At 69.9% G+C, this 55,651-nt stretch carries 56 protein-coding genes, 1 tRNA gene and 1 pseudogene (2 of these 58 only partly in view); 38 read left to right on the top strand and 20 right to left on the bottom strand.

All coding sequences use genetic code 11. The features are described 5' to 3' along the window. From Sfulv_RS13635 to Sfulv_RS13625, 3 genes and pseudogenes are all read right to left on the bottom strand, one after another. A protein-coding gene (locus tag Sfulv_RS13635; protein WP_173313946.1) for an SDR family NAD(P)-dependent oxidoreductase crosses the window boundary here: on the bottom strand, positions 1–233 show its 5' portion. The gene continues 526 nt to the left of window position 1, outside the view; only the first 233 of its 759 coding nucleotides appear in the window; it begins with the start codon at positions 231–233; its stop codon lies beyond the left edge, outside the window. 14 nt (positions 234–247) lie between these two features. Next, a pseudogene (locus Sfulv_RS13630) lies at positions 248–1,605 on the bottom strand (MFS transporter). A gap of 76 nt (positions 1,606–1,681) precedes the next feature. Beyond that, positions 1,682–2,266 carry a TetR/AcrR family transcriptional regulator gene (locus tag Sfulv_RS13625; RefSeq protein WP_173313945.1) on the bottom strand — a complete coding sequence of 195 codons (585 nt, stop codon included), beginning with the start codon at positions 2,264–2,266 and terminating at the stop codon, positions 1,682–1,684. Between the two features lie 173 nt (positions 2,267–2,439). On the opposite strand from Sfulv_RS13625, the gene Sfulv_RS13620 reads away from it, so the two are divergent. The 6 genes from Sfulv_RS13620 to Sfulv_RS13595 all read left to right on the top strand — a co-directional run bounded on the left by Sfulv_RS13620 (position 2,440) and on the right by Sfulv_RS13595 (position 7,531). Next, on the top strand, positions 2,440–3,198 hold the full coding sequence (locus Sfulv_RS13620; protein ID WP_173313944.1) for a DeoR/GlpR family DNA-binding transcription regulator: 759 nt from the start codon (positions 2,440–2,442) through the stop codon (positions 3,196–3,198). A gap of 420 nt (positions 3,199–3,618) precedes the next feature. Beyond that, positions 3,619–3,792, top strand: coding sequence for a hypothetical protein (locus tag Sfulv_RS13615; RefSeq protein WP_173313943.1), 174 nt, complete (start codon positions 3,619–3,621; stop codon positions 3,790–3,792). Further along, a complete protein-coding gene (locus Sfulv_RS13610; RefSeq protein ID WP_173313942.1) occupies positions 3,789–4,631 on the top strand; it encodes a hypothetical protein in 843 nt (280 codons plus the stop codon). The genes Sfulv_RS13615 and Sfulv_RS13610 overlap by 4 nt, the downstream gene beginning before the upstream one ends. Next, positions 4,628–5,560 (top strand): DUF6895 family protein, encoded by a 933-nt coding sequence (locus tag Sfulv_RS13605; protein WP_173313941.1) that lies wholly within the window; start codon positions 4,628–4,630, stop codon positions 5,558–5,560. The genes Sfulv_RS13610 and Sfulv_RS13605 overlap by 4 nt, the downstream gene beginning before the upstream one ends. Beyond that, positions 5,557–6,690 carry a serine hydrolase domain-containing protein gene (locus Sfulv_RS13600; protein WP_173313940.1) on the top strand — a complete coding sequence of 378 codons (1,134 nt, stop codon included), beginning with the start codon at positions 5,557–5,559 and terminating at the stop codon, positions 6,688–6,690. Before Sfulv_RS13605 ends, Sfulv_RS13600 begins: the two co-directional genes overlap by 4 nt. A gap of 187 nt (positions 6,691–6,877) precedes the next feature. Next, a complete protein-coding gene (locus Sfulv_RS13595; RefSeq protein ID WP_246353110.1) occupies positions 6,878–7,531 on the top strand; it encodes a hypothetical protein in 654 nt (217 codons plus the stop codon). Between the two features lie 73 nt (positions 7,532–7,604). Here Sfulv_RS13595 and Sfulv_RS13590 read toward each other — a convergent pair whose 3' ends face one another. The 4 genes from Sfulv_RS13590 to Sfulv_RS13575 form a co-directional block, all read right to left on the bottom strand. Beyond that, the gene (locus Sfulv_RS13590; RefSeq protein ID WP_173313939.1) at positions 7,605–8,438 is read right to left on the bottom strand and encodes a PIG-L family deacetylase; all 834 of its coding nucleotides are present in this window, start codon (positions 8,436–8,438) and stop codon (positions 7,605–7,607) included. Positions 8,439–9,111: 673 nt separating this feature from the next. Then, the gene (locus Sfulv_RS13585; RefSeq protein WP_173313938.1) at positions 9,112–9,402 is read right to left on the bottom strand and encodes a hypothetical protein; all 291 of its coding nucleotides are present in this window, start codon (positions 9,400–9,402) and stop codon (positions 9,112–9,114) included. A 29-nt stretch (positions 9,403–9,431) separates the two neighbouring features. Then, complete coding sequence (locus tag Sfulv_RS13580) at positions 9,432–9,797, bottom strand: hypothetical protein (protein WP_173313937.1); 366 nt, start codon at positions 9,795–9,797, stop codon at positions 9,432–9,434. Positions 9,798–9,826: 29 nt separating this feature from the next. Next, entirely contained in the window at positions 9,827–10,021 is a 195-nt protein-coding gene (locus Sfulv_RS13575) for a type II toxin-antitoxin system Phd/YefM family antitoxin (protein ID WP_173313936.1), read from the bottom strand. A 451-nt stretch (positions 10,022–10,472) separates the two neighbouring features. Here Sfulv_RS13575 and Sfulv_RS13570 point away from each other — a divergent pair, with 451 nt between their 5' ends. Further along, positions 10,473–11,786 (top strand): hypothetical protein, encoded by a 1,314-nt coding sequence (locus Sfulv_RS13570; RefSeq protein WP_256668915.1) that lies wholly within the window; start codon positions 10,473–10,475, stop codon positions 11,784–11,786. 509 nt (positions 11,787–12,295) lie between these two features. On the opposite strand, the gene Sfulv_RS13565 is transcribed toward Sfulv_RS13570, so the two are convergent. The 4 genes from Sfulv_RS13565 to Sfulv_RS13550 form a co-directional block, all read right to left on the bottom strand. Continuing rightward, positions 12,296–12,967: a nucleotidyl transferase AbiEii/AbiGii toxin family protein gene (locus Sfulv_RS13565; RefSeq protein WP_173313935.1), complete on the bottom strand. Its 672-nt coding sequence runs from the start codon at positions 12,965–12,967 to the stop codon at positions 12,296–12,298. After that, positions 12,964–13,311: a transcriptional regulator gene (locus tag Sfulv_RS13560; RefSeq protein WP_173313934.1), complete on the bottom strand. Its 348-nt coding sequence runs from the start codon at positions 13,309–13,311 to the stop codon at positions 12,964–12,966. Before Sfulv_RS13560 ends, Sfulv_RS13565 begins: the two co-directional genes overlap by 4 nt. Before the next feature lie 358 nt (positions 13,312–13,669). Continuing rightward, entirely contained in the window at positions 13,670–14,218 is a 549-nt protein-coding gene (locus Sfulv_RS13555) for a UTRA domain-containing protein (RefSeq protein ID WP_173313933.1), read from the bottom strand. Then, a complete protein-coding gene (locus Sfulv_RS13550) occupies positions 14,215–15,015 on the bottom strand; it encodes a GntR family transcriptional regulator (RefSeq protein ID WP_173313932.1) in 801 nt (266 codons plus the stop codon). The genes Sfulv_RS13555 and Sfulv_RS13550 overlap by 4 nt, the downstream gene beginning before the upstream one ends. A 777-nt stretch (positions 15,016–15,792) precedes the next feature. On the opposite strand from Sfulv_RS13550, the gene Sfulv_RS13545 reads away from it, so the two are divergent. The 13 genes from Sfulv_RS13545 to Sfulv_RS13485 all read left to right on the top strand — a co-directional run bounded on the left by Sfulv_RS13545 (position 15,793) and on the right by Sfulv_RS13485 (position 27,414). Further along, positions 15,793–16,071 (top strand): DUF6284 family protein, encoded by a 279-nt coding sequence (locus tag Sfulv_RS13545; RefSeq protein WP_173313931.1) that lies wholly within the window; start codon positions 15,793–15,795, stop codon positions 16,069–16,071. Beyond that, on the top strand, positions 16,068–16,352 hold the full coding sequence (locus Sfulv_RS13540) for a DUF6303 family protein (protein WP_173313930.1): 285 nt from the start codon (positions 16,068–16,070) through the stop codon (positions 16,350–16,352). Before Sfulv_RS13545 ends, Sfulv_RS13540 begins: the two co-directional genes overlap by 4 nt. Next, entirely contained in the window at positions 16,349–17,359 is a 1,011-nt protein-coding gene (locus Sfulv_RS13535) for a DUF2637 domain-containing protein (protein WP_173313929.1), read from the top strand. Before Sfulv_RS13540 ends, Sfulv_RS13535 begins: the two co-directional genes overlap by 4 nt. Continuing rightward, positions 17,356–17,868 carry a hypothetical protein gene (locus Sfulv_RS13530; RefSeq protein ID WP_173313928.1) on the top strand — a complete coding sequence of 171 codons (513 nt, stop codon included), beginning with the start codon at positions 17,356–17,358 and terminating at the stop codon, positions 17,866–17,868. Before Sfulv_RS13535 ends, Sfulv_RS13530 begins: the two co-directional genes overlap by 4 nt. After that, entirely contained in the window at positions 17,865–18,194 is a 330-nt protein-coding gene (locus tag Sfulv_RS13525) for an RRQRL motif-containing zinc-binding protein (RefSeq protein ID WP_173313927.1), read from the top strand. The genes Sfulv_RS13530 and Sfulv_RS13525 overlap by 4 nt, the downstream gene beginning before the upstream one ends. Before the next feature lie 18 nt (positions 18,195–18,212). Further along, entirely contained in the window at positions 18,213–18,605 is a 393-nt protein-coding gene (locus Sfulv_RS13520; RefSeq protein ID WP_173313926.1) for a DUF3307 domain-containing protein, read from the top strand. 854 nt (positions 18,606–19,459) lie between these two features. After that, positions 19,460–20,293: a hypothetical protein gene (locus tag Sfulv_RS13515; protein WP_173313925.1), complete on the top strand. Its 834-nt coding sequence runs from the start codon at positions 19,460–19,462 to the stop codon at positions 20,291–20,293. Positions 20,294–20,295: 2 nt separating this feature from the next. Beyond that, positions 20,296–22,377, top strand: coding sequence for a hypothetical protein (locus Sfulv_RS13510; protein ID WP_173313924.1), 2,082 nt, complete (start codon positions 20,296–20,298; stop codon positions 22,375–22,377). A 211-nt stretch (positions 22,378–22,588) separates the two neighbouring features. Beyond that, complete coding sequence (locus Sfulv_RS13505; protein WP_173313923.1) at positions 22,589–23,059, top strand: hypothetical protein; 471 nt, start codon at positions 22,589–22,591, stop codon at positions 23,057–23,059. A gap of 81 nt (positions 23,060–23,140) precedes the next feature. After that, positions 23,141–24,028 carry a bifunctional DNA primase/polymerase gene (locus tag Sfulv_RS13500; protein ID WP_173313922.1) on the top strand — a complete coding sequence of 296 codons (888 nt, stop codon included), beginning with the start codon at positions 23,141–23,143 and terminating at the stop codon, positions 24,026–24,028. 2 nt (positions 24,029–24,030) lie between these two features. Further along, positions 24,031–25,680 (top strand): AICE element replication initiation protein, encoded by a 1,650-nt coding sequence (locus Sfulv_RS13495; protein WP_256669255.1) that lies wholly within the window; start codon positions 24,031–24,033, stop codon positions 25,678–25,680. A gap of 352 nt (positions 25,681–26,032) precedes the next feature. After that, entirely contained in the window at positions 26,033–26,227 is a 195-nt protein-coding gene (locus Sfulv_RS13490; RefSeq protein WP_371874664.1) for an excisionase family DNA-binding protein, read from the top strand. Next, complete coding sequence (locus Sfulv_RS13485; RefSeq protein WP_173313921.1) at positions 26,227–27,414, top strand: tyrosine-type recombinase/integrase; 1,188 nt, start codon at positions 26,227–26,229, stop codon at positions 27,412–27,414. The genes Sfulv_RS13490 and Sfulv_RS13485 overlap by 1 nt, the downstream gene beginning before the upstream one ends. A gap of 54 nt (positions 27,415–27,468) precedes the next feature. On the opposite strand, the gene Sfulv_RS13480 is transcribed toward Sfulv_RS13485, so the two are convergent. Then, a tRNA-Gly gene (locus Sfulv_RS13480) sits at positions 27,469–27,539 on the bottom strand. 601 nt (positions 27,540–28,140) lie between these two features. On the opposite strand from Sfulv_RS13480, the gene dcd reads away from it, so the two are divergent. Together dcd and Sfulv_RS13470 are read left to right on the top strand one after the other, a co-directional pair. Next, positions 28,141–28,716: a dCTP deaminase gene (dcd, locus tag Sfulv_RS13475; RefSeq protein ID WP_173313920.1), complete on the top strand. Its 576-nt coding sequence runs from the start codon at positions 28,141–28,143 to the stop codon at positions 28,714–28,716. Positions 28,717–28,722: 6 nt separating this feature from the next. Beyond that, positions 28,723–29,223: a phosphoribosyltransferase gene (locus tag Sfulv_RS13470; protein ID WP_173313919.1), complete on the top strand. Its 501-nt coding sequence runs from the start codon at positions 28,723–28,725 to the stop codon at positions 29,221–29,223. Positions 29,224–29,313: 90 nt separating this feature from the next. Here Sfulv_RS13470 and Sfulv_RS13465 read toward each other — a convergent pair whose 3' ends face one another. The 4 genes from Sfulv_RS13465 to Sfulv_RS13450 form a co-directional block, all read right to left on the bottom strand. Beyond that, entirely contained in the window at positions 29,314–30,279 is a 966-nt protein-coding gene (locus tag Sfulv_RS13465) for a Yip1 family protein (RefSeq protein WP_173313918.1), read from the bottom strand. 96 nt (positions 30,280–30,375) lie between these two features. Continuing rightward, positions 30,376–30,561: a hypothetical protein gene (locus Sfulv_RS13460; RefSeq protein WP_173313917.1), complete on the bottom strand. Its 186-nt coding sequence runs from the start codon at positions 30,559–30,561 to the stop codon at positions 30,376–30,378. Positions 30,562–30,748: 187 nt separating this feature from the next. Continuing rightward, positions 30,749–33,031 (bottom strand): (Fe-S)-binding protein, encoded by a 2,283-nt coding sequence (locus Sfulv_RS13455; protein ID WP_173313916.1) that lies wholly within the window; start codon positions 33,029–33,031, stop codon positions 30,749–30,751. A gap of 106 nt (positions 33,032–33,137) precedes the next feature. Continuing rightward, positions 33,138–33,911: a sugar transferase gene (locus Sfulv_RS13450; RefSeq protein ID WP_173313915.1), complete on the bottom strand. Its 774-nt coding sequence runs from the start codon at positions 33,909–33,911 to the stop codon at positions 33,138–33,140. A gap of 294 nt (positions 33,912–34,205) precedes the next feature. Here Sfulv_RS13450 and dnaK point away from each other — a divergent pair, with 294 nt between their 5' ends. The 4 genes from dnaK (at position 34,206) to Sfulv_RS13430 (ending at position 38,444) form a co-directional block, all read left to right on the top strand. Continuing rightward, the gene (gene dnaK / locus Sfulv_RS13445; protein WP_173313914.1) at positions 34,206–36,062 is read left to right on the top strand and encodes a molecular chaperone DnaK; all 1,857 of its coding nucleotides are present in this window, start codon (positions 34,206–34,208) and stop codon (positions 36,060–36,062) included. Then, entirely contained in the window at positions 36,059–36,712 is a 654-nt protein-coding gene (gene grpE, locus Sfulv_RS13440; protein WP_173313913.1) for a nucleotide exchange factor GrpE, read from the top strand. Before dnaK ends, grpE begins: the two co-directional genes overlap by 4 nt. Before the next feature lie 93 nt (positions 36,713–36,805). Continuing rightward, positions 36,806–37,990: a molecular chaperone DnaJ gene (gene dnaJ / locus Sfulv_RS13435; RefSeq protein WP_173313912.1), complete on the top strand. Its 1,185-nt coding sequence runs from the start codon at positions 36,806–36,808 to the stop codon at positions 37,988–37,990. Between the two features lies 1 nt (position 37,991). Beyond that, complete coding sequence (locus tag Sfulv_RS13430) at positions 37,992–38,444, top strand: heat shock protein transcriptional repressor HspR (protein WP_173313911.1); 453 nt, start codon at positions 37,992–37,994, stop codon at positions 38,442–38,444. A 59-nt stretch (positions 38,445–38,503) separates the two neighbouring features. Here Sfulv_RS13430 and Sfulv_RS13425 read toward each other — a convergent pair whose 3' ends face one another. Together Sfulv_RS13425 and Sfulv_RS13420 are read right to left on the bottom strand one after the other, a co-directional pair. Continuing rightward, the gene (locus Sfulv_RS13425; RefSeq protein WP_173313910.1) at positions 38,504–39,496 is read right to left on the bottom strand and encodes a helix-turn-helix transcriptional regulator; all 993 of its coding nucleotides are present in this window, start codon (positions 39,494–39,496) and stop codon (positions 38,504–38,506) included. Positions 39,497–39,679: 183 nt separating this feature from the next. Then, positions 39,680–40,690 carry a helix-turn-helix transcriptional regulator gene (locus Sfulv_RS13420; RefSeq protein WP_173313909.1) on the bottom strand — a complete coding sequence of 337 codons (1,011 nt, stop codon included), beginning with the start codon at positions 40,688–40,690 and terminating at the stop codon, positions 39,680–39,682. Positions 40,691–41,009: 319 nt separating this feature from the next. On the opposite strand from Sfulv_RS13420, the gene Sfulv_RS13415 reads away from it, so the two are divergent. Continuing rightward, the gene (locus Sfulv_RS13415) at positions 41,010–41,330 is read left to right on the top strand and encodes a Rieske (2Fe-2S) protein (RefSeq protein WP_173313908.1); all 321 of its coding nucleotides are present in this window, start codon (positions 41,010–41,012) and stop codon (positions 41,328–41,330) included. A 122-nt stretch (positions 41,331–41,452) separates the two neighbouring features. Here the strand turns inward: Sfulv_RS13415 and Sfulv_RS13410 are convergent, their stop codons facing one another. Continuing rightward, the gene (locus Sfulv_RS13410; protein ID WP_173313907.1) at positions 41,453–41,854 is read right to left on the bottom strand and encodes a pyridoxamine 5'-phosphate oxidase family protein; all 402 of its coding nucleotides are present in this window, start codon (positions 41,852–41,854) and stop codon (positions 41,453–41,455) included. A 207-nt stretch (positions 41,855–42,061) separates the two neighbouring features. Here Sfulv_RS13410 and clpB point away from each other — a divergent pair, with 207 nt between their 5' ends. The 3 genes from clpB to Sfulv_RS13395 all read left to right on the top strand — a co-directional run bounded on the left by clpB (position 42,062) and on the right by Sfulv_RS13395 (position 46,897). After that, positions 42,062–44,662 carry an ATP-dependent chaperone ClpB gene (gene clpB, locus Sfulv_RS13405; RefSeq protein ID WP_173313906.1) on the top strand — a complete coding sequence of 867 codons (2,601 nt, stop codon included), beginning with the start codon at positions 42,062–42,064 and terminating at the stop codon, positions 44,660–44,662. 347 nt (positions 44,663–45,009) lie between these two features. Next, positions 45,010–46,275, top strand: coding sequence for an MFS transporter (locus Sfulv_RS13400; RefSeq protein WP_173313905.1), 1,266 nt, complete (start codon positions 45,010–45,012; stop codon positions 46,273–46,275). Between the two features lie 76 nt (positions 46,276–46,351). Continuing rightward, complete coding sequence (locus tag Sfulv_RS13395) at positions 46,352–46,897, top strand: type III secretion system chaperone family protein (RefSeq protein WP_173313904.1); 546 nt, start codon at positions 46,352–46,354, stop codon at positions 46,895–46,897. An 87-nt stretch (positions 46,898–46,984) separates the two neighbouring features. Here the strand turns inward: Sfulv_RS13395 and Sfulv_RS13390 are convergent, their stop codons facing one another. Beyond that, positions 46,985–48,163 carry a pyridoxal phosphate-dependent aminotransferase gene (locus tag Sfulv_RS13390; RefSeq protein ID WP_173313903.1) on the bottom strand — a complete coding sequence of 393 codons (1,179 nt, stop codon included), beginning with the start codon at positions 48,161–48,163 and terminating at the stop codon, positions 46,985–46,987. Positions 48,164–48,290: 127 nt separating this feature from the next. Between Sfulv_RS13390 and Sfulv_RS13385 the strand changes: the two genes are divergently transcribed. The 8 genes from Sfulv_RS13385 to Sfulv_RS13350 all read left to right on the top strand — a co-directional run. Then, entirely contained in the window at positions 48,291–48,545 is a 255-nt protein-coding gene (locus Sfulv_RS13385; protein WP_175607141.1) for a hypothetical protein, read from the top strand. 316 nt (positions 48,546–48,861) lie between these two features. Beyond that, complete coding sequence (locus Sfulv_RS13380) at positions 48,862–49,383, top strand: DUF2617 family protein (RefSeq protein ID WP_173313902.1); 522 nt, start codon at positions 48,862–48,864, stop codon at positions 49,381–49,383. A gap of 103 nt (positions 49,384–49,486) precedes the next feature. Beyond that, a complete protein-coding gene (locus Sfulv_RS13375) occupies positions 49,487–51,085 on the top strand; it encodes a polyamine aminopropyltransferase (protein ID WP_173313901.1) in 1,599 nt (532 codons plus the stop codon). A 107-nt stretch (positions 51,086–51,192) separates the two neighbouring features. After that, on the top strand, positions 51,193–52,029 hold the full coding sequence (locus Sfulv_RS13370; protein WP_173313900.1) for an SRPBCC family protein: 837 nt from the start codon (positions 51,193–51,195) through the stop codon (positions 52,027–52,029). 21 nt (positions 52,030–52,050) lie between these two features. After that, entirely contained in the window at positions 52,051–52,845 is a 795-nt protein-coding gene (locus Sfulv_RS13365; protein ID WP_173313899.1) for an aldose epimerase family protein, read from the top strand. Between the two features lie 30 nt (positions 52,846–52,875). Further along, a complete protein-coding gene (pyrE, locus tag Sfulv_RS13360) occupies positions 52,876–53,415 on the top strand; it encodes an orotate phosphoribosyltransferase (protein ID WP_173313898.1) in 540 nt (179 codons plus the stop codon). Between the two features lie 178 nt (positions 53,416–53,593). Then, a complete protein-coding gene (fbaA, locus tag Sfulv_RS13355; RefSeq protein WP_173313897.1) occupies positions 53,594–54,616 on the top strand; it encodes a class II fructose-bisphosphate aldolase in 1,023 nt (340 codons plus the stop codon). 104 nt (positions 54,617–54,720) lie between these two features. Beyond that, positions 54,721–55,651 carry the 5' portion of a MalY/PatB family protein gene (locus tag Sfulv_RS13350; protein ID WP_173313896.1) on the top strand. It continues 224 nt past the right edge of the window, so the window shows 931 of its 1,155 coding nt (coding positions 1–931); it begins with the start codon at positions 54,721–54,723; its stop codon lies off the right edge, out of view.

Here is a 55,651-nt window from a genome sequence, read left to right as displayed (position 1 = left end):
ACACTCTCACGTACGAGGTCGTGGAGCCGGCCGGAGTCGGTGACGTCGGTGGTGACGGCGGCAGCCGTACCGCCGGCCGCCTCGATGAGGCCGGCCGTCTCCTCCAGGGAGGCCGCCGTGCGGCCCGCGGCGACCACGGAGGCGCCTTCGGCGGCGAAGGCGAGTGCGATGGCGCGGCCGAGTCCTGAGCCCGCACCTGTGACGAGCACGGTTCTGCCGGGGAAACGGTTCATGGTGGGCAACTCCTCTATGGGGTGGGGTAGGTGGCGCGGTGGTGCAGAAGGGCAGCGAGGGCGAGCGCACACCCGGTCGCGGCCAGGGAGAAGGCGTCACCGCCGAGCGTGAGCAGCAGGGCGAACAGGACGGTGGGGCCGAGCTCCATCGCGCTGTTCAGCACTCCGCCCGCGAGTCCGGTCTGCCGCGGCGGTACGCCTTCGGTGGCGAGCACGGCGGCTCCGCCGAAGGAGGCCGCGGTGCCGGCCGCCAGTAGCACGAGACCCGGCAGCAGCCCGTACGCGTACGGGATGTGCGCATGGAGCGCGGTGGCCGCGAGGAGGGCGAGCCCGGCCCCGCCGGTGCCGAGCCCGGCGGTCGTGACGGCTCGGGCCCCGTACCGGTCGATCAGCGGCCCCGCCGTCCGGCCCGAGGCGATCAGTGCGAGGGCGAACGGTACGAAAGCGGCCGAGGTCCGCAGCGCCGACCAGTCGCGGGTCTGCTGGAGGTGGAGCGAGAGGACCACGAAGGTCATCGCGGTGCCGCAGGCACTCAACGCGATCGCCGTGAGGGCGAGGGCCCTTCGCCGGTCGAACAGGAAGCGGATGGGCAGCAGCGGGTCGGGGGCGCGGTGCTCGGTGTACAGGAACGCGGCGATCAGGACGGCCCCGCCGAGCAGCGGCAGCAGCACGCCGGCCGACGACCAGGGCCGGACGTCGGTGACGACGAGTCCGTAACTGGCGAGGGTGATTCCGGCGGTGGCGAGCAGAGCACCCGTCAGATCGAGGGCGCGGTTCCGGTCCGGAGTGGTGTGCGGCAGCCACCGGGAGGCGAGAGCCAGGGCGGTGGCGGCGACCACGAGCGGTACGGCGAAGGTCCAGCGCCACGAGAACCACGCCACGATGACCCCGGAGAGCAGGTTGCCCGAGGTCGCGCCGAGTACCGAGAGTCCGCCCCAGGTGGCCATCGCCCTGCCGTACGCGGCGGGGGCGGGGTGGACGACGCGCAGCACCGCCATGGCGGCGGGGGCGACGAGCGCCGCGCCGGCGCCCTGGGCGAGGCGGGCCGCGAGCAGCGTCCCGGGACCGGGAGCGAAGGGGCGGCGGCCGAGGCGGCGGCGAGGAGGACGAGTCCTGCGGTGAGGGCGCGCCGCCCGCCGTAGCGGTCGGCGAGGCGGCCACCGAGGAGCAGCAGCCCGGCGAAGGTCAGCCCGTACGAGGCACTGAGCAGGATCAGATCGGGCCGGCGTAACCCGAGTTCCCGCCCGATGAGGGGCAGGGGGACGGCGATCGAGGCGAGGGTGAAGATCAGCGTGGCCTGGACGCTTCCGAGGAGGGCGAAGGCGTATCGGTGTCGTGCGTCGAGGGGTTGGGTGGTTCCTCCGGCGGTCATGCCCCTCCATATACTAGATCGATCGGTCCAATATGAGCCCATACGAAAGAGCTCCGTGAATGCGGTGGGGCAGGCGTCAGTCCAGCAGGGTCAGCGCCTGCTCGGCGGCGTCCCGCACCCGGCCGGGATCGCTGGACGCCTTGCCGACGACGCGTATGCCCTGCAGCAGGACGAGCAGCATGCGGGCCAGCGCGCGCGGATCACGGTCCTCGGGCAGCTCGCCCTGGGTGCGGGCCCGGGTGAGCGCCGACCGCAGCAGGGTCTCGATATGCTCCCAGCTGGTCTCGACCCGCCGGGCCGCCGCGGGGTCGTGCGGGGCCAGTTCGGCCGCCGTGTTGGTGATGAGGCAGCCGTGCGACCGCCTCTCACCCGTGGCGGCCTCCGACGCGAAGCGCCGTACGGTCGCCCGTACGGCGGGCAGCGCGGGCCCCGGCCGGGACAACTCGGCGAAGAGCAGCGGATCGCGCCCCTCCGAGTACCTGTCCAGGGCCTTCAGGTACAGCTCGTGCTTGTTGCCGAAGGTGGCGTAGATGCTGGCGCGGCCGATGCCGAGGTGCTCGACGAGGTCGGCGATCGACGTCGCCTCGTAGCCCCGCCGCCAGAACAGCTCAAGGGCTGACTGGAGCGCGGCGTCCGGATCGAACTCCTTGGTCCTGGCCACACCAGGGACAGTAAGCCAATGCAGAACGATCGGTCAACAACGGGCGGTCGTGGTGGAGTTACGCGGCCGTCGGAGCCAAGGGGGCGTCCAGGGCCGCTCATTGCTGGATCAGGACCGTCTTGCCCTCCCGCTACGCTATATGCATCAACGTGCACGAACAGGAGGAAATGTGCATGCTGGCTGCTGAACGGCGCGACCACCTGCTCGGTCTGCTCGCCCGCAAGGGCAAGATCGTGGCCAAGGACGTCGCCGCCGACCTGGGTATCTCCGAGGACAGTGTGCGGCGCGACCTGCGCGATCTCGCCTCCGAGGGGCTGTGCCAACGCGTCTACGGGGGTGCTCTGCCCGCCTCCCCCGCGGTGGTCGGCTACGACGCCCGGCACGCCGTGGCCCCGGGCGGCAAGCGGAAGGTCGCCTCGGCGGCTGCCGGGCTCGTGCGGCCGGGCGGTGCGCTGATCCTCGACGGTGGCACCACCGCTCTCGCCGTCACCCACGCGCTCCCCAGGGACCTCGCCTGCACCGTGGTCACCCACAGTCCGACGATCGCCGCGGCCCTGCTCGACCACCCGCAGGCGGAGATCTTGCTGCTCGGAGGCCGCGTCATCAAGCGCTCGGCGGTCACCTGCGGTGCCGCAGCGGTCGAGGCGGCGCAGAACGTCTCCGCCGACCTCTGCCTGCTCGGCGTCACCGGGGTGCACCCCGAGGCGGGACCGACCACAGGAGACGCGGAGGAGGCTGCGATGAAGCGCGCCCTGGCCGCGCGGGCGGCGGGCACGTACATCCTCGCCTCCTCCGAGAAGATCGGCACGGCTTCGCGGTTCCGCGTCCTGCCCTGGGACAAGGTCAGCGGCCTGATCACCGACGCCGATCCGCATGACGCGGTCATCGAGCAGATCAAGGCGCTGGGCGTGGAAGTACTGCCGGCCGGCTGACGCGCGTCCGGCCCGTACGCGGGTGGTGATACGCAACTCACCGACCCGCCGGGCCCGGTGAGTTGAACGTCTTCCTCGTGCCCCCGGTCGGCGTCGGCCCGCTCGCCCGTACCACGCAAGGAAATTGACCGAGCGTCAGGCACCGTCCCCAGGGAGCGTGCCACCTCGGACACCCGCGCCCCCGGCGCGCCGCTGCCCGCCCGCGCGAACCGGCGTGGCCGCAGCGGTGGCCTCAAGGTCCTCAAGGTGCGGTGTGTCGTTCAACTTTCACGGTCCAGCCGCTCCCGGCGGGGAGATCGCGCGCGACGGCGGACGGCATTTCGCTGACCGGGAGAATCCTGACAAAGTGTCCTAAGGTGGACGAGGGGTGGGCGTCACTGGACTCGGTGGCGACGTAGTTCTTCTGTAAGAGGAGGCACCATGCTTGCTCAGCACACACCGCTTCTCGTCACACCGACGGATGCCACGGAACTCGGCGCGGTCATGGTCGAGCCCGAGGCCGAACTGAGCGGTGCACCGGTATACGCACCCGAGGCGGCAGGCGTTCTCCTGCTGCTCATCCTGCTGTCGCCGAAGGAGCCGAAGGACAAGTGAGCCCCGACCGGTCGCAGACCGCGTACGCCGAGTCGGCGGCCGGCCTGGCTTCTCGTGCCCTTGATGCCCTCCAGGGCATCGGGGGCACGGCCATGGTCGCGCAGCACGTCGAGCGTGCCGAGGACCCCAAAGCGGCACTCGCGGCCATCCGCGTCGTCGGTGCCGATCTCTTCGCCCCCTGCCTTCTCGGCGGCGCGGCGCTCCACCCGCAGGACGCGGCAGCCGTCGCCCAGTCCTTCGCTGTGTTCCCGCCCGCCCTGAGCCCACCTCCCCCGCCACCGGAAGGAGCGGCCGAGCCCTGGCTCGTCGCCTGGCGGGACTGGGCCACGGCAGCGCTTCTCGCCCGCTGCGCGGACCCCGCAGAACCGGCCGGGCCCGGTGGCGCCGACGAGGGTCTTCTCGCGCCGCGCCCCTCGGGAGCCCCGGTGCTTGCCGACATCGCCCAGGCCACGGCCGCCGGCGCGGGCGCCGACCTCGCCGACGCCGGTTCGGGTACCCGTCCCGACGCCACAGGCCCCGGCACCGACTGGCGGCAGTGGTCCGTACGCATGGGCCAGCTCTCGACGCTCGCCCTGCCCGGTCTCGCAGGGCCGGTGCACGACGCGGCCCGCGCCGCCCCGCTCGCCCTCGCGCGCGGCGCCACCCGGGCCGTCCTGCGCCGCGACTTCCCCACAGCCGCCCGGATCGTACGCTGGCTCGCCCTGCTCAAGGCCGAGAGCGTGCCCGTGCCCTTGGACCCGGCACCCCTGGTCGAACACCTACGACTGCACGGCGGCGGACCCCGGCTCGCACTCGACGTCGCCATCGCCGGGCGGCTGCTCGCAACGGAGACCTCATGAAGGCGTCCACGACACAGACCGCGCATCAGGTGAGCGCCCGGGCCCTGTCCTGGCTCCACACCCACCGTGAGCGCGGCGGGCTGCCCGCCGACACCACAGCCGACCTCGGTGACCCGAACAGCGTCTACAAACCCCTCGGTGAAGCGGCGCTCGCCGCCTCGCTCGTGCTGCGGGAGTCCGTGGCGGGCACCACCGAACTACGCACAGCACGCGAGCTGTTGGACTTCTGCTGGCAGCAGTTCGGGGACGGCGACATGCTGTACGAGCGGCTGCTGCGCCACTCGATGATGACCGACCCGCTGGAGACGTACGCGCCCTTCGCCCGCGTCGGCTTCCGCCACGAACCCCTTGAGCGGCTGCTCACCCACACCGCCTCCCTGCGCTCGGTCCGGAGCGCGGAGGTCCTGCCCAACCGCAGACTCGCCATCGCCAACGCCGCCCGCGTCATCGGCCTCGACCAGGGCGACCGTGCGTACGACTGGCCCGCGCTGGCCCGCGCCACCTGGCTGGGCGGCACCCCCGAGCCCTGGCTCATCGACTGGATGACCGGCTACTGCCTCACTCACACCGTCTTCCACCTCACCGACTGGGGTGGCAGACCCGCGGGGCTGCCCGAAGACCTCACCGCGTACGTACGCGCATGGCTGCCGGTGTGGATCGACATCTGGGCCGAGATCCAGCAGTGGGACCTGGTCGCCGAGCTGATGATCGTCGGCTGTTGCCTCCAGGAGCCCTACTGCGAAGCGGCGGACTGGGAGCGGCTCGCCGCGGTACAGCACGCGGACGGTCTCCTGCCCCGCGACGGCGACCCGGTCGCCGACGACCCCGACCGGCGGTTCTCCGACCACCAGCACACCGCCGTGGTGGCCGCGGTCGCCGGTACCCTCGCGGTCTCCCGCACGCTGGGCAGGGCGGCGGAGGCGCGGTGACGTCCCGCGCACTCCCGGACGTGGTGCCCAGCGCGGGCCCTGCGGCTCCGCAGGGCCCGCGCTGGGCGGTCGAGCTGCTGGGTCGCCTGCGCGAAGCCGCCCCCGGCGCGAGCGCCGTGGCACTCGCGGTCCGGCGCGGCCCGACACGCGCCGTTCTGGCCACCGGGGAGACCATGCTGCGCGGTGGAACCCCGGCCGGCCCCGGCACCCGCTTCGAGATCGGTTCGCTCACCAAGACGTTCACCGCCCTGCTGCTGGCCGAGATGGTCGCGAACGGGGACGTGGCGTACGACGATCCGATCACCCGCTTCCTGCCCCGCGCCGCGACTCCGCGCCTGCGGGCCGCTCCCCCCACCCTTCTCCACCTGGCCACCCACACCTCGGGCCTGCCGTCGCTGCCGCCCGGCCTCCTGTGCCGGGCCGTGCCCGCCTGGTTCAGCAACCCGTACGCCGGTTACTCGGCCGACGACCTCTCCCGGGCCCTGGCCCGCACCCGGCTCCGCGCCGCCCCCGGGACGCGCGTGCACTACTCCAACCTCGGCGTCGGCCTGCTGGGCGACCTGCTCGCCCGTGCCGCCCACGGGCCGGGCGAGGACGGATTCGCCCGGCTGCTCGCGGCCCGCGTACTGGACCCGCTCGGCCTGACCCGTACCACCTGCACCACGGACCAGCCCCAGGCCACCGGTTACTGGCACGGCAGGCCACGACCCGCCTGGCAGCTGCCCGCGCTGCCCGGCGCGGGAGCCGGCCGGTCCGGCGCCCGTGACCTGCTCACCCTCCTGGACGCCCTCGTCGACCCCGCAGCGGCGCCACCGGACATCCCCGGCACGCTGCGCACGGCACTCGCCGAGGTCACCACACCCCGCATCGCCCTGCCGCGTACCGGCCGACGCCTCGCCCTGGTCTGGAACATCCGCCCCCGGCCCGGCCGCGACCTCTACCACCACTCCGGAGGAACCCGGGGCTTCACGGTGTTCGCCGGTTTCAGCCCGCGGCCGGACGTGGCACTGGCCGCTCTGGCCAATACGAACCCGGCGTTCACCGGCGGCTTCATCCAACGCGCCTATCTCGAACTGTCAGCGCTGTCGGGGCCTTCGAGGCCGCCGGAGCCGCCGGCGCGTCGAGGGTGAGTGCCGGAAGTGGCAGAGGGACACCGACAAGTGCAAGCCGTTCACCCCGTGGGACGAGCCGCTCGAAGCCCCGGACACCTACTGGACCTGGGCGGATGACACCGCCCCGTGGTCCGCGCGCAAGCAGGTCAACGGTGTCTGCTGGGACGTCCAGGGCGCGTCGGAGACGACGTACGAGTACCGAGTCGTGACGACCGACCGGTACGGGCGCGACTCCCGGCCGGGCCCGGCCGCCACGGACACCACCCCGGACACCGTGCGCCCCGCCCCGGTGCGGAACCTGGCCGCGGAACCCGTCCCGCTCGGCGTCCGGCTGACCTGGACGCCGCCCGCCGACGACGACGTCACCGGCTACCACGTGTGGCAGGGGATCACGGACCCGGAGAGCGGCGAGACGGTCTGGAAGGAGAACTGCTGGTCCGGCAGCTCCCTGGCGGGCACCGAGATCCTCTGCCCGACCGTCCCGGACGGCGCCACGCACGTCTACAAGGTGGCTGCCACCGACGATCGGCTCCTGCACGACGACGAGCCGCTCGACGTCCTGCACCCCGCCGAGATCCAGGTCACCCTGCCCGACACCCGGCCGCAGGGCTGGACGGGGACCGAGGTCCGCCAGGGCCAGTACCCGGAGCTGTACGTCGGCTGCTCGGAGAGCTCCGGCCTCGGGGACTGCTCCCGGTTCGCGAGCTACCGCGTGGATGGACACCACGGTGCACGAGGACCGGCTCGGCCTGTACTACTACCGCGTCGTACACCTGGACGCCTCGGGCACCGAGGCCGCGACCCGGTCGACGGCGTACGGCATCTGGGACTCCTGGCTCTGACCGGATCCACGCGATGACCGGACCGGACGGGGAGGTCCGGTCATCGCCGCAGCGGTGGGGAGGGGGAGGGCGGCGGTAGCGGCGGGTGGATCAGCGCAGTCCGGCGAAGAGGTCGCTCTCCGGTACGAGGGCCCCGGTGGTGTCCTTGACGCGTACGAAGGTCTCCATGCCCATCAGCTCGCCGAACCTCTCCTTGCCCATCTTGAGGAAGAAGATGTTCTCGCCCTGACTGGCGTGCGCGGCCAGTGCGTCGAACTTCTGACCGCTGAACGCGGTGGTCTCCACCCACGTGGTGATCTCATCGTCGGGAAGGCCGATCTCGGCCATCGCGGCGGCCTCGGCCGGATCCGGCTCCGGCATGTCCTCCTGAAGCTCGCGCATGGTCTCCCCGAACCGCTGCATCATCGAGCGGGGCATCGTCGTCCAGTACACCTTCGGCGTCAGCGCGGTCATCTCCAGCGCCGCCATCGTGATGCGGTTGGCCTGGATGTGGTCGGGGTGGCCGTAGAAGCCGTTCTCGTCATAGGTGACGACCACATCAGGCCGGTAGTGCCGCATGAGTTCGGCAAGCCGGAGAGCGCCTTCCTCCACGGGGGTCTGCCAGAAGGAACCAGGGGCGTCGTTGCTCGGCCAGCCCATCATCCCGGAGTCGGCGTAGTCCAGCATCTCCAGATCGCTGACCTTCAGGACGTCACAGCTCGCCTTGAGTTCCTGACGGCGCATCAAGGCGACGGCCGCCGGATCGTGCCCGGGATCACCGGGTTTGACACCCCCCGGGCCGTCACCGCAGCCGCCGTCGGTACACGTCACGAGAACGGTGCGGATGCCTTCCGCCGCGTACCGTGCGAGGACCCCTCCGGTTCCGGTGGCCTCGTCGTCGGGGTGGGCGTGTACTGCCATGAGTGTCAAGGGCCGGTCAGTCATGAAAACAGTCCTCCTGCATAACTACTGCGCAATGGTCGAGTGCGCGGCGGGCGTACCGCGGTCTCGGGGCCCGCGGCCTGGCGGGGCGGACGACCTCGCGGTCTCCGCGCTCCCCGCCCGTACGGCGCCGGTCCCTTGGTTGCAAGCGCGCCGACCGAGCGGACTGTTCCCGGCGCGGCCCCCTGTCCTCGACGGTCGGGGGCGGAGCGTCCACCGGCCGGGTGGGGATTGGTGCTGCCGTGCTGGTGCGGGAGCCCCTCACCACGGTCCGCCGGCTCCCGGCGGACGCCGGTCCGGGGGAGGTCCTTGACGGCGGCGTACGTGACGGCGGGGCCCGGCGTGGTCGGCTAGCTTCGGCGGCCGGGAGGGCCCGGAGGGCCGAATTCCGGTTCGGTCGGCGTGACGATCTGGATCACGCGGCCCTCGGAGTACCGCAGGCGCCTCGTGCCGAGCAGGAAGAGCCGGTCGTGAGCTGCGTGGTCCCCGTTGGGCGGGAGGGATGTATGGCTACGGGCTCTGTCTGGGAACTGCACCTGAGCGCTGTTGTCCGCTCCGCTGGGCACGGATGGGACACGTCGACGGTAGGTCATCAGTCTGAGGTTCTGTGCCGGAGCGGATGACGGAAAACGGAAGGGAAGCCACCTGTGCTGCAGACGCTCCGGTGGCGCAGACGTCAGGCCCAGAAGGCTTCGGTGACGACGATCTGCGGGTCGGCGTGGTGCCGCATGAAGGTGTGGATGAGCCAGCCGCGTCCGCCCGCCAGGTCCACGATGTGGGGGCCGCCGGGGCTTGTGGAGGCCAGAGGCCGGACGGTCACCCAGTGCGGGAGCGAGGCATCGGCGTCGATTCCCCGGAAGTACGGGTCCTCGGCTGTGATCAGTTCCGCACGGGCACTCATGACCAGGTCACTGCCTTCGGCGGGCATGTTCTGGAAGTCGTGCTGCGCCTGCTTCGTCCAGTCCATTTGCCAAGGCGGCCGGAATGGTTCGTAGATCACTCTCCGGGTTTCCTCCCAGCGGCTTCGTGCCGGAGGTGGCTGTACTCCTCCAGAAGCCGGATGGACTCCTCGGGGTCCTCGGACTTGGCGGCGCGGGCTTCGAGGTCGCGAAGGTGCGAGTCGAGGACGGGATTCCGGGCGATGGCGTACTGCGTCCACCACAGGCGCATGAAGGCGGGCACGGGGGTGATGTTGAAGGCGTCGCCGATGACGCGCTTCCAGTGCGCCTCAAAGGCCGGGAGGAGGTGCGGAGCGTGTTCCTGGATCGCCAACCTAAGTGCTTGAGGCGTGCGTTCGGGCATGGGTGGCCACCGCAGGGGCTCCCCCTCGTACCCATCGAAGTGGAGTGCGTGGGCGGGCATGGTTCGTGCTCCTTGGTGTGGAGGGTAAATCAGGCCGTCTCGCGTCGGTCCTCGTGCGACTGGTGCCCGCGGGCCATCTGCTCGAACCACTCGGCCGGCACCAGGTAGGCGACCGTCTTTCCCTTGCGGGTGATGGCGGCGGCCTCACCGGCGATACGGGTCCGGTCCAGGATCTCGCCCATCCCCTTGCGCAGGTCGATGGTTGTGTACGTCTTTGTCTCCATGTGCTGAAGGATATGACAACTATCATAGTTGACATACGGCGCGCAGGTATCGCGCGTCGGTGTCGTTCGGGGCCTCTGTCCGGGCGGTGTCGAGTGCGGCGCCGAGCTGCCTCATGAGTGCGACCTCTACTTCGGTACGCAGGCATGTCATCGTCCACCCGGCGGATCGCAGCGTCTTGTGCCTGGGCGGTGCCGCGGGGCATTCACGGTCGGCAACGGCTGCGGGCAGTTGCCTTTCCCGGGCGCTCGTTTCACGGTTCCAGCGTGCTTCGTGTCACGAAAGTCAGCTTCCCTGTGAGGTGGATCGAGCGCAGTGGCGACGGGCGTCCCGGGCGTTCTCCTCGGCGCGGAAAATGGAGGTGCTGAGCCCGGGCAGGGCTGTATGTTCTCCAAGTCCCGGCGTCCTAGGACATGCGTCATACTCGCCCAACTCGTTTCCAAGGTGGATTAATTGGCAAGATTCCGTGCGGCTCTGACTGCGGCCGCGGTGGCCGCCCTGTGCTTCGTGGGTATATCTCCCGCCCAGGCATCGGACCAGCTGACCGTCTCGTACGCCGGCAGCGTCAATGACGACCTCGGCACCCTGCAGGTCAGCGCACGCTCCGGCAGCGACATAGTCGAACTCACTGCCCACGTCTTTTCTCCAGTCACCCAGCAAGAGGTCGCTGTTCTCGAACCCGACGACTTCGCTCTGGATTCCGGTACCGCACAGGAAGGGATCTGGCGAAGCAAGGCACCCCTACAGTTGGCGGAGTTCGGCAGCTACCGGATCGGCATCGAGGCGACCGATGCAGACGGTGACCACATCTCAGTAGCCGACGCCGGCACCCTGGCCTACTACGCGGTGGCTCAGTTCCCGGAGTTCACCACTGACCGCACAGCTATCGGTGTCGATGAACGGGACGTGACCGTTGAGGGAGTTCTCAAGGCGAAGCTCCCTGGGGGCGGCGAGCCGGTCGTGCTCCCGGGCCGCAAGGTAGACATCGACGTCGACTACTGGACCGTCACGACCGTCACTACCGACGACGACGGCCACTTCACGGCGACGGTCCAGCTGGACAACGCCGCGCCCATCCAAGCGGTCTACCGCCATGACGGCGACCACGCGGGGTACCTCTACGGTGAATCGACGATGCTGCAGATCGGCATCGACAAGGCGCTCACCCGCTACACCCTTCAAACCAGCACACAGCGCATCGACAAGGGGCAGCCGGTCACACTCACGGGGCGGCTGGAGAAGGAGACGGAGAACGGCTGGGTGCCGCTGAGCGGGGTCTCAGGGGGAATCCTGTTCGGGCCGACGACCACCTACAACGACCGGGTCGGAGGGTTCACCACGGACGCAGACGGCACCTTCAGCACTCAGTACACGCCGTGGGAGACGGGCTTCTTCCAGGTCGCCCATCGGTCCGACGACCCATTCGTCTCCAACGGCAACGCGCGCAGTTCGACCGTGGTGGTGCTGCAACCCGCACGATTTCTCGACTTTTCCGCCCTGCGGACCGGCTCCCGGTCGGTCCACGCCGAAGGCCACATCGACTTCGACAACATCTCACCGGCCACCATCAACGTCGCCGTCCAGTACTCGCCGGACGGCACGTCCTGGACCACGCTGAGGACGGTGGAGGCTACATGGAGCGGCACGGGGGGCTACGGATTCGCCGCTGACCTCGCTGCGAAACGCCCGGGCCACTTCCGGGGCTACTTCGACGGTGGTGACGTCTTCCAGACCATCACATCAGCCAGCACGCACGTGGGACGCTGAGCGCCGCCTTCTCCAGCCTGAGGGCACCATGCCTGCGCTCCACTTCCGCGTGCTGGCAAGGCTCGGTCCGTGAGGGCGTGATCAGGCCGAAGGCGCCCCTGCTCAGGGAAAGCTGAGCAGGGGCACCTTTTTCTGTTCCGGGCCCTGGCGGTGGGCCATTGGTTCGGCCCGACTGTGTCCGGCGGTCACTCCGCTCAGCGCCGACCGGACGGCGACAAGGTGCCGCATACGGAGAAGCCCCGGGCCGCTGGCCTGGGGCTATGGAACGTGTGGAGCGGGTGACGAGTATCGAACTTGCGCTCTGAGCTTGGGAATCACCGGCGCTTGAACGGTTGAAACGCCTCTGGCCTGCATGTTTGGCTCGGAGGTATGAGGTCGACGTGGTCTCTGGGCGCCGTGCTTGACCGCTGTGGTCCACTGCGAAGGGCACGGATGGGGCACGGCGACCGAGGGGCGGGCAGCCCGTCGCGAACCGCGTCCTTGTCGGGCGGTCGGCATCCGTGAGGTCATCAGTCCTCGTGCGGATCCTCAAGTTCCTGAAGCCGTTCCCCGATGTCGCCCGCCCATACCTGTGCCCACTGCCGCAGACCGGTGATTGCATGCTCGTCGAGTCCGTAGGCGGCAAATTCCGTGTCGTCGATCCAGTCGGCTCCGCCCAGTCGCGCTTGAAGCTCGCTCAGGTCGAACGAGTCGCGGGCATGGCGCCGTCCGAGCTCTTCGAGTTCGACGTGACTCCAACGGTTTGCGGCGGCCTGTACGTCGATCAGGTCTCTGGCGAGCCCACGGTCGGCCAGCGCGCGAACCTTGGTTCCGACGACATCTTCGAGGGACAGCACCAAGCCGTGCTCGGTGTGCACGGGCGGCCTCCAGAGTGCTTCCTTGAGGATGTCGACCTCGCACTCCTCGCGGCTGGTGGGATCAGTGACGATCAGACGCGCGGACAACGGGTCTGTCTCCAGAGCTCTTACGCGCCATCCGCGCTGTTCCAGGCCGGTGCGCACGGCAGTGGAGATGTCCTCCATGCGTTGCGGGTTCTCGGTCGCTACGTCGAGGTCCTGGCTGAGCCGGTCGACCAGCCCGTGCGCTTGGACCGCATAGCCACCGGTAAGGGCCAGGGGGTACGCACCGCCCACGGCGAGCACGTCTGCCAGCAGGCGGCGGTGCAGGTCCGTGAGGTTCACGCAGCGGCCTGAGCGCTGTGAGCCAGCTCGTCGAAGGAGCTCTCCCAGACCTCTCGGACATCACGGCTGACCAGTGTGCGCAGTGTGGGCCACAGGCCGAGAAGCAGGTCGCGATTGAGGTACTGGACCAGGTCGTCGTGCCGGCCCTCGGCCAGGACGATGCGGTAGTAGCTCATCCGCAGCCGGGGCCGGTCGAGGTCGAACGTGGTCAGCCCCGACCATGCCAGGTGGAGCGGCAGGCTCACTGTGCCGTGCTGGGGGCCGGCGAGCTCAGAGAGCGCTGCGGGCAGGCGCCGGACGAACTTGGCGCGGCGAAGATCAGAAAGACTGGGCTGTGATGCCATACGTCGATTATCCAGGAAGAGGTCCCCGGTACCCGGCTGGCCGGTGACAAGGCGCTGGAAACAAAGAAGCCCCGGCCGCTGGCCCGGGGCTTTTGCATGGAGCGGGTGACGAGAATCGAACTCGCGCTCTGAGCTTGGGAATCTTGCCCTTGAGCCCCGGTTCCCCCCGCTGCGACCTGCTGCGATGTGCCTGCCGGGGGCTGCTGCACTCACCGCCAGGATCTCCGCCATTGACCGTGGTTGACCGCCCTCCGTGGTGCGGAGGTTGTGCGGAGGTCGAGCGGCTTTCCGCCTGCGCTGCGGCCCAGGAACGACAGCGGCCCGCATCGAGCGATGCGGGCCGCGTGGTGGGGGAAGGCTAGCCGACGGGAGCGTTGTAGCGCAGGACCCAGCCGGGACCGGGTCGGTGCACCGTAACCTCTACAGCGCGACCAGCCTCGGTGTAGCCGACGTGCGTAATCTGAAGCAGGTTGCTGCCGACCTCGACGCCGAACGCCTCGGCCTCGGTCGCGGTCGCAGGGTAGAGAGTGATCTCTTCCACGACCTCGGTCTGCCCGAATCCGGCGTCGCGCATCCGGCTGATGATGCCACCTCGGCCGGGATCGGGGTTCTCGATACTCGCGGCTTCGGCCACGTCCACGGGCACGTACGAGTCAGCGAGCTGGACCAGTCGCTCTCCGTCGTACATGTGGCGGGCACGGATCACGGTCTGTTCCGAAGCCTGGATGCTCAGCAGGTCGGCCACCTGCGCGGGTGCCGTGTCGCGCCGGATCGCGGTTTCCACCCGAGGCGTCCCGCCCAAGCGTTTGATCTCGCTCTCGAATGCGCCTCGGCTTTCGCCAGCTTCCCGGCGCTCGGTGCGGTAGCGCTCCGTGGCGTCTCGGACGATGGCGTTGTTGCTGCTCACTGGGAGTTTTCCTCTCGAACGGCGGGTTGGTCAATGGGCCACTCATAGCTGAGCGACCACAGCGTGATGGGCATGACGTGCACGCAGACTTCGACGGCTCTGCCGCTCTCCGTCAGCCCGATGTGGGTGATCTCGTATACGAGCCTGTCGGCGGCGATACCGAGCGCGTCGGCTTCCTCCTTGGTCGGTGGTCGGACGTCCACGGACTCTCGGATACGGGTCTGCTGATAGCCGAGGTCGGCCAAGCGGGACTTGCTTCCGCCATCGCCCGTGTCCTGCTGCTCCAGCTGAGACCCGAAGGCTACGTCCCCGGGGAAGTACGAGGTTGCAACCTGCACGACTGTGGCGTCAGCGCGCATGACTCGTGCCCTGACGAGGGTTTTCGCCGAATGGTGGATGCCTAGGGCCTTGGCGACCTGCTTCGGCGGTCGTGCCCGACTGATCTCCGTTGACGCACTCGGTGTCATGCCGAGCCGAGCGATCTCAGCTGCGAATGCACCGCGTGCCCCGTCTTCCTCGCGGGCCGCCTTGATGTAGCGGCCGGTTCCATCGCGGTGGATTTTCCCCAGGATCGGGGAGACGAATGTTCCTTCACCTCGCCGCGAGATGATCAGCCCTTCGTCCTCCAGCACCCGGTACACGTCGCGCGCGGTCTGGTACGCGATGCCTTCGGACTCCTGGAACTCCCGGACCTTGAGCAGGGGCTCACCAGGGCCGTAGCCCTTGGCCCCCGATCGGATCTTGTCCCGAAGGTCAGCAGCGAGCCGCTGGATCTTCGGTCCCTTGATCTCCTCCACTACGTCTCCCTTGATGCCTGCGTGACTCACGCGCCTACCCAGTCTGACAGGACTAGTCCTGAAACGACAGTCGGGTTCTGGGATGCGGCGGTACTCGCTCGCGCTCGACTCTCTGAACTAGTTCTGTTGACAGGGTAACGCGAGGCGTGCCTTAATCGTCTCAGCGCCGCAGAACTAGTTCAGCGGAGCGAGGGGGAGTTGCCTTCTTTGGGCTGCTTCGACCTGCATGGCCAGAGCCGGAGGGCCCCGTGAAACGGGTTCAAAGGAAGCGTTCGTTCTTTGAGAACTGAAGATCTGCTGTGTCCCGCTGGTGACAACCCCACAGGTGATGTGGGCGGTGACAGCGGTTGAGCTGGTCGGCGCACTAGGACGCGTCGGGAGCGAGCAGGGCAGGTCAGAACGGCGGCCGGGGAGGCCGGAACTTCCCCGGGAACGTGGCGCGTGGTGGCTTCGGGTGAAACCGGAGCCGCCGGGCTGAGCGAGCGGATCATCCCCGTACCCGCAAGGGCAGACGGGCGCGATGACCGAGGCCAGCGGGCCATGTAGCAGTAAGGGCGGCACATGGGCACCTGGAGAGGGCCTGTCGGGATGCCGTACCTGCGAAGGCGATCCCCGCTTGATGAGCACCGGATCGCCCTCGTCATGCAGGCAGGAACCACCCCTCGCCGGGTGCCTGCCTGCTTGATGAGGCACACCACCCACCAAACGCGGCACGGCCCCGGGATGCACCCCGGGGCCGCTGTCGAGCCGCACATCCTTCTAGGGAGAGAACGACTCATGAACACCATCGCAGCACTTCAGGCCGGTGTTACGGCCGCATCGTCCGAGCGTGAGCCGTCGGATGCCGAGCTGGATGCGATCGAGACCGAGACGCCGCTGATCCTCGCGGAGGTAGCCCTTCTCGACGCGCAGATCACGACCATCGACCGCACCCCGTCCGAGCTGGACGAGCGGCGTATCCGGCGGGCCCGCCGGCGGGTGCTGGCCGCCCGCCGGGACCTGGCCAACCGCACCGCCGCCGCGACGGACGCCACGGTGTCGGGCGGTGCGGCATGAGCGAGTACACCGCGCAGATGTCCAGCAGTGGCGGCAGGTGGATTTTGTACGTCGCTCTGATGGGTGTCCCGGTCTCGCAGTGGCCGGAGCATGACTTCGGTCCCGGGACCGTGCCGACGCCGGGGGAGCGTTCACAGGCGCTCACCGGCCTGGGGTTCGTGTTCATGAGCGGGGCCGAGTGGGAGTGGACGGAGTACCCCGAGAGGCCCGACGACGACACTTCCCCGGTGCGGCTGCTGGCCACGGTCCGGGTGTGTTCACGGGACGGGGGTGCGTCGTGAGCAGTGTTCAGATTCGTTCAGCGGAGAAGGCGCTGTCGGTCGGTACGTGGTTGATCGTGGGTGGGGCAATGCTCTTCTCCATCCTCACGGTGACGCCGTTGATGGAGCGCCACAGCCCCAAGGGGTGGGAGTGGACGGCTCCGATCCTGCCTCTGGTGGTTGATGCGGCGGTTGTCATCGTGGTCCGTCTGGACTCGGTCCTGGCCGCGTTGGGCGGGGACGGGGGCCGGTGGCCGATCGCGTTGCGGTGGATGACCGGCGGCATGACCCTGGCCCTGAATGTGGCCGACAGCGCGCTGAAGAAGGACCTGGTCGGGGCGGCGGTCCACTCGGTCGCGCCCCTGCTTCTGATCGTCACGGCTGAGACCGGTCTCGCCTACCGGCAGGCCATCACCGCCGCCCACACCGCCCGCGAAGCACAGCTCAAGGCCGAGCGGGTGGAGCGCGAGCGGGCCGCTGAGGAGCGCCGTGAGGCGCAGGAGCGGCGGGTGCGTGAGGAGCGCGAGTACGCGGCGCAGTTGGCCCGTGAACAGCGTGAACACGAAGCGCTCATCGTCCGTGAACAGGCCGCCCGGGAGGACGCCGCGCGGCGTGAGGAGCGCGAGCGGGCAGAGGCGAAGGAGCGGGCTGAGCGGGAGGTCCGTGAACGCCGTGAACAGATGCGTGAACAGCAGCAGGCCGAGCGTGAACGCCTTGAACGCGAGGCCGCGCAGCGCCGCGAGCTGGAGGCCCGGGAGCGGGAGGCCCGTGAACGCCGTGAGCGTGAGCGTGAACAGGAGCGGGTTGAGCGTGAACGCCAGGCTTTGCTGTCCGCCGGTCCCGCCGATGAGAAGCAGGGTGAGGAGCGGGCGCGGGTCACGGTCCGGGCCGCGTTCGAGGCCGGGCTGTCTATCCGGCAGGCCGCTGAGCTGTGTGGCTGGTCCACCGGCTGGGTGACCGCCCGCTACCAGGAACACCGCGACACCACCCCTGCCCCTGCATCGGACCTTGAGGGAGCCACCGCATGATCACCCTGATCCGCATCCGCACCCTGGCCGCCCTGCGCGACAGCCTCACCGAGGCTGAGACGGAGGCCGAGGCCGCCCGCACTGAGGCTGACAAGTGCCTGGAGCAGAGCGGCGACATGCTCGACCACCTGACCCAAGCCGACGACGTGGCGGAGGAACTGCGGGCCGACCTGGCCCAGTCCCGGCTGGATGCGGCCCGGCTCGAAGGCGAGCTGGAGGCCCTGCGGGCCCAGGTGCTGCTGGACACCGAGGACCGCCAAGCGTTGCGCACCCTGCTCCGCGCCGTCCGCAAGCAGAACCAGCGGGCCCATCGGGTCTACGTGCTCTTCCGCTTCGGGGAGCTGCACAGCATCCACGCCACGGCCGACGCCGCTGAGATCGCCGCCGAGGCCGAGGGCGCCGCAAGGGCCGGGTGGACCCCGCACACCACCTGCTGCGACGGCACCACCGTCCCGGCCTCTGAGGTCCGGTGGCGTATCCAGCCCGTCCTCCTCGGAGAAACCCGGTGAGCACCCTGCCCACCTACCGGTGGCGGCTCGCCCCCGAGGGCCTGGCCACCCGCCGTCAGCTCCGTGCGCTGGGGCTGCGGCCTGGTGGTCAGGACGTCGTCGCGGAGGTCCATCGGCCGCGCCGCAGGCGTGGCCCGCTGGTCGCTTACCTCTACCGCATCGACCGGGCCAAGCCGGTCCGCCCGATGTCCCCGGGCCGTGCGGCGGCTCTTGCCAAGGCCATGGCTGCCCGGCGGACCTGCCCCGCCTGCCGGCGCGATGCCGGTTACTGCATTCCGCGTTCGCTGGGCATGTGCGTGCCCTGCGCCGATTGCCCGCCCTCATGAACCGGAAGGACACCGGTCGTGTTCGCTTCGCTGTTCATCCTGCTCTACCTGGGTCATCTGCTGGCCGACTACCCGTTCCAGACCGATCATCAGGCCGCACACAAGGCGGACTGCGGTGCGGCAGGGTGGCGGGCCAGCTTCACGCACGCCGCCACCCACATCGTCACGTGCGGTGCGGGACTCCTCGCAGGGGTGGTGCTGCTGGACCTGCCGGTTTCAGTGCCGGCCGCGCTGGCAGCACTGGTCTGGATCGGTGCGACGCATGCGTTCATCGACCGCAGGTGGCCGGTGGCCTGGTGGATGGACCATGCCCGCCAAACCGGCTGGGCCGCGACCGGCGGTGCTGCGCACGTCGATCAGACCGCGCATCTCACCGCACTGCTCGTTGCGGCCCTGTTCCTCGCCGCCTGAGCGCTTCCCACCCGCACAGGGCCCGGCCCTCTCCTCGACAGATCCGGCCGGGCCCTCCTACTCCCAAGGGAGTGAACTCAGCATGACTGACACCACCCTTGCTCCGGAAGTAGCCCCGGTGGCGGCTCCGGACACTGACCCGTCTCCTCCGCCTGCGCAGAAGCCGGCCGCCGAGGTAGAGCACACCCCGGGCGGGTGGCCGGTCGTCCCGCTCGCGGTGACCGGCACCAACGCCACCGCGTCCCTGATGGCGGCTGCCGCGCTGGTCGGAGGCCCCGCTGCTTTGGCTGTTGCCGCCACGGGTGCCGTCGTCCTCGGCACAGTCGCAGCCACCCGCACCCGCCGCACCAAGAACAAGCCCCACAAGACAAGGACCAAGACGACCACCGGCTGGGGGTCTGGCAAAAGTGCAGGCCGTACATCCCGCAAGTCGAGCGCAGCCGCTCCGGTGGGCCGCGCTTCCGGCCGTCGTGGTGCGGCGGGAGGGGTGCCGAAGCAGTCCCGTAACGGGAACGCCGGCACCAGTAAGACGCCAGGCCGTGGCGGGAGGAAGACCGCTCACGGCACGACCGGTTCTTCTACGGCGGGCTCGAAGGCGGGAGCGCTGCACCGCAGCCCCCACACCCCCGCAAGACACCCAAGACCCCGGGGCTGGGTCGGCTTCGGGTATGTCTCGGGGGCGTGCGGGGCAGGTCAAGGCATTGCGCGAGTCGGCCCGCAAGGCGGCTCCGTCCCGGGCTGATCGGCGGTCTGAGACGGCTGGGGCGCGGCGGGCTGTGAAGGATGCCCGCCGTAACGCCAAGACCGCCGCGCGGTCTGCGTCGCTGGACCATAAGGGTCCGGTGGGCCGGTCTGTGAGCAAGGCGGCAGGCCGGGTCGGTGCCGCCAAGGGAGCGGCAATTGAGCGCAGCCGCCAGGCGCGTGACCAGCGGACGGCCGGAAAGGTCGCCGCTCAGCGCGACGACATCCGTAAGGCGCCGGTCAGGAAGAAGGCGCGCAAAGCGCTGTGGCGGTCCGCTGCCCGCTTTCAGGGCCGCCGCCTGCTGGCCGCGCTGCTCGCCGGGGCGTTGGGCCTGGTCGGGATGGTCAGCACGCCGCTGGGTCGGAAGCTCGGCTGGGCCTGGCTCCAGTACCCGGGCCGCCGTCTCTACGCCCGGATGACCCGCACGGCCGAGGAGCAGCGCACCCTCCGGGACGACGCCATACGCGCTGCTCTGGAGGACGACGAAGCGGCTGCCGACGCCGAGGCGGCTGACAGCGCCGAGCAGATCAGTGACACGGCGGAGCGCCCCGAGGGGCTGATGCCGGCAGCACCCACCATGACTGCGAGTGAGGGAGAGGGCATGTCTGGTTTCCGGTTCGAGGAGTACGCGGCGGAGATGGAAGCCGCCGCGGGGCAGTACGAGCCTGAGTCGGCCATGGAGATCCTGGCCATGGTCGAGCGGCTCCCGGATGCGCTCACGAGCGTCGCGAACGTGATGAAGATCCTGGCGGAGCGGGCGGATTCGGAGTTCCCGCTGGAGAAGGACGTCGCGGAGGGCTTCAGCTCCATCTTCGGCGCGGTCATGTCGGCGGTCGCGGTCGCGGAGGACATGGGGCCGCTGTTCCGCCTCTCCCACGAGCAGGACATCGCCCGCCACGAAGACCCCCGCAACGGACACGAGGCCGAGAAGGGCTGGAACGTCTGATCATGACCACCACCACACAGGCCAGCACGGGGCCGGTGTGGGACTGGGCTGCCGGTCACGGACCCGTGACCGGCGCCCTGTCCGCCACCACCGGATGCCTCGCCCTCGCCACCACCGGAGCAGCCACCGGTATGCCCCCCGCCTGGGCCCTCACCATCGGTGCGGCCGGGGCGATCGGCCACACCGTCAGCAGCCTGCGCGAACGCCTTTCCGCCCGCACCATCGCCATGCGCTCCGCCTCCTGGCTGGTAGGCGCCGGATGGACCACCTGGGCCATGACCACCGGCCCCCTGACCTGGGCCGCCCTCGGATCACTCGCCACCATCGGCGTCGGTATCGGCGCCGCCGCCCGTACCACCCTCCTCTATGAAGAGGCCAGGGAGCTGGAGGCCATCGCGGCCGATGAACGACAGGTCAGCCGCGAACTCAGTGCGGAACGGCGGGCGATCGCCGCCGAGTGGGTGGACCGGGTGCAGCGGGTTTGCACGATCACGCTGCGGGTCGTCGCGGTGGAGATCTGGCCGACCGGTACCGGGTTCACCATCGATGCCGAACTCCCCGCCGGTGGGACCACCTACGACCGGATCGCCCAGCACTCCGCCGCGCTGTCCGCCGACGCCCGCCTCCCGCACGGCTGCACCGCCGTCGCCTCCCAAGGCATCCACCAAGGCCGGGTGCTCATCGACGTGACCACGGTCAACGTCCTCTCCGAGGAACGCACCTACCCGTCCGACTACAGCCCCCTGTCGATCTACACCGGCATCCCGTGGGGCTACCGCACCAACGCCGAAGAGATCTGCGTCTTTCTGCGCGAGCAGTGCGCGCTGGTCGTGGGCCCCACCGGGTCCGGGAAGACGAACATGGTCCACGTCATCCTGGCGGGGTTCGCCCGCACCACCGACGTCCTGACCTGGGTGATCGACCTGAACGCCGGATCGGCCGGCCTGCCCTGGGTGCGCCCCGCACTCGACATCCACGGGGCACCCGTGGACGGGGTCCGGCCGGGCATCGACTGGCTCGCCTCAACCCACGAGGAAGCCACGCTGATGCTCGATGCGGCCCTGGTCATCGGGTTGCGCCGCAAGGTCGCCTACCAGGACCTCATGGCTAAGGCGAACACCGACCAGCTCCCCATCAGCGCGAAGATCCCCCAGATCATGCTGGTCGTCGATGAAGGTGCGGAGATCCTGACCAGCACCGACCGGCGCATGAAGGACCTCGCGAAGAAGATCCTCGAAGTGATCCGGATGCTGCGCGCCATGGGGGTGCGCACCGTGCTCACCGCGCTGGGTGCCACCGGGGCGGTGCTCGGGAACCTGATGATCCGCCGCGAAGCCAAGGCCCGGGTCTGCCTGACCGGCGGGGAAGTCGAGGGCATGGACCTGAGCAGAGTCTTCCCCGGCACTCGCGGGCTCCGCGTGGATCAAGCCCCCTACAAGGGAGCCGGGTTCATGGGCACCCCCGAGTCCGCCGCAGCCCTGTTCAAGAACTGGCGGATTCTGCCCAACCAGATCCGCGACATCGTCCACGCCACCACCGACATGCACCCCACCCTGGACACCATCTCCGCCAAGGCGGCGGGCGACGCATACGCGAACCGGTGGGAGGCGGAGCGCACCGCGTGGATGCGAGACCCGACCAACACCCCGGCCGCCGACGCCGGACCGGCCGGACAGTCAGCCGTGAGCAACGGACTGAACCTGTCCGCACTCCGCAACGAGCAGGCGGCCCCGGTATCCGATGAAGACGCGGCCGTACGCGCGTTCATGGAACAGATCGACCAGCAATTCGGCACCGCCCCCGAGCCCGGAAGCACACCGGAACCTCCGGCCGCGTCACCGGGGCTGAACCTGTCGGCACTGCGGGACAGTGATGACGAGGGCGGGCCCGCGTGGGTGGCTGACGCGGTCGCCGCGATCAAGACAGCGGGCCCGGCGGGCATGAAGCCGTCCGCCGTCGCCGATCTCGTCCGGCGCAGCCGCCAGGCCGTGCGCGCCGCACTCAAAGCAGCGGCCGAACGGGGCGAGCTGGTCTACCGGGACAACGGCCCGCACTCGGTCTACGTCCACCCCGACCACGCCTGAACGCCTCACAGAGCGCTACTGGCTACTGGTTACTGGCAACTTGCCACTAGCCAGTAGAAGCCCTTCCTACTGGCAACCAGAGGCTTCAACAGGGCCTTTCTGCTTGCCAGTAACCAGTAGCCACTAACCACTACGACCACGCAACGTCACAACACGTCGGGCGGCACCCACCATCACGGGTGCCGCCCGGTCGTGTTGAAGGGAGCCCCTTGTGTACCCGCAGACCGCGTGCGAGATCACCACCCTCGCCACCCAGCAGCCCACCGCACACGCCCCGATGCTGCCCCACGAGATCCCCCCGGGAGTCCAGATGGTCACCCTCCCCGGCGGCATCCGCACCCTCGCCTACACCCCCCAGCAGACACCGCCCCCGCCGCCGGTTCCCGCCGCGCAGCCGATCCCGGCATGGGCCAAGACCACCGCCCTGCTCACCCCGACCATCGGCGGAGGGATCGCCGCCGCCGGTATCGGGCTTTCCTACGCAGCCCCGGGACTGATCGCCATGAGCCAAGCCCTCTGGGCCACCGTCGCCCTCATCGCCGCCGCAGCCATCGGCGTCCCCGCACTGCTCCGGCTCAGCCGCGCCACGACCGGCACCAGCCGGGCCAGCACCCACATCACGCAGAACATCACCGCCACCGGGATGTTCGGCAAGGCCAGCGGCACCATCAACCACCGCTGACAAAGGGCGGCCCCCATCTCACGCCAATGATCCGGGGCCGCCCTCGTCTGCCAGCACCCAAGAGAACTGGAGACACCCAGCATGACCCAACCCACCCCCATCCGGCCAGCAAGCGACTACCAGTCGGGCTTGCTCGGTCATCTCGACGTCGCCCTCGATCTGGCACGGTGTGGCCTTCCTGTCCTGCCGTTGCGGGCGGGGAAGGTCCCCTTCGGGAACTGCTCCGCCTGCCGGGCCAACGCCTGCGGCGGCCGGCCGAACATGAAAACCCCCGGCCCCTGCACCTGCATCCGCCCCTGCCACGCCTGGGCCGCAGCTTCCACCGACCTCGCCACCCTTACCGGGCCCGCATGGGGACCGCTCTGGAGGCAGGCACAGGCTGTGGCTTACCACCCCGGTGGAGCAGGCTTGGCGGTGGTCGACCTCGACGACGCTGACGCCGTCACCTGGGCGCGCCGGACGCTCCCCGCCACCCGCACCGTGCCGACGACGCGGGGTGAGCACTGGATCTACCGGGGCGTAATGCAGTCCGCGAATGCTGTGCGGCCCGGCGTCGACATCAAGTCCACCATGTCCTACGCCCGGTGGCTCGGCCCCGGCACCGGCACCATGACCGACCTGCCCGACGTTGTGCGCGCCCTGGTCGTCAAGGAGCCTCCTGCCCTCCCGCCGGCACCCCGCATCGTCAGTGTGCCCGCCCAGGCCGGGGGCGGGGAGTGCCGCCATCGCACGCCCGCCTATCTGGAGCGTGGCATTGCCATGGCCGAGCAGCGCATTACCGAGGCCACCAGCGCGGTGCATGCGACCGTCTACCGGACTTTCCTTGCCGTGCTGTCCGCGCACGGGCGGTGCGGCTGTCTGCGTGACATCCACGTCGGGCGGCTGTTCGCTGCTGCTCAGGCCAAGGGCGAATCCGTCCGGCACTGCACGGACGCGTGGACCAACGCCCGTACCAGGCTGGGGCTGTGACCATGTCCGACGACGAGAAGAACCCGGCCCGCGAGGTCATCACCGACTACGCGCAACAGCACTTCCGCTACTTCCGTACCGCCGAGGGAACCGTCTACGCGCAGAAGAACGGCCACCCTGTGGCCCGCCCGATCCGCTCCCAGGGCACGACCGGCAGCCACCGCCAGGAACTCATGGTCGGCCTGTACAAGGACGGGCGCGGTGTGTTCAACGGGACCGCCCTGAAGGAGGCGCTGGACTTGATCGAAGCCCTTGCACTGACCGAGGACACCCAGCCCGTCCACATCCGCGTCGCCCCCGGATTCGACGGGGCGACCTGGCTGGACCTGGGGCGCAGCGACGGGCAGTCCGTCCGTATCCACCCCACCGGCTGGGACATCACTGTCCCCGACCCGCGCGAGGTGTGCTGGCGCCGCACCCAGCTCACCGGGGAACTCCCCCTGCCGGTCAAGGACACCGACGGCAAAGGCATCGACCTGCTGTTCCGGCTGACGAACTTCGCCAACGCCGAGACCGAGTGCCTGGCCATGGCGTGGCTGGTCGGCTGTCTGGGGCCGTCTGTGCCCGTCCCTGCCCCGTTCCTCACCGGCCCGCAGGGTGCGGGTAAGTCCACGGCCGGCCGGATGCTAGTACGGATCATCGAAGGCATGAGCGGAGACCTGCGCCGGGCCCCGAAGGACGAGGAGAACCTGATCGCGGCCGTGGCGGCGGGGTGGGTCACCGCCCTGGACAACCTCTCCCACATGACGCCGGACCTGTCCGACGCCATGTGCTGCATCGTCACGGGGGCGGAGAGCGTCAAAAGGGCCCTGTTCACCGATGGGGACGTGTTCCGGGCCCGCTACCGACGCCCCCTGCTCCTGACCGGCATCGACGTCGGCGTCCTGCGGGGCGACCTCGCCGAACGGCTCCTGCCCCTGCGCCTGGAGCGCCCCCGTGTCCGCCGCACCGAGGCCGAACTGTGGGCGGAGTTCGAGGACGCTTTGCCCGTCATCCTCGGCTCGCTCCTGGACCTCGCGGTCAAGATCCGCGCGGCCGAAGCCGAGACGCCCACAGATCTGCGGATGGCCGACTTCGCCCACTTGTGCGCGCAGTTCGACTCGACGTCCAGCCTCGGAGCGCTCAACGCCTACCGAGCCAGCCTGGACGACCTGAACGACGACGTCATCGAGGGCGATCTCCTCGCCCAGACAGTTCTCCAGCATGCCGACAGCATCGAACCGGGCGCCGAGCAGCGGATGACGTCTACCCAGTGGCTGCACTGCCTCAGCAACGTCTACAGCGGCGACGAACTGCGGCCCCTGCCCAAGGGCTGGCCGACCACCGGCAAAGTCCTCTCCGACCGCCTCAAGCGCCTCCAGCCGACCCTGGCCGCCCGAGGGGTCCTCATCGACAGCGGACGCACCAAAGCAGGTCGCTACCTCGAAATGACCCGATGCCCCGGCCCGCCGCCCCCGAGCAGCCGGAGCAGACGGCAGCGTTCTGACCGCGCCCGGTCACCAGGGGACAAGCAAGAGGAGCACCCCGGGCCACGCCGCCGGGTGCTCCTCTTGCTGTTCGGCGGAACGCCGCCCAAGAGGCGTGCCCGAAGGGCCCCTCACTTCGCCCCAAGGATCACCGCCACTACTACAGACACCCCCTCTTTTTCCTAAGTAGGGAAGGTCTGCGTCACCTGCGTCACCCGGGACGGAAAACGGCCCCCCACCTGCACCGACAGGGGTGACGCAGACGACGAATCCTGCGTCATCCTGCGTCACCCGCGTCACCCCCACGTCACCCGGTGACGCACGGGTGACGCACACCCAACTCACTGCGTCACCCAAACCCGCAGGTCACAGCCCCGGATGACGCGGGTGACGCGGTGACGCAGAAATCCACACCTCGGACAACCATGCCGCGCACTGAGGACAGGAGGTAGGCGATATGACCAACCTTGCTCACCCCGGTCGCAGGCTCGCAGTCGTGCCCAGCACGGCCAGGCCCGCGCCACTGGAAGAGACATACATGGACGTCAAGGCCCTGGCCAAGCTGCTGGGCACCACCGAGCGATTTCCGCGTCGTCTCGTGGCTGAGCGGCGCATTCGCTACCTGAAAGCCGGTACCCACGTGCGCTTCCCGGCGAGCGCCGTCGAGGAGTTCCTTGCCACCAACACCGTTGAACCGATCCGGCCCCGTCGCCGCATGAGGAGGGCCGCCTGATGGCCAAGCGCAAGAAGAGCAGCACGAAGAAGATGACGATGCGTCGGTTCGGAGCGGTCAGGCAGTACCGCTCCGGGCGCTGGTCCGCCTCCTACCTGGACCCGGCGGGGGAGCGTCGCCGGGCTCAGGAGACCTTCGAGACGAAGACCGATGCCGAGATCTGGCTCTCACAGATCGAAGCGGACATGACTCGTGATGCGTGGCGGAACCCGGACGCCGGCGCGGTGAATTTCGAGGAGTACGCAACGAAGTGGGTGGTGGAAAGGGGCGTCGCGCCCCTCACGGAGGAGCTGTACATCCGGCTGCTCAGGCTGCATCTCGTTCCCACGTTCGGGGTGTTCGACCTGGACGAGATCACCCCGCCGCGCGTACGGGAGTGGCGGGCGGAGCGCCTGACCGCCACGGGGGCGACGACCGTCGCGAAGTCCTACCGGCTGCTGAAAGCCATCCTGGAGACCGCGACCGACGACGAGCTGATCCGCCGGAACCCCTGCCGCATCCGTGGTGCGGGTAAGGAGGTTTCGCAGTCGGGCCAGGTGGCGACCGTCGCCCAGGTTGACGCACTTGCGGACGCCATCGGCATCCGGTGGCGCTTGATGGTCTACCTCGGTGCCTACGGGCCCATGAGGCCGGAAGAGCAGGCGGAGCTCCGACGCAAGGACGTGAACGTCGACAACGTCACCGTCGTCGTCCGGAAGGCCGCTCCGGAGCTGGCCACGGGCAAGCGGGCCGAGGGGCCGACGAAGTCGGAGGCCGGGAAGCGCGTCGTTGTTCTACCGGAGTTTTTGCGGAAGGACCTCCAGCGGCACATGGACTGGTACGCGGAGAAGGGGCCGGACGGACTGCTGTTCGTGGGGGAGAAGGGCAAGCCGTTCCGCCGTTCGACCTTCGGGCGGAAGTGGCGCAAGGCGCGGGCCGCGGTCGGCCTGCCGGACAACTTCCGCTTCTACGACCTCCGGCACACCGGCCACACCCTCTCGACCCGGTCGGGGGCCACGCTCAAGGACACGATGGTGCGCGCCGGCCAGTCGACGGAGAAGGCCGCCCTGATCTACCAGCACTCCGACCACGAGCGTCAGAAGGAGGTGGCGGGCGGGCTGGACCGGATGGTGCGAGCGGCCCGCGACAAGGCGCGCGAGGAGCGCGAAAAGGGGTCAGGTGGTGCGGAGGTGGTGCAAGGCGCTTAGGGAGGTCTAGACAACGACGAACCCCCAGGCTGATGACCTGGGGGTTCGTGGAAGAGCGGGTGACGAGAATCGAACTCGCGCTCTGAGCTTGGGAAGCTCATGTTCTACCATTAAACTACACCCGCGAGGCGCGCCGATGACCGGCAGTGCATCACCGCACACTCTACCCCATGGCCGACCCCCGGCGTAGGCGCCGCGGGGTGTCTGCGGCGTTGGTGGGGTGCGGGCGGGTGTGGACGCGGGTGGGGTGCGGGGGAGTTGAAGGCGTACCGTCGTGGTCGGAGTGCCGCCTGGAATGGCGTCCTGTTCATCCCCTAATGTGGCTTTCTCGTCCAAGGCTTGGTTGGGGAAGGGGCTTGATGGAGTCGATGGAGAGCACCGTCGTCCGTTGTGCCGAAGGGCACGTTTTCGCTACCTCGTCGTTCCCGATGCAGCAGCTCGGGTCCGGCCGGATCGGTCCCGGGCGGCTCATCCGCTGTCCGCGCTGTGCCCGGTTGAGGCAGGCGGTTCCCGTGGTGTTCGAGCGGCGGTAGGCGTAGGGGAGGTAGGCGTTCGGCCGGCGGTGTCGGGGCGGGGCTCGGGTCGTGTCGGGGTTGTGTCCGACGCCGTCCAGGCGCCGCCGAAAAGCCGTCGAAGCACCGGCGAAGGGCCGGCCGGAACGTGGCAGGTGAGCGCGCGAGGGCGCCCGGTTGGGGCGGGCTCGCGCGTTCTGCGTATCCTCGGGACGTGCTTCTCTCAGATAAGGACATCCGGGCCGAGATCGACGCCGGACGTGTGCGCATTGACCCGTTCGACGCGTCGATGGTGCAGCCCTCGAGCATCGACGTGCGGCTCGACCGCTACTTCCGGGTGTTCGAGAACCACCGCTATCCGCATATCGACCCCGCCGTCGAGCAGACCGACCTGACCCGCACGGTCGAACCGGAGGGCGACGAGGCGTTCATCCTCCACCCCGGTGAGTTCGTGCTCGCCTCCACGTACGAGGTCGTCTCACTGCCCGACGACCTCGCCTCGCGCCTGGAGGGCAAGAGCTCGCTCGGGCGGCTCGGGCTGGTGACGCACTCGACGGCCGGGTTCATCGACCCCGGGTTCTCCGGGCACGTGACCCTGGAGCTGTCGAACGTCGCGACGCTGCCGATCAAGCTCTGGCCGGGGATGAAGATCGGGCAGCTGTGCATGTTCAAGCTCAGCTCGCCTTCCGAGTTCCCGTACGGCTCCGAGCGGTACGGCTCGCGGTACCAGGGCCAGCGCGGGCCGACTGCCTCGCGCTCGTTCATGAACTTCCATCGGACACAGGTGTGATGCCGGATGAGCGGTGACGTGCGGGAGAATCTGACGTACGAAGGCTTCGGGAGCGCGGTGCGTGAGCTCGCGCAGGCCGTGGCCGACGACGGATACGAGCCGGACGTGGTGCTCAGCATCGCGCGCGGCGGGGTCTTCGTCGCGGGCGGGCTGGCGTACGCGCTGGACTGCAAGAACATCCACCTGGTCAACGTGGAGTTCTACACCGGGGTGGGGACCACCCTGGATATGCCCGTCATGCTGGCGCCCGTCCCCAACGCGATCGACTTCTCGCGCAAGAAGGTCCTCATCGCCGACGACGTCGCCGACACCGGCAAGACGCTGAAGCTGGTGCGGGACTTCTGCGTCGACCACGTCGCCGAGGTACGCAGCGCGGTCATCTACGAGAAGTCGCACTCACTCGTGAAGTGCGAGTACGTGTGGAAGAAGACCGATCAGTGGATCAACTTCCCGTGGAGCGTGGAGAAGCCCGTCGTACGCCGTGAGGGACAGGTCCTCGACTCGTAGGGCGGGGCGCGAGTTCGGAAATTTCCAGACACCCGCGAAGGGCCCCCGGCAGCTGCCGGGGGGCCCTTCGCGGGTGTCCGTACCGCGCGCTCAGATCGTGCCGAGCTTGATGAGCGACAGCAGGGCGATCAGCTGGATCGCGGAGGCGCCGAGCGCCTTCGGCCACGGGAGGTCGTGCGACTTGGTCACCATCGAGGTGAACAGCGCGCCGGCGGCCAGCCAGGTGATCCAGCCGAGCACCTGCACGAGGGAGTTCTCGCCGCCCAGGAAGACCGCGAAGAGCAGGCGCGGGGCGTCCGTGATCGACATGATCAGCATGGAGAAGCCGATGGTCGGCTGCCAGGAGCCGGTGCCGCCGAGCTGGCGGGCCAGGGTGTGGGTGACCGCGCCGAGGACCAGCCCGCCGAGTACGAAACCGACACCTGTGACGAGGACGTACGGGACCGCCGTCGAGATCGTGGCGTTGATCGCGTCGTCGCGGGCCTGGTCGAAGCCGAAGAGCGCGAGCAGTCCGTAGACGAACGTGATGACGAGCGCGGGGCCCCAGACCGGGTAGTCGCGCATCTGCCAGAACGTCGGGCCCGGGCGCAGCACGATGCCCTTGAGCAGTTCCTTCCAGGGCAGGCGCGGGCCTGCGGGCTGGGCGGGGGCCTGACCGGCGCGGTAGGTGTTGCCGCCGCCGTACGGGTCGTCGTTGATGCTGAACGCCTGGGTGTGCCCCGGGCTGTTGGCGTACGGGTCATGGTGCGGGGCCTGGTGCGGCGCCTGGTGATGCGGGTCGCCGAAGTACTCGGGCTCGTCGTGTCCGCCGGCGTACTGCCCGCCCTGACGCCCGCCCTGATGGCCGCTCTGGCGCCCGCCCTGACGCCCGCCGGGGCGGGGGCCGCCCTGCGGGCCGGGGCCGTTGTACGGCGCTCCGGTGCCTCCTCCCGGAGGCCATGACTGCCGGCCGTACGGCGGCGGCGAAGGTGCCTGCGTGCCGTACGGCTGCTGCTGCGGGTGTTGTTGCGGGGTGCGGTTGTTGTCCCGGCCGCGTCCGATCCTGAATCCAGCCACACGTCGAACGTACCTGGTCCGCGGGTGTGGGGTGGGGGAGCCGGGGGAACCCGTCCGCCTTTGCGGCCGAGCTGTGACATCCCCTAGGGGGTGTGCTCAGGGCAGGAACAGGGTCGTACTGCACGTGACGCGCGGGCGGTCCGGGGTCGCTGACGGGTACAGCGCGATCAAGTCCGCCCCCTCGCCGCGGTACGTCCGCACGACGGTGTCGGGCTCCGTGTCGCCGTCGAAGTCCGCGTACCGGAGCAGAGTCGTCCGGGTGGCTCCCGGCCCGGACGACATGACGCTCCGGATGCCCCGGTCCGTACATGTCCGGGATCACACACACCGGATCACACACACCATCGAGGGCACGCGATCACACGCACCGGAGCCGGCACACGGGCCCCCACGCAGAAGCGGCCGGTCCTGCCCCCGAGGCAGGTCCGGCCGCTTCTCTCCGTACGCGTACGGGTGGGTACGGCGTGGGTTACTTCGCCGGGGCCGGCTCCGGTGCGTCAGCCGCCTCCGGCTCGCCCGCCGGGTCGGCCGGCGTCTTCACCGACTGGAGCAGGAGTTGCGAGACGTCGACCACCTGGACCGACTCCCTGGCCTGGCCGTCGTTCTTCTTGCCGTTGACCGAGTCGGTCAGCATGACGAGGCAGAAGGGGCAGGCGGTGGAGACGATGTCCGGGTTGAGGGAGAGGGCCTCGTCGACACGCTCGTTGTTGATGCGCTTGCCGATCCGCTCCTCCATCCACATCCGGGCACCACCGGCGCCGCAGCAGAAGCCGCGCTCCTTGTGGCGGTGCATCTCCTCGTTCCGCAGACCCGGCACGCTCGCGATGATCTCGCGCGGGGGCGTGTAGACCTTGTTGTGACGGCCCAGGTAGCACGGGTCGTGGTACGTGACCAGGCCCTCGACCGGGGTCACGGGGATCAGCCTGCCCTCGTCCACCAGGTGCTGGAGCAGCTGCGTGTGGTGGATGACCTCGTACTCGCCGCCGAGCTGCGGGTACTCGTTGGCGATGGTGTTGAAGCAGTGCGGGCAGGTGGCGACGATCTTCTTCGACGACTTGGGCTTCCTCGTCGACTCGTCCACCTTCCCGTCCTCGTCGAGGGACTCGCCGAACGCCATGTTCAGCATCGCCACGTTCTCCTGGCCGAGCTGCTGGAACAGCGGCTCGTTGCCCAGGCGGCGGGGGGAGTCACCCGTGCACTTCTCGTCGCCGCCCATGATCGCGAACTTCACGCCCGCGATGTGGAGGAGTTCGGCGAACGCCTTCGTGGTCTTCTTCGCGCGGTCCTCCAGGGCGCCGGCGCAGCCGACCCAGTAGAGGTAGTCGACCTCGGAGAGGTCCTCGAGGTCCCTGCCGACGATCGGGACCTCGAAGTCGACCTCCTTGGTCCACTCGACACGCTGCTTCGTGGCCAGCCCCCAGGGGTTGCCCTTCTTCTCCAGGTTCTTGAGCATCGTTCCGGCCTCGGAGGGGAACGACGACTCGATCATCACCTGGTAGCGGCGCATGTCGACGATGTGGTCGATGTGCTCGATGTCGACCGGGCACTGCTCCACGCAGGCGCCGCAGCTGGTGCAGGACCACAGGACGTCGGGGTCGATGACGCCGTTCTCCTCGGCGGTGCCGATGAGGGGGCGCTCGGCCTCGGCGAGTGCCGAGGCGGGGACGTCCTTGAGCTGCTCGGCCGTGGCCTTCTCGTTGCCCTCCATGTCCTTGCCGCCGCCCGCGAGCAGGTACGGGGCCTTGGCGTGCGCGTGGTCGCGCAGCGACATGATGAGGAGCTTGGGGGAGAGCGGCTTGCCGGTGTTCCAGGCGGGGCACTGCGACTGGCAGCGACCGCACTCTGTGCAGGTCGAGAAGTCGAGGATGCCCTTCCAGGAGAACTGCTCGACCTGGGAGACACCGAAGACGTCGTCGTCGCCCGGGTCCTCGAAGTCGATCTCCTTGCCGCCCGAGGTCATGGGCTGCAGCGGGCCCAGCGCGACCGAGCCGTCGGCGTTCCGCTTGAACCAGATGTTCGGGAAGGCGAGGAAGCGGTGCCAGGCCACGCCCATGTCGATGTTGAGCGAGACCGTGATCATCCAGGTGAACGACGTGACGATCTTGAGCGCCGCGACGAAGTAGGTGATCTGCTGGAGCGTGCCGATGCTCAGCCCGTCGAAGGCGGCGACCAGCGGGTACGAGGCGAAGAAGCCGGGCTCCCAGCCGGTCACGTGGTGCTGGGCGCCCTCCAGGCCGCGCAGCGTCATGATGCAGAGGCCGACGATGAGGATGACGGCCTCGACGAAGTACGCCTGGCCGGTCCTGGAGCCCGCGAAGCGGGACTTGCGGCCCGCCTTGCCCGGCCTGTTCAGCTGCCGGATCGCGATCAGGGTCACGATGCCGAGGACCGTCATGAGACCGAGGAACTCGGTGAAGATCTCGTACGGCAGCCAGTCGCCGATGAACGGGATCAGCCAGTCGGCCTGGAAGAGCTGGCCGAAGGCGTTGACGATCGTCAGCAGCAGCGAGAAGAAGCCCACCGCCACGAACCAGTGCGCGAAGCCGACGATGCCCCAGCGGTTCATACGGGTGTGGCCGAGGAACTCCTTGGCCAGCGTGATGGTCCGCTGTGTGGGGTCACCCGTGCGGGTGCCCGCGGGTACCGGCTGACCGAGTCGCACGAAGCGGTAGATCTGCGCGATGGCGCGGCCGAAAAGCGCGACGGCCACCACCGTGATGACCAGCGACACGATGATCGCGGCGAGTTGCATTTGAGGGCTCCTCGGGCCTGCGAGGGGTTGGGATACACCAGTGATGAGGTCAATGATGAGGGATTACTAAGCAGTAACTTAATGAGTCTGTGACGACACTATCCACTTATTCCGCCACGCTGTAGCCGGGCAGGCGGTGATCTGTGTCGCTCAGGTGCCCCTTGCCGCCGCGAGGAGGCCGCCGGCGCGGGGCCGTACGCCTGCCCATGCGCCGGGCCACACGCGAGGCCGTACGGAGAACGGCGCGCACAGCTGCGCGCGGCGCGGTGTGCGGGGCGGCGCTCAGGGGAAGGCGTACCGCTGCCGCCAGAATCATCAGGTCGCCCGCCGTGCCGTGGTGCTCGGCGTAGTGCTGGTCGAGCAGGGCGGCCTCGTCCCAGGGCATCCCGGAGCGCGCCCGCACCTGGGCGAGGCCCGTCAGGCCCGGCCGTAGCTCCTGGCGCCAGCGCCGGGCTCCGGGGTCCCCGGCCCTCGGGTCACCGGGTGCGAGGGGCGCCGGACCCACCAGCGAGAGGTCTCCCCGTACGACATGGGGCAGCCGGGAGAGCAGGTCGAGGCGGCGGCGGCCGGTGCGCAGGGAGCGCAGCTCGAAGACCCGGCCGCCCAGCCCGGTCCGCTGTTCGCGCAGCAGTACGCCACCGGCCGGGCGGCGCACCGCGAGAGCGAGGGCGCCCGCGGCGAGCGCCGGCGCGGCGAGGGCCAGGAGTGCCGTGCCGAGCGTGAGGTCGAGGAGGCGCTTGGCCGTCAGCCGGTCCGCCGTGTACCCGGCGGCGCGGGTGAGGGCCGCCGCGGCCCCGGCGACCGCGGCCGCCACGGCCCTGGCGGCCGGCGAGGGGGCGTGCGCCCTGGTCCGTACCGCGGTTCGGTTCGCGTTCTGCATCACACCTGCCCGGGGATGGTGATGGGCCGGTTTGTCCGGCTCACGGCATTTTGTGACAGAACGATCCCACGGTGCGATGGTGGGTTGGGGTGTGGCGCACCGGAGGGGGCGGGTGTCGCCCCGCGGTGCGGGTGGCGACCGGCGGATGTCCGCGAACCGTGCGGGAAAATTCGCTGGTGAGAGATGCATCGAGCACGTTAGTTGAGTCGGCTCGGCTCAGGTCTGTTGACTCTGGGGCGGGTGTCGTGCATCCTTGAGTCAGATCCACTCAAGTAGTCAGTTGGAGGAATCGAAATGGCACGTGCGGTCGGCATCGACCTGGGCACGACCAACTCAGTCGTGAGCGTTCTGGAAGGCGGCGAGCCCACCGTCATCACCAACGCCGAAGGCGCCAGGACCACGCCGTCCGTCGTCGCCTTCGCGAAGAACGGTGAGGTGCTCGTCGGCGAGGTCGCCAAGCGCCAGGCGGTCACGAACGTCGACAGGACCATCCGCTCCGTCAAGCGCCACATGGGCACTGACTGGAAGATCGACCTGGACGGCAAGAGCTTCAACCCGCAGCAGATGAGCGCCTTCATCCTGCAGAAGCTGAAGCGTGACGCGGAGTCCTACCTCGGCGAGAAGGTGACCGACGCGGTCATCACCGTCCCGGCGTACTTCAACGACTCCGAGCGCCAGGCGACCAAGGAGGCCGGTGAGATCGCCGGTCTGAACGTCCTGCGTATCGTCAACGAGCCGACCGCCGCCGCCCTGGCGTACGGCCTCGACAAGGACGACCAGACGATCCTCGTCTTCGACCTCGGTGGCGGCACGTTCGACGTGTCCCTCCTGGAGATCGGTGACGGCGTCGTCGAGGTGAAGGCCACCAACGGTGACAACCACCTCGGTGGTGACGACTGGGACCAGCGCGTCATGGACTACCTGGTCAAGCAGTTCGCCAACGGTCACGGCGTGGACCTGTCCAAGGACAAGATGGCTCTCCAGCGTCTCCGCGAGGCCGCGGAGAAGGCGAAGATCGAGCTGTCCTCCTCGACGGAGACCTCGATCAACCTGCCGTACATCACGGCGTCGGCCGAGGGCCCGCTGCACCTGGACGAGAAGCTCACGCGGGCTCAGTTCCAGCAGCTCACCGCGGACCTCCTGGACCGCTGCAAGAACCCGTTCCACAACGTCATCAAGGACGCGGGCATCCAGCTCTCCGAGATCGACCACGTCGTTCTCGTCGGTGGCTCGACCCGTATGCCGGCCGTCGCCGAGCTCGTCAAGGAGCTCACCGGTGGTCAGGAAGCCAACAAGGGCGTGAACCCGGACGAGGTCGTCGCCATCGGCGCCTCGCTCCAGGCCGGTGTCCTGAAGGGCGAGGTCAAGGACGTCCTGCTCCTCGACGTCACGCCGCTGTCCCTGGGTATCGAGACCAAGGGCGGCATCATGACGAAGCTCATCGAGCGCAACACGACCATCCCGACCAAGCGCTCCGAGATCTTCACGACGGCCGAGGACAACCAGCCGTCCGTGCAGATCCAGGTCTACCAGGGTGAGCGCGAGATCGCGGCGTACAACAAGAAGCTCGGGATGTTCGAGCTCACCGGTCTGCCGCCGGCCCCGCGCGGTGTGCCGCAGATCGAGGTCGCGTTCGACATCGACGCCAACGGCATCATGCACGTCGCCGCGAAGGACCTCGGCACCGGCAAGGAGCAGAAGATGACCGTCACCGGTGGCTCCTCGCTGCCGAAGGACGAGGTCAACCGGATGCGCGAGGAGGCCGAGCAGTACGCGGACGAGGACCACCGCCGTCGCGAGGCCGCCGAGTCCCGCAACCAGGGTGAGCAGCTCGTCTACCAGACGGAGAAGTTCCTCAAGGACAACGAGGAGAAGGTTCCGGCCGACGTCAGGACGGAGGTCGAGGAGTCCCTCACCGAGCTGAAGGAGAAGCTCAAGGGCGAGGACACCGCCGAGATCCGTACCGCCACCGAGAAGGTCGCGGCCGTCTCCCAGAAGCTGGGCCAGGCGATGTACGCCAACGCCCAGGCCGAGGGTGCGACGCCGGGTGCGGACGCGCCGGGCGCCGGACAGGCCCAGGCCGACGGTGACGACGTCGTGGACGCCGAGATCGTCGACGACGAGAAGGACACCAAGGGCGGTGCGGTGTGACCGAGGAGACTCCGGGCTTCGAGGAGAAGCCTGACGTCCCCTCCGGCGCCACCCCTGACGGAGCTGAGCCGAAGGACGCCACCCCCTCTCCGGAGGAGGAGGCGTCCCCGGCCGGGGACTCGGTACAGACGACAGCCGGTCTGACAGCGGAGCTGGACCAGGTCCGCACGGCGCTCAGCGAGCGCACGGGCGACCTCCAGCGGCTCCAGGCCGAATACCAGAACTACCGTCGCCGCGTCGAGCGGGACCGGGTCGCGGTCAAGGAGATCGCGGTCGCGGGTCTCCTCACCGAGCTCCTGCCCGTGCTCGACGACGTCGGCCGCGCGCGGGAACACGGCGAGCTGGTCGGCGGCTTCAAGTCGGTGGCCGAATCGCTGGAGACGGTCGTCGCCAAGCTGGGCCTCCAGCAGTTCGGCAAGGAGGGCGAGCCCTTCGACCCGACGATCCACGAGGCCCTGATGCACTCGTACGCGCCGGACGTCACCGAGGACACCTGCGTGGCGATCCTCCAGCCGGGGTACCGCTTCGGCGAGCGCACCATCCGCCCCGCGCGGGTGGCCGTGGCCGAGCCGCAGCCCGGCGCCACGCCGGCGGCGGCGACGGAAGAGAAGACAGACGACGAGGAGAGCGGTGGCACCGAGGAGGTCTGACATCCAGTCCGACCGTCCTGGTGCGTACCGACCGGCCAGGAGTCCGGCCCCGCGGCCGGCTCCTGGGCCGATCGTCCGGAAGGAGGGACGTCGATGAGCACGAAGGACTTCGTCGAGAAGGACTACTACAAGGTTCTCGGCGTCCCCAAGGACGCCACCGACGCCGAGGTGAAGAAGGCGTACCGGAAGCTGGCCCGCGAGTTCCATCCGGACGCCAACAAGGGTGACGCCAGGGCGGAGGAGCGCTTCAAGGAGATCTCCGAGGCCAACGACATCCTCGGCGACAGCAAGAAGCGCAAGGAGTACGACGAAGCGCGCGCGCTCTTCGGCAACGGGGGTTTCCGGGCGGGTCCCGGCGGCGCGGGCGGCAACTTCAACTTCGACCTGGGCGACCTCTTCGGAGGCGCCCCGGGCGGTGGCCAGGCCGGTGGCGCGGGCGGGTTCGGCGGCGGTGGTCTGGGAGACGTCTTCGGCGGCCTCTTCAACCGCGGCGGCGCGGGCACCCGTGTGCAGCCCCGGCGGGGTCAGGACATCGAGACCGAGGTGACGCTCAGCTTCACCGAGGCGGTCGACGGGGCCACGGTCCCGCTGCGGATGTCCAGCCAGGCACCCTGCAAGGCGTGCTCGGGCACCGGCGACAGGAACGGCACCCCGAGGGTCTGCCCGACCTGTGTCGGCACCGGACAGGTGTCGCGCGGCAGTGGCGGCGGCTTCTCGCTCACCGACCCCTGCGTGGACTGCAAGGGCCGCGGCCTCATCGCCGAGGACCCCTGCGAGGTCTGCAAGGGCAGCGGTCGGGCCAAGTCGGCGCGCACGATGCAGGTCAGGATTCCGGCGGGCGTCCTGGACGGCCAGCGCATCCGGCTGCGCGGCAAGGGCAGCCCCGGCGAACGCGGCGGACCGGCCGGTGACCTGTACGTCGCCGTGCACGTCGACGCCCACCCCGTCTTCGGCCGCAAGGGCGACAACCTCACCGTCACCGTGCCGGTCGCCTTCACGGAGGCGGCGCTCGGCGGCGAGGTGAGGGTACCGACGCTCGGCGGCCCCCCGGTCACCCTGAAGCTCCCGCCCGGCACCCCCAACGGGCGTACGATGCGCGCCCGCGGCAAGGGAGCGGTCCGCAAGGACGGCACCCGCGGCGACCTGCTGGTCACCGTGGAGGTGGCAGTGCCCAAGGACCTCACGCCCGAGGCCCGTGACGCACTGGAGGCATACCGGAAGGCGACCGCGGAGGAGGACCCGCGGGCGGAGCTGTTCCAGGCTGCGAAGGGAGCTTGAGATGGACGGCCGTCGACGTAATCCGTACCAGCTGACCGACGAATCACCGGTGTACGTGATCTCGATCGCGGCCCAGCTCTCGGGCCTGCATCCGCAGACCTTGCGCCAGTACGACCGCCTCGGCCTGGTCTCCCCGGACCGCACGGCCGGGCGCGGCAGACGCTACTCGGCCCGCGACATCGAACTGCTGCGCACCGTCCAGCAGTTGTCGCAGGACGAGGGCATCAACCTGGCCGGTATCAAGCGCATCATCGAGCTGGAGAACCAGGTCGCCGCGCTCCAGCAGCGCGTCGCCGAGCTCTCCGCGGCGGTCGACGGGGCCGCGGTGGCCATGCAGCAGCGCGAGGCCCAGGTGCACGCCTCGTACCGCCGCGACCTTGTGCCGTACCAGGACGTGCAGCAGACGGGCGCCCTGGTGGTCTGGCGTCCGAAGCCGAAGAGGGTCACGGACTGAAAGCGTGCCGCACAAGGCCCGTGCCCCGGCTCGTATCGGGGCACGGGCTTTTCCGGGTCTCAGCGGGCCGGGTGCGGGCCGCCGGTCTCGACCAGGCCGGACTTGACGAGAAGGGCGCCCAGATGGGTGCGGCTCGACGCGTCGAGGGCCTGCATGAGCTTGGCGATGTGGGCGCGGCAGGTGCGGACGCTGATGCCGAGCTTGCGGGCCACGATGTCGTCGACGTGCCCTTCGACGAGCAGGCGGGCGATGCTCTGCTGGACAGCGGTGATGGGGGCGCCCGGGGCGGTGGGCTGTAACTGCTCGGTGAGGGGGGTGGCCTGGGCCCAGAGCACTTCGTAGACCTGGATCAGATAGCGGACGAGTGCGGGGTGGCGGATCTCCAGCGCCGTACTGCGGTCATTAGTGGCGGGGATGAAGGCCACGGACCGGTCGAAGATGATGAGGCGCTCGATCGTCTGCTCCATGGTGCGCACCTGGACGCGGCCGGGCGGGAGTTGGGCCAGGTACTCCGCGATGCGGGGGCTGTAGCGCACCGGGTGCTGGTAGAGGTGGCGTATGTGGCCCCCTGCCGCGATGACGGCGTGGGCGTTGGCTAGTCCCTGTTCCGCGCTGTCGACCAGCCTGTTGCCGCCCGGCTGCGCGGTCAGGACCTCTCCGCGGGCGTGGGCGGAGGCTTCCCGGATGGTGTCGATGATCATCTGGCGCCCCTGGAGCACGGTGATCGCGAGGTTCGGGTCATCGCTGGCGACTGCGGTCAGCGGCGCCAGTGACCGGCTCAGTGCGGCGGTGAGCTGTACGCGCTCGTCTATCTCCCGGGCGATGGGCTGTAACAGGTACGCCAGTGCGGCGGACGGCGGCACCGGCACCATCCACGTGCCATCCCGTGGATCGGGATGGACGAGAGTCATTTCCATGAGGCATGGGGCCGGCGCGAGTTCGCCGCGGGCGATGCGTCCCTTACGGAGCGCTTCCTCGTACAGCCGTATCGCCGGTGCGCACAGTTCCCTGTTGCCGTGCGGATGGACTGCATTCGTCCCATCCGTATTCATTTGTGATCCCCTCACTTTTTGCAATGCAACAAGATGACGGTGGTGGAAGCCTATCCACCAGGGGAGTGTGTACGTGTCGGGGGAGCCGGGAACTTCTCCGACGGAACCGGGTGCGGCCGTGCTCTCCCCCGTTGCGCGGTCGCACCTTCCGGCTCGCGGCGGGAATCCGCTGGTGCCGGACGGTCAGGAATCCTGGTCCAGGATTCCTGACCGCGCGATCAGATAACCGAGTTGCGCGCGGCTGGTGCTCCCCAGGGCGGCTGACAGTTTGGCTACGTGAGCGCGGCAGGTGCGGACGTTCATTCCGAGGCGGCGGGCAATGGAGTCGTCCACGTGCCCCTCCACGAGAAGGTGCGCGATGGAGCGCTGGACGCCGCTGATGCCTCTGGGAGCCGGGTCGTACTTGACTTCTTCCAGGAGTGGCGCGGCTCGGTTCCAGAGTTGCTCGAAGACCTTGACGAGATACTCGACGAGCCCGGGATGCCGGAGTTCCAGAGCGACCTGGCGATCATCCTGAGCCGGGATGAAGGCCACCGTCCGGTCGAACACGATCAGTCTCTCGATCAGCTCCTCAAGGGTTCTGATCTCCACGTTGGCGTCCGCCATGCGCTCCGCGTAGGCGAGAATGCCGGGGCTGTGGCGGACGGTGTGCTGGTAGAGCGTGCGAATGCTGACACCACGGTCCACCACGGAGAGGCCGCGCTCCAGCGCTTCGGTGAGGCGGTCCTCGCTGCGCCCCCCGCCGGGCTGGATGGTGAGGACTTCGGTGCGGCACTCCGCGGTGGCGAGATCGAGGGCCGCGTTGATCCGGTTGACGCCTTCCAGCACGGTGATGGCGTGCGTGGTCGGCGGGTCCTGAGCGCTGATGTCCATGAAGGGCCCGAAGCATTCGGCCAGCTCGACCGAGTGCTGCCGGCGCTGCTGGATCTCGCGCTCGATGGGTTGAAGGTGCTGAGCGAGGGCAGCTGACGGCGGGACGGGCCGGAGCCAGTCGGCGTCGTCCGGGTCCGGGTGCAGCAAGGCGAAATCCATGAGGCAGGGTGCCGGTTCCACCTCGGCGCGTGCGATGCGTCCGGAACGCAGTGCACTGGCGTAGAGACGCCTCCCCGCTTCGCACAATTCGGTGATCCCATGAGGATGCGTCTGCTTTGCGGTGCTTGTAGCCATTCGTCCACCCCCCAGGTTCCTGAACATGCAGGAACATGATGCATCGACTCAGTGGTGTTCGAGTGCCCAGGTGAGACATCGTCTTAGGTGCGGGGGAGAAGAAACCACAAGTGAGGACGAAGCCGACTATGTACAAGCGAATGCTTCGCTCGGCGCTTGCCGCCTCGTTCGTTGCGGCCCTGGGGTTCGGACTGCTGAGCGGGGGCGACATTGCGTGGGGCAACCCGGCGGCATCTGCGCCGACGGACATCGCCTGGAGCGTCGAGGCGACTGCGCCCGGCGACATCGCGTGGTCCATGCCCGGTGATGGTGATATCGCCTGGTCCGCCCCGGCCCCCACAGGCGCATGACGACCCCGCCGGACGACCGCACCTTCCGGCGCGAGATGGCCACGGCCTATCGCTCCGGGTGGCACTTCATCGATCTGCTCACGGCACTCCCCCGTCGTGGTGACTCGTTGATGGTCACCCTGTTCGGCGAGCCGATCGTCGTCGTGATGGAGGAGGGCGAGGACGTCCGCGCCTACCGCTGCCTCCGTCGGCCCCGCGGAGCTCCGCAACCGGTCCGCTGTGCCGTCAGGTACGGCATGATCTTCGTCAACCTCGATCAGCGGGACCACGAGCTGTTCGAATCTGAAGCCATCTCCGCCACCCCCCGCAGTGCCTGAGCGACCCCCGTCGTTCCATATCGTTCAGGCGCTTCCCCCACACAGCGGCGCCATCGTGACCTGAACACGATGGCGCCGTTGTGCTGCCCCGGGGCAGCCGGCCCGGGCGCCCCCGGGCCAGCTCAGACCCTGCCGAGCGCGCGGTCCAGGGCGATCTCGATCACGACCCGTTCCGGATTGGGCCTCGGCGTGCGCTCGTAGCGCTCCGCGTAACGGCGTACCGCGTCCGCGACGACCTCCGGTTCCGTGCGGACCGTCGCCACGCCCTCCAGCGTCGCCCAGCGCGCCTTCTGCATCTGGCACACCGCGACCCGTGCCTCTCCCGGCGCCGCGGCCAGGACGTGGGCGACCTTGCGGCTGCCCCCGCTGGTGATGACGCGCGCCAGCCCGGCCCCGGGGTCGTACGTCACGCCGACCGGCACCACGTGCGGGGTGCCGTCCGGGCGGAGCGTCGTCAGGGTGCAGACGTGGCGCTCCCGCCAGAAGGCGAGGTACTCGGGGCTGGGACTGCGTACATCGTGCATGGGCCCAGCCTAGGCAGCCGGGGCGTCGGGGCGCGGTGGTGCCCTGCGGGCGGTTCACTCGAAAGCGGACGTCGGGCCCCACGTGGACCGGGGGCGGCGCTCCCGTTTTCAGCTTGAGCGGAGTACGCTCAACTTAGTGCACGTCGACCATGTCACTGTGAACGGATCGCACGGCACGCAGCCCATCGCACGGAGGAGAGAGCGCACGTGGACGCCGAGCTGACCAACAAGAGCCGGGACGCCCTCAACGCGGCCACCAGCCGGGCCGTGAAGGACGGGCACCCCGACCTGACCCCCGGGCACCTGCTGCTCGCGCTGCTCGCGGGCGAGGACAACGAGAACATCACCGACCTGCTGGCCGCCGTCGACGCCGACCAGGTCGCCGTACGGACCCAGGTGGAACGGCTGCTCGGGGCGCTGCCCAGCGTCACCGGTTCCACGGTCGCGCCCCCGCAGCCCAACCGCGAGCTCCTGGCCGTCATCGCCGACGCCGCCCAGCACGCGAAGGAGCTCGGCGACGACTACCTCTCCACCGAGCACCTCCTGATCGGCACCGCGTCCAGGGGCGGCCGCGCCGGTGAGATCCTCACTCAGCAGGGTGCCGGTGCGAAGAAGCTGCTGGACGCGTTCGAGAAGAGCAGGGGAGGGCGACGGGTGACCACACCCGACCCGGAGGGTCAGTACAAGGCACTGGAGAAGTTCGGTACGGACTTCACGGCCGCGGCCAGGGAAGGCAAGCTCGACCCGGTCATCGGCCGGGACCAGGAGATCCGCCGTGTCGTCCAGGTGCTGTCACGGCGTACGAAGAACAACCCCGTGCTCATCGGTGAGCCCGGGGTCGGCAAGACGGCCGTCGTCGAAGGTCTCGCCCAGCGCATCGTCAAGGGCGACGTCCCCGAGAGCCTCAAGAACAAGCGGCTCGTCTCGCTCGACCTCGGCGCGATGGTCGCGGGCGCCAAGTACCGCGGCGAGTTCGAGGAGCGCCTGAAGACCGTCCTCTCCGAGATCAAGGAGAGCGACGGCCAGGTCATCACCTTCATCGACGAACTGCACACCGTGGTGGGCGCGGGCGCCGGCGGGGACTCCGCCATGGACGCGGGCAACATGCTCAAGCCGATGCTGGCCCGCGGTGAGCTGCGCATGGTCGGCGCGACCACCCTGGACGAGTACCGCGAGCGGATCGAGAAGGACCCCGCTCTGGAGCGGCGCTTCCAGCAGGTCCTGGTCGCCGAGCCCTCGGTCGAGGACACCATCGCGATCCTGCGCGGGCTCAAGGGCCGCTACGAGGCCCACCACAAGGTCTCCATCGCGGACTCCGCGCTCGTGGCCGCCGCGGCCCTCTCCGACCGGTACATCACCTCTCGCTTCCTCCCCGACAAGGCCATCGACCTGGTCGACGAGGCGGCCTCCCGGCTCCGTATGGAGATCGACTCCTCCCCGCTGGAGATCGACGAGCTCCAGCGCGCCGTGGACCGGCTGCGGATGGAGGAGCTGGCCCTCAACAACGAGACCGACCCCGCGTCCAGGCAGCGCCTGGAGAAGCTCCGCCGGGACCTCGCGGACAAGGAGGAGGAGCTGCGCGGCCTGACCGCGCGCTGGGAGAAGGAGAAGGAGGGGCTCAACCGTGTCGGTGAGCTGAAGGAACGCCTCGACGACCTGCGCGGCCAGGCCGAGCGCGCCCAGCGCGACGGGGACTTCGACACCGCCTCCAAGCTGCTCTACGGGGAGATCCCCGGCCTGGAGCGGGAGCTGGCCGAGGCGGACCAGGCGGAGCAGGAGGCAGCCAAGGACACCATGGTCAAGGACCAGGTCGGCCCGGACGACATCGCGGATGTCGTCGGGGCCTGGACCGGCATCCCCGCGGGCCGCCTCCTGGAGGGCGAGACGCAGAAGCTGCTGCGCATGGAGGACGGGCTCGGCAAGAGGCTGATCGGGCAGACCCGGGCCGTGCGGGCGGTGTCGGACGCGGTGCGCCGTACGCGGGCCGGGATCGCCGACCCCGACCGGCCCACCGGCTCGTTCCTCTTCCTCGGGCCGACCGGTGTCGGCAAGACCGAGCTGGCCAAGGCGCTCGCGGACTTCCTGTTCGACGACGAGCGGGCCATGATCCGCATCGACATGAGCGAGTACGGCGAGAAGCACAGCGTCTCGCGGCTGGTCGGCGCCCCTCCGGGGTACGTCGGCTACGAGGAGGGCGGCCAGCTCACGGAGGCGGTCCGCCGCCGTCCGTACAGCGTGGTCCTGCTGGACGAGGTCGAGAAGGCGCACCCCGAGGTCTTCGACGTCCTGCTCCAGGTCCTCGACGACGGCCGGCTCACCGACGGGCAGGGCCGCACGGTCGACTTCCGCAACACGATCCTGGTCCTGACGTCCAACCTCGGCAGCCAGTTCCTCGTCGACCCGCTGACCAAGCCGGAGGTGAAGGAGCAGCAGGTCCTGGAGGTCGTCCGCGCGTCCTTCAAGCCGGAGTTCCTCAACCGGCTCGACGACCTCGTGGTCTTCTCCGCCCTGTCCGGCGACGAGCTGTCGCACATCGCGGAACTCCAGATCGGCCGGCTGGCCAAGCGCCTCGCCGACCGCAGGCTCACCCTGGACGTCACGCCCGAGGCCCTGGCCTGGCTGGCCCTGGAGGGCAACGACCCGGCGTACGGGGCGCGCCCGCTGCGCCGCCTCATCCAGACGGCGATCGGCGACCAGCTCGCCAGGGAGATCCTCGCGGGCGAGATCACGGACGGCGACACGGTGCGGGTGGACCGGGTCGGGGACGGGCTGGTCGTGGGAGCCGCCGCGGCGCCCGGAGCCGGGTAGGAAGCGCCCGGGACGCGATGTCCCGGCGGGTGACGGATATGTGGTGCACGCATCGATATGGCTCCGTGCTCTCCATATCCGTCACCCGCGCGCGCGACTCCGGGGGTGCCCACGAAATTCAGCCGAAAATCCGCATTCCCTGGCCGGATGGATGGCGCCTCCCCCTTTCGCGCACCGATATTTGTTTCGGGCGGGTACATAACGCTCCCCGACCGCCGGGTGCCGGTCGGCGCGTGGATGCCGGGTGCGGGATTGCCAGGGCTCCGCGCAATACCAGGACCCGCCGGACGTCATTCCCCGCAGTTGCGGACAGGTTCGGGTCAATTAGGCGCCGGTAAGGTACGCCCATGACCGACCGGATACCTGATCGAATAAGCCCGGGGGCGAAGGATCGCAGAAGCGAAGATCTTATTCGCCTCGGCGAATTCCGCGCCCTGTGGGCGGCTTATGCGCAGTCCGTCCTCGGTGACCAGCTCGCGCGCGTGGCCCTGTCGCTCCTCGTCTTCGAACGTACGCGGTCGGCCGGCTGGACGGCGGCCACCTACGCCCTGACCACGTTGCCCGCCCTGCTGTCAGGGGTGCTGCTCTCCGGGTTGGCGGACCGCTTTCCCCGCCGCACGGTCATGGTCGGATGCGACCTGGTCCGTGCGGTCCTGATCGGGCTCATGGCCCTGCCCGGTACGCCGTTGCCGGTGCTCGCCGGACTGCTGGTCCTGGCGCAGCTGGCCGAGGCGCCCTTCGGCGCCGCGCAGGGGGCCATGCTGCCGACGGTGCTCGGTGAGCGGAAGTACGAGAGCGGCCAGCGGGCGATGCTGATCACCCATCAGGTGGGGCAGCTGGTCGGCTTCGCCGGTGGTGGCATCGTGGTCGTGTGGCTCGGCAGCCACGTCTCCCTCGGGCTGAACGCCGTGTCGTTCCTGGTCTCCGCGGCGCTGATCCGCTTCGGCGTGAAGGCGCGGCCCGCCGCGACCGCCGCGGCGGGTGCGGAGCGGCTGCACCGCCAGGTGCGCGGCGCGGCCACGCTCATCTGGTCGGACCCCCGGCTGCGGTCGCTGATGGCACTGGGCTGGCTCGCGGGGTTCATCGTGCTGCCGGAGGGTCTGGCCGCCCCCTTCGCCGCGGAGTGCGGCGCGGGCGCCGCGTCGGTGGGGCTCCTGCTCGCCGCGCATCCCACGGGCATGGTGCTGGGCGCGGCTCTGCTGGGCCGGGCGCGGGTGGGGGACGAGCGGCGCCGCCGCCTCCTGGGCCCGCTGGCGGTCGGCGCGAACCTGCCGCTGGTCTTCTACTGGGCGGGCCCCGGCATCGGGGCGGCCGTGCTGCTGCTGCTGGTGTCGGGCGTGTTCTCCGCCTACCAGATCACCGCCGGAGCCACCTTCGTCCTGCTCACACCGGCGGACCGGCGCGGCCAGGCGCTGGGACTGGCCAGGTCGGGGCTCACCGCCATGCAGGGGATCGGAGTCGCGTCGGGCGGCCTCGCCGCCGAGGTGTCGGGTTCCTCGGCCCACACCATCGCGGGCGCCGGTGTGGTCGGGACGGTCTGCGCGGTACTGGCGGCCGTCGCCTGGTCGAGGGCACGGGAAACAGGTGCGGGGGCGATTCCCCTCAGGGCGTAGGCCCCCTGGCCGCCAATGGCGGTTAGGGTCGAAGGAAAGTCAGGCAACCACGTGCGATCCACAGGAGTAACCGGCGATGTCTATCGACCCGTCCTCGATTCCCAACTTCGGAGGACAGCCCGATCCGCAGGCGGCAGGCCCCGCCGGCCCCGTCGTCCCTGACCAGGACCTCGTCAAGCAGCTGCTTGAGCAGATGGAGCTGAAGTTCGTCGTCGACGACGAGGGTGACCTCGCCGCGCCGTGGGAGGAGTTCCGCACCTACTTCATGTTCCGCGGCGAGGACGAGCAGCAGGTCTTCTCGGTCCGTACGTTCTACGACCGCCCGCACGCCCTCGACCGGCGTCCCGTGCTCCTCGACGCGATCGACGACTGGAACCGCCGCACCCTGTGGCCGAAGGTCTACACGCACGCCCACGAGGGTGAGGAGGGCGCCGCGGCGTCCGTGCGGCTCATCGGTGAGGCGCAGATGCTCATCGGTACGGGCGTCAGCCTGGAGCACTTCGTCTCCTCGACGGTCAGCTGGGTGCGGGCCTCGATCGAGTTCGACAAGTGGCTCGTGGAGCGGCTCGGTCTGGAGTCCGCCGAGGGCAAGCCCGACGACACCGAGTCGCCGGAAGCCTGATCGGCGCGAAAGACGGCAGAGCGACGCCCGGTCCGGGGCGGTGGCCGGCAGGCCGCGGCCCCGGACCGGAGCGCTGTCCGCGCCGCTTCACCGGGTGAGTGCCCCCAGCCGGGCGACCGCGTCGGCGAGCACCTCGACGCGCTTGCAGAACGCGAACCGCACGAAGGGCGCGCCCTCTTCCCGGTGGTCGTAGAAGACGGCGTTCGGGATGGCGACGACCCCGCAGCGTCCGGGCAGGGCGCGGCAGAAGGCGAAGCCGTCGTCCCCGCCGCCCAGGGGCCGGATGTCGGTGGTGACGAAGTACGTCCCGGCCGGCCGGTAGACCCCGAAGCCCGCGGCGGCGAGGCCGTCGCTCAGCAGGTCGCGCTTGGTGCGGAGGTCGGCGCGCAGCGCGTCGAAGTAGGTGTCCGGCAGGCGCAGGGCGTCGGCGACGGCGTACTGGAGCGGTCCGGCGGAGACGTACGTCAGGTACTGCTTCGCCGAGCGGACCGCCGTGACCAGCTCGGGGCTCGCGGTGATCCAGCCGACCTTCCAGCCCGTGAACGAGAACGTCTTCCCCGCGCTGCTGATGGTGACCGTGCGCTCGCGCATGCCCGGGAACGAGGCGAGCGGCAGGTGTTCGCCCTCGAAGACCAGGTGCTCGTACACCTCGTCGGTGACGACCAGGAGGTCACGTTCGCAGGCGAGGGCGGCGACGGCGGCCAGTTCCTCGCGGGTGAGCACGGTGCCGGTGGGGTTGTGCGGGGTGTTCAGGAGGATGAGACGGGTCCGGGGGGTGACGGCCGCCCGGAGTTCGTCGAGATCGAGCCCGTAGGCGCCGCCGTGCGGGCGCAGCGTGACGGGGACGCGGGTGCCGCCCGCCATGGCGACGCAGGCGGCGTACGAGTCGTAGTACGGCTCCAGGGCGATGACCTCGTCCCCGGGCTCCACCAGGGCGAGCAGGGCGGCCGCGATGGCCTCGGTGGCGCCCGCCGTGACGAGGACCTCGGCGTCGGGGTCGTACACCAGTCCGTGGAAGCGCTGCTGGTGCTCCGCGATCGCGGTACGCAGTTCGGGTACTCCCGGGCCCGGCGGGTACTGGTTGCCCTTGCCCTCCCGCAGTGCGCGGACCGCGGCCTCGCGGATCTCCTCGGGGCCGTCGGTGTCGGGAAAGCCCTGGCCGAGGTTGATCGAGCCGGTCCGGGCGGCCAGCGCGGACATCTCCGCGAAGATGGTCGTGCCGAACTCGGTGAGCCGGCGGTTGAGCAGTGGTCGTCCCTGTGTCATGAGCCATCCTGTGCCCAAGCTCTGGTGTTGCTCAAGTCCGCTTTAGCCGCGTGTGGCGGAGGGAATCCCCCTCGCACCACAGGGAGCGGGTCCACCCCGCTCCGGGGGACGGAAGGACGTGGGGGCCGTGGGGACATTCGTAGGGGTACTCGTCGGGATCGCCGTGGTACTGGCCGTGGGCGGCGTGGCCTCCGGGCTCGTACGCGGCCGGCGCAGGCCGGTGCCCGGCGGGAAGGTGACCCGGCGCCGCCGGGCCGCGGGGGGCGCGGGCGGTGGTGGCGGCGGGAGTGCCTACGGCGGCTCCTCGTGCGGTGGCGGCAGCTCCACGTGCGGGAGCGGCAGCTCCTCGTGCGGCGGGGGAGGGTGCGGCGGAGGCAGCTGACACGGGGCGGCCGGTCCGGCGGCGGTCGGTCCGTCCGCGAGGTGTCCGGTGGGTGAACTGCCGCCGGGCACCTTTTCGTTGAGCCACGCGGAGGGATTTCGCTGAACAGGTGAACCGCGTTGCCCCCTGGGGGATGGAAACCACGTCAACTTGGGCAAAAACGCTGTGAGTACGGCGTACTTCGTGATTCCCTCCTTGTAGAGAACATTCAGCCTTCGGACCCCAGTTGGACCTGATCGGGCGTTTCCCTCCCCCACGCGCGTCTCCCGGGAGCGCCCCCTGTCCATGTGTCCATGTGTGTTTGCGGAGCCGAACCATGCTCACGACCCTTCAGACGGTCTATTCCGACACCCGTGCCGCCGACCTGGCCTGGGCGCTCGGACGGGAGCCGCTGCCCGCCCTGGCTGTCCTCGACCTCCGGTTCGACGAGGTGAAGTTGCAGTTGAGGCTGCTCGGCGCCTCCCATCAGGTCCTCCTGGAGGAGGGCGGCGCCACCTGCTCCGAGACCGTTGCCTGCATCCCGGGAAGCAGCACCTCCCTCCCGCTCGGCGTCGCCAAGCGGATCGGTGTCTGGGAGTACGAGTTCGCGGCGCGGGTCGAGACGCTCACCGAGGGCGCCTTCGCCGGCCGGGCGCAGGAGTTGCTGGCGCTCGTGGCCGACCACCCGCACGGCCTGGCCGGGACGTTTCCCGGCAGTCCGCACGCCTTCACCGCGCTCCTGGCGCAGCGGGCCGAGGGCCAGGTGCGGTGGCGCACCTGGCACGCGTACCCGCAGGAGGGGCAGTTGGTGGTGACACGTACCCGGGTGGGAGTGCGGGTGCCGGCCCCGGCGCTCTGACCGGCGCTCTCGTTCGGGGCGCGTGCGCGGGGCTTCGCCGATGCCTCACTTACACCCGTGTGGGTGACAGGCGGCGACCGTTCCGTGACGTAGCGTTCGCTTCATGATCGACCAGCAGGTGCCGTTGCGGCGGGGCGCGGCGCGGCTTCCCGTACGGCCCAGGACCGGACGGCTCCTCGTGCTGGCCGCTGTCTTCATCTGCGCCGCCTGCGGTCTCGTGTACGAGCTGGAGCTGGTCGCGCTCGCCTCGTACCTGACCGGCGACTCGGTCACGCAGGCATCCGTCGTGCTCTCCGTGATGGTGTTCGCGATGGGCATCGGATCACTCCTCGCGAAACGTTTACGCAGTCGTGCGGCGGTCGGCTTCGGGCTCATCGAGGCGGCCCTCGCGCTCGTCGGCGGTTCGTCGGCCCTCGTGCTGTACGCGTCGTTCGCCTGGCTCGGGGAGTCGCGGCACGCCCTGATCGGGTTCTCCCTGACGATCGGTGTGCTGATCGGCGCGGAGATCCCCCTGCTGATGACGCTGATCCAGCGGGTCGACCGGCAGGACGCGGGCGGAGCCGTCGCCGATCTCTTCGCCGCCGACTACGTGGGCGCCCTGGTCGGCGGGCTCGCCTTCCCCTTCCTGCTGCTGCCGATGTTCGGCCAGCTCACCGGAGCGCTGTTCACCGGGGCGGTCAACGCGGCGGCCGGCGGGGCGCTGGTGCTGTGGCTGTTCCGCCGGGACCTCAGCTCCCGGTCGCGGTGGCTCCTCGTCCTGGCCAACGTCACGGTGATCGCGCTGCTCGCCACCGCCACGGTGCTGGCCGACGACTTCGAGCGCGCCGCCCGGCGCGCGGTGTACGGGGACCGGGTGCGCGTCGCGGTCCAGACCGGGGTGCAGGAGATCGTCCTCACCGGGGAGGGCAGGGACTCCCTGGACCTCTACCTGGACGGGCGGCTGGGGGTCAGCGCCCGCGACGAGCGGCGCTACCACGAGGCGCTGGTGCACCCGGCGATGCGCGGACCGCACGAGCGGGTGCTGATCCTGGGCGGCGGCGACGGCCTGGCCGCCCGCGAGGTGCTGCGGTACGCGGACGTACGGGAGGTCACGGTCGTCGAGCTGGACCCCGGCGTCACCCGACTGGCCCGGACGGACCCCGCTCTCGCCGAGCTGAACGGGCACGCGTACGAGGACCCCCGGCTCAGGACCGTGGGCGCCGACGCGTTCACCTGGTTGCGGGCGGCGCGCGGCTCGTACGACGTCGTCGTGTCCGATCTGCCGGACCCGGGGATCACGGCGAGCACGAAGCTGTACTCGGCGGAGTTCTACGGGCTGGCGGGGGAGTCCCTCGCGCCGGGCGGGCGGCTGGTCGTGCACGCGGGGCCGGTGGAGAGCCGGCCGCTGTCGTTCTGGACGGCGGAGGCATCCGTGCGGGCGGGCGGCCTGGCGACGCGCCCGTACCGGGTCACCGGCAGGATCTCCGGATTCGCGGCCGGTCCCGACCGGGTCACGGAGCAGGGGCGGGAGCCGCGCGACTGGGGCTTCGTCCTCGCCTCGCGGCGGGCCGTGCCGGACCTGGGCCTGGACCCCGGGGCGCCGGAGCTTCGGTGGCTGGGGGAGCGGGAGTTGAGGGAGGCGGACGACTGCGCGGAGCGCGTACGGGTAGGGGGGCGGCCTCCCTCGACGCTGGTGCACCCGCGCTACCGGGAGGAGTCGTGAGGGCCGGGCGGGGCGGTGCGGGCGGGGCGGCGCGGGCGGGGAAGCGGTGACATGCGGAAGGCGTGAAGCGGTGACGTGGTGGCCTGCTCCGATTAGGCTCGGTGCCCATGGAGCATGAGGTGTTCGTTCCGGTTCCGGTCCCGTCCCTTCGGCGGACGCTGGGCGACGCTGCCCGGGTCGCGCGCTGTGTGCCGGGACTCCAGCAGGACGCCGACGCGTCGGCCGGTCCGCTGTCCGGCCGTCTGAAGGTCAGGATCGACGGCCACACGATCACCTACCGGGGCGTGCTGGAGCTCGCTAGCCGGGGTGACGACATCTTCTCCGTGGCCGGGGAGGGCGTGGAGGCCCGGGGTGCGGGCTCGGCGAAGCTGTCCCTGACCCTGACGCTCACGGAGACCGGCGGTGGTACGACGATCGAGTTCGCCGGCACGGCGGGCGGGGACGGCAGGATCGCGGAGCTGGAGGACGCGGCGGCACTGGCGGCCGCCCACCGCCTGCTGGACCGCTTCACACGGCAACTGGTGACCGAGTCGCTGGCGGGGTCACCGCAGGACCCGGCGGGGCCATCGCCCGAGTCGGCGGAGGCGGTGACGGACCGGGCGGAACCCCTGGCTCCAGACGGGCCGGGAGCCGGGGACGAGCTCGCGCCCGGGTACGGGTCCGGGTACGACGCCCCCGTACCGCCGTCCTCGCTCGACCCTCTCGCGGAGGTGGAGTTCACCGTGCCGGACGGACCTCCGGCCGAGGCCGCGCACGCCAGGCGCACCATGATCGGGCGGAGCACCGAGGAGGTCGACCACGCGCCGCCGCGCGGCCGGTACGCGCCGGTGCCCGCGCCCGACGCCGCCGGACCCGCGACGACCCTGCGCTGGATCGCCCCGGCCGCCGCCCTCGCGCTCGTCTCCGCGGTGGTCGTGGGCCGCGCGCTGCGGCGCCGGAGGTAGCGGCCCACGTAGTGTCGTGGGGTGAGCAGAGCTTCGAAGAACGTCCAGCTGACAGTCGGCGACGCCGAGTTGACCGTCGACCCCACCCACGGCTGCCGTATCAGCAGTCTGCGGATCGGGGGCACCGAACTGCTGCGCCAAGGGGAGCGGTACGGCTGTTTCCCGATGGTTCCCTGGTGCGGCCGTACCGGGAACGGGCAGTTCCGCAGCGGTGGTGAACTGCACGTCCTGCCGCTGAACCCCCCGCCGCACGCCATGCACGGCACCGGGCGTGACACCTCCTGGCACACCGCCAGGGAGACCGGAAGCGAGGCGGCCTTCTACTACGACCTGGCCGAACCGTGGCCGTATCCGGGCAGGGTCACCCAGACCTTCGAGCTCGCGGAGGACTCGCTGACGCTCCGCATGGGGGTCGAGGCGCACGTGGACTCCTTCCCGGCGCAGGCCGGTTGGCACCCGTGGTTCCTCCGCACCCTCGGCGGCCAGGACGTCCGGATCGACTTCGACGCGGCCTGGCAGGAGGAGCGCGGCGAGAACCACCTGCCGACCGGCCGCCGGATCGACCCGCTGCCCGGCCCGTGGGACGACTGCTTCGGGATGCCTGACGGCGTCGACGTGAAGCTCACCTGGCCGGAGCGGCTGGAGCTGACGGTGAAGAGCCGGGACGAGTGGGTCGTCGTCTACGACGAGCAGGACGAGGCGGTGTGTGTCGAGCCGCAGTCCGGCCCGCCGAACGGGCTGAACACCGCGCCCCGGCTGGTCACCCCGATCGAGCCGCTGGAGATCGCCACGACCTGGAGCTGGGTGCGGCTCTGACCGGCGACGGCACCGCTTACCCTCGTGAACATGACTGACGTACGCGCTGAGCTGCTCCAGCAGATCAAGGACAAGGCCGTGGTGCACGGCAAGGTGACCCTCTCCTCGGGTCTGGAAGCCGACTGGTACATCGACCTGCGCCGGATCACGCTGGACGGCAAGGCCGCGCCGATGGTGGGCCAGGTGATGCTCGACGCCACCGCCGGTCTGGAGTACGACTGCGTCGGCGGCCTGACGCTGGGTGCCGACCCGGTGGCCACGTCCATGCTGCACGCCTCCGCGGCGCGCGGGCGGAGCCTGGACGCCTTCGTCGTCCGCAAGGCCCAGAAGGCGCACGGGATGCAGCGCCGGATCGAGGGCACGGACGTGAAGGGCCGCCGCTGCCTGGTCGTCGAGGACACCTCGACGACGGGCGGTTCGCCGCTGACCGCCGTGGAGGCGGTGCGCGAGGCCGGGGGCGAGGTCGTCGCCGTCGCCGTGATCGTGGAGCGAGGGGCCGCTCCGGCCGTATCGGAGGCCGGGCTGCGCTACGTCCACGTGTACTCCGTGGCCGACCTCGACCTGGCCTGACCTGCGGATTCGAACAAGGGCGGGCTGTTTCACGTGAAACAGCCCGCCCTCACGTATGTCCGCATGCGGGAGGCCGGGTGGAGCCGCGGCGAGAGTCTGGGAAGATGGGGGCGACGATGACGTCGCCCCCAGGTCAGGGACCAGCACTGCACACCCGCACATCCCAAGGAGCGGACAGATGCCCATCGCAACCCCCGAGGTCTACGCCGAGATGCTCGACCGGGCGAAGGCAGGCAAGTTCGCCTACCCGGCCATCAACGTGACGTCGACCCAGACCCTGCACGCCGCACTGCGTGGTTTCGCGGAGGCCGAGAGCGACGGCATCATCCAGATCTCCACCGGTGGTGCGGAGTTCCTGGGCGGCCAGTACAACAAGGACATGGTCACGGGCGCGGTCGCGCTGGCCGAGTTCGCGCACATCGTCGCCCCCAAGTACGACGTCACGGTCGCGCTGCACACCGACCACTGCCCCAAGGACAAGCTGGACACCTATGTGCGTCCGCTGATCGAGGTCTCGGTGGAGCGCGTCGCCAAGGGTCTCAACCCGCTGTTCCAGTCCCACATGTGGGACGGTTCCGCCGAGACCCTCGCCGACAACCTGTCCATCGCGCAGGAGCTGCTCGCGAAGGCCGCCGCCGCCAAGATCATCCTTGAGGTCGAGATCACCCCGACCGGTGGCGAGGAGGACGGCGTCACGCACGAGATCAACGACGAGCTGTACACGACCGTCGACGACGCGCTGCGTACGGCCGAGGCGCTCGGCCTGGGCGAGAAGGGCCGTTACCTGCTGGCCGCTTCCTTCGGCAACGTGCACGGCGTCTACAAGCCGGGCAACGTCGTGCTCCGCCCCGAGCTGCTGAAGGACCTCCAGGAGGGCGTCGGCGCCAAGTACGGCAAGGTGTCCCCGTTCGACTTCGTCTTCCACGGCGGCTCCGGCTCCACCGCGGAGGAGATCGCCACCGCGCTGGAGAACGGCGTCGTGAAGATGAACCTCGACACCGACACCCAGTACGCCTTCACCCGCCCGGTCGTGGACCACATGTTCCGCAACTACGACGGTGTGGTGAAGGTCGACGGCGAGGTCGGCAACAAGAAGGCGTACGACCCGCGCACCTGGGGCAAGCTGGCCGAGGCCGGCATGGCGGCGCGCGTCACCGAGGCGTGTGCCAACCTGCGTTCCACGGGCACCAGGCTGAAGTAGCCGGCACGGCTGTGTGGCGGTGGGCCCGGCACCCCTCGGGGGTGCCGGGCCCCTGGCATGGGTGCCGGGCTCCGGCAGGCTCCGAGTGAGGCGAGGTACGCGCTGTGAGTACGTCCTACGACTTCGACACCGTCGTCGACCGCCGGGGCACCTGGTGCGTCCAGTGGGACGGGGTCGCCGACCGCTTCGGAGTGGACGGGCTGCTGCCGTTCACCATCTCCGACATGGACTTCGAGACCGCTCCCGAGGTGCTGGCGGCCCTGCGGGCCCGGCTCGGCCACGGGGTGTTCGGCTACACGGACTGGCGCCAGGACGACTTCCGGTCGGCGGTAGCCCACTGGTACGGGACCCGGTACGGCACACCGCTCGACACCGGGCGGCTGGTCTACGCGCCGTCCGTGCTCAGCCAGCTCTCGCAGCTGCTCCAGATGTGGACGGAGGCCGGGGACGGGGTGGTCGTCCACACCCCCACGTACGACGGTTTCCGCAAGGTGATCACCGGGCTCGGGCGCGAGCTGCGCGGGGTGCCGGTGGGGGACGCGGAGGCGCTGGAGACCGAGCTGGCGCGGGCCGATGCGAAGGTGCTCGTGCTGTGCTCGCCGCACAACCCCACCGGGCGCGTGTGGACGGCCCAGGAGCTGGCGGAAATGGCCGGGTCGGCCGGACGGCACGGGGTGGCTGTGATCAGCGATGAGATACACGCGGACTTCGTGCACGAGGGGTACCGGCACGTGCCGTGGACGCGGGTGGGGGGTGACGGGCGCTGGGCCGTCATCACGTCCGCGACGAAGTCGTTCAACTTTCCGGCGCTCTCGGGCTCGTACGGGATCATCGGCCGGGCGGCGGACCGTGCGGAGTTCCTTCGGCGGATGGAGACGGCGGAAGGGCTCGCCTCGCCCGCGGTGCTCTCGCTGACCGCGCACATCGCGGCGTACCGGGAGGGCGCGGGGTGGCTGGACGCGGTCCGCGCGTATGTGGCGGGAAACCTCGCTCTGGTGGCGGAACGGCTGAACGGCGCGTTCCCCGGGCTCGGGT

This window comes from Streptomyces fulvorobeus (assembly GCF_013167895.1).
Taxonomy (GTDB): Bacteria; Actinomycetota; Actinomycetes; order Streptomycetales; family Streptomycetaceae; genus Streptomyces; species Streptomyces fulvorobeus.
The sequence above is the reverse complement of the archived record's forward strand: the minus strand, read 5'-3'. Positions and strand labels throughout refer to the sequence as shown.

Coding starts and splice junctions, on each gene's coding strand:
- Sfulv_RS13620 (WP_173313944.1), top strand. CDS start 2,440: ATGCTGGCTGCTGAACGGCGCGACCACCTGCTCGGTCTGCTCGCCCGC.
- Sfulv_RS13615 (WP_173313943.1), top strand. CDS start 3,619: ATGCTTGCTCAGCACACACCGCTTCTCGTCACACCGACGGATGCCACG.
- Sfulv_RS13605 (WP_173313941.1), top strand. CDS start 4,628: ATGAAGGCGTCCACGACACAGACCGCGCATCAGGTGAGCGCCCGGGCC.
- Sfulv_RS13590 (WP_173313939.1), bottom strand. CDS start 8,438: ATGACTGACCGGCCCTTGACACTCATGGCAGTACACGCCCACCCCGAC.
- Sfulv_RS13585 (WP_173313938.1), bottom strand. CDS start 9,402: ATGGACTGGACGAAGCAGGCGCAGCACGACTTCCAGAACATGCCCGCC.
- Sfulv_RS13580 (WP_173313937.1), bottom strand. CDS start 9,797: ATGCCCGCCCACGCACTCCACTTCGATGGGTACGAGGGGGAGCCCCTG.
- Sfulv_RS13575 (WP_173313936.1), bottom strand. CDS start 10,021: ATGGAGACAAAGACGTACACAACCATCGACCTGCGCAAGGGGATGGGC.
- Sfulv_RS13560 (WP_173313934.1), bottom strand. CDS start 13,311: ATGGCATCACAGCCCAGTCTTTCTGATCTTCGCCGCGCCAAGTTCGTC.
- Sfulv_RS13545 (WP_173313931.1), top strand. CDS start 15,793: ATGAACACCATCGCAGCACTTCAGGCCGGTGTTACGGCCGCATCGTCC.
- Sfulv_RS13540 (WP_173313930.1), top strand. CDS start 16,068: ATGAGCGAGTACACCGCGCAGATGTCCAGCAGTGGCGGCAGGTGGATT.
- Sfulv_RS13530 (WP_173313928.1), top strand. CDS start 17,356: ATGATCACCCTGATCCGCATCCGCACCCTGGCCGCCCTGCGCGACAGC.
- Sfulv_RS13510 (WP_173313924.1), top strand. CDS start 20,296: ATGACCACCACCACACAGGCCAGCACGGGGCCGGTGTGGGACTGGGCT.
- Sfulv_RS13500 (WP_173313922.1), top strand. CDS start 23,141: ATGACCCAACCCACCCCCATCCGGCCAGCAAGCGACTACCAGTCGGGC.
- Sfulv_RS13495 (WP_256669255.1), top strand. CDS start 24,031: ATGTCCGACGACGAGAAGAACCCGGCCCGCGAGGTCATCACCGACTAC.
- Sfulv_RS13490 (WP_371874664.1), top strand. CDS start 26,033: ATGGACGTCAAGGCCCTGGCCAAGCTGCTGGGCACCACCGAGCGATTT.
- Sfulv_RS13485 (WP_173313921.1), top strand. CDS start 26,227: ATGGCCAAGCGCAAGAAGAGCAGCACGAAGAAGATGACGATGCGTCGG.
- Sfulv_RS13470 (WP_173313919.1), top strand. CDS start 28,723: ATGAGCGGTGACGTGCGGGAGAATCTGACGTACGAAGGCTTCGGGAGC.
- Sfulv_RS13460 (WP_173313917.1), bottom strand. CDS start 30,561: ATGTCGTCCGGGCCGGGAGCCACCCGGACGACTCTGCTCCGGTACGCG.
- Sfulv_RS13455 (WP_173313916.1), bottom strand. CDS start 33,031: ATGCAACTCGCCGCGATCATCGTGTCGCTGGTCATCACGGTGGTGGCC.
- Sfulv_RS13450 (WP_173313915.1), bottom strand. CDS start 33,911: ATGCAGAACGCGAACCGAACCGCGGTACGGACCAGGGCGCACGCCCCC.
- dnaK (WP_173313914.1), top strand. CDS start 34,206: ATGGCACGTGCGGTCGGCATCGACCTGGGCACGACCAACTCAGTCGTG.
- dnaJ (WP_173313912.1), top strand. CDS start 36,806: ATGAGCACGAAGGACTTCGTCGAGAAGGACTACTACAAGGTTCTCGGC.
- Sfulv_RS13430 (WP_173313911.1), top strand. CDS start 37,992: ATGGACGGCCGTCGACGTAATCCGTACCAGCTGACCGACGAATCACCG.
- Sfulv_RS13425 (WP_173313910.1), bottom strand. CDS start 39,496: ATGAATACGGATGGGACGAATGCAGTCCATCCGCACGGCAACAGGGAA.
- Sfulv_RS13420 (WP_173313909.1), bottom strand. CDS start 40,690: ATGTTCAGGAACCTGGGGGGTGGACGAATGGCTACAAGCACCGCAAAG.
- Sfulv_RS13415 (WP_173313908.1), top strand. CDS start 41,010: ATGACGACCCCGCCGGACGACCGCACCTTCCGGCGCGAGATGGCCACG.
- Sfulv_RS13410 (WP_173313907.1), bottom strand. CDS start 41,854: ATGCACGATGTACGCAGTCCCAGCCCCGAGTACCTCGCCTTCTGGCGG.
- Sfulv_RS13400 (WP_173313905.1), top strand. CDS start 45,010: ATGACCGACCGGATACCTGATCGAATAAGCCCGGGGGCGAAGGATCGC.
- Sfulv_RS13395 (WP_173313904.1), top strand. CDS start 46,352: ATGTCTATCGACCCGTCCTCGATTCCCAACTTCGGAGGACAGCCCGAT.
- Sfulv_RS13390 (WP_173313903.1), bottom strand. CDS start 48,163: ATGACACAGGGACGACCACTGCTCAACCGCCGGCTCACCGAGTTCGGC.
- Sfulv_RS13380 (WP_173313902.1), top strand. CDS start 48,862: ATGCTCACGACCCTTCAGACGGTCTATTCCGACACCCGTGCCGCCGAC.
- Sfulv_RS13375 (WP_173313901.1), top strand. CDS start 49,487: ATGATCGACCAGCAGGTGCCGTTGCGGCGGGGCGCGGCGCGGCTTCCC.
- Sfulv_RS13370 (WP_173313900.1), top strand. CDS start 51,193: ATGGAGCATGAGGTGTTCGTTCCGGTTCCGGTCCCGTCCCTTCGGCGG.
- pyrE (WP_173313898.1), top strand. CDS start 52,876: ATGACTGACGTACGCGCTGAGCTGCTCCAGCAGATCAAGGACAAGGCC.
- fbaA (WP_173313897.1), top strand. CDS start 53,594: ATGCCCATCGCAACCCCCGAGGTCTACGCCGAGATGCTCGACCGGGCG.